This window comes from Anaerosporobacter faecicola (assembly GCF_012070565.1).
Lineage (GTDB): Bacteria > Bacillota > Clostridia > Lachnospirales > Lachnospiraceae > Anaerosporobacter > Anaerosporobacter faecicola.
This window is the reverse complement of sequence record NZ_JAAQRO010000023.1, coordinates 1-57671: the sequence shown is the minus strand read 5'-3', so window position 1 is coordinate 57671 and position 57671 is coordinate 1. Positions and strand designations below refer to the sequence as shown.

Annotated in this window: 44 protein-coding genes and 1 tRNA gene (1 of these 45 running past the window's edge); 37 read left to right on the top strand and 8 right to left on the bottom strand. The window is 35.2% G+C overall.

Annotated features, from left to right (window positions below; translation table 11 throughout):
- A protein-coding gene (locus tag HBB17_RS10115) for an ABC-F family ATP-binding cassette domain-containing protein (RefSeq protein WP_167957374.1) crosses the window boundary here: on the bottom strand, positions 1-1336 show its 5' portion. Its footprint begins 293 nt before the window's first position; the window shows 1336 of its 1629 coding nt (coding positions 1-1336); its start codon is at positions 1334-1336; its stop codon lies beyond the left edge, outside the window.
- 243 nt (positions 1337-1579) lie between these two features.
- Between HBB17_RS10115 and HBB17_RS10110 the strand changes: the two genes are divergently transcribed.
- The 3 genes from HBB17_RS10110 to HBB17_RS10100 are packed head-to-tail and all read left to right on the top strand — an operon-like array spanning position 1580 to position 6071.
- The gene (locus HBB17_RS10110) at positions 1580-3379 is read left to right on the top strand and encodes an ABC-F family ATP-binding cassette domain-containing protein (RefSeq protein WP_167957373.1); all 1800 of its coding nucleotides are present in this window, start codon (positions 1580-1582) and stop codon (positions 3377-3379) included.
- Between the two features lie 27 nt (positions 3380-3406).
- A complete protein-coding gene (locus HBB17_RS10105; RefSeq protein ID WP_167957372.1) occupies positions 3407-5395 on the top strand; it encodes an alpha-amylase family glycosyl hydrolase in 1989 nt (662 codons plus the stop codon).
- A gap of 4 nt (positions 5396-5399) precedes the next feature.
- A complete protein-coding gene (locus HBB17_RS10100; protein ID WP_238483726.1) occupies positions 5400-6071 on the top strand; it encodes a TraX family protein in 672 nt (223 codons plus the stop codon).
- A gap of 306 nt (positions 6072-6377) precedes the next feature.
- Here the strand turns inward: HBB17_RS10100 and HBB17_RS10095 are convergent, their stop codons facing one another.
- Positions 6378-6581 carry a hypothetical protein gene (locus HBB17_RS10095; RefSeq protein WP_167957371.1) on the bottom strand — a complete coding sequence of 68 codons (204 nt, stop codon included), beginning with the start codon at positions 6579-6581 and terminating at the stop codon, positions 6378-6380.
- Between the two features lie 152 nt (positions 6582-6733).
- The gene (locus HBB17_RS10090) at positions 6734-8029 is read right to left on the bottom strand and encodes a M18 family aminopeptidase (RefSeq protein ID WP_167957370.1); all 1296 of its coding nucleotides are present in this window, start codon (positions 8027-8029) and stop codon (positions 6734-6736) included.
- 149 nt (positions 8030-8178) lie between these two features.
- Here HBB17_RS10090 and HBB17_RS10085 point away from each other — a divergent pair, with 149 nt between their 5' ends.
- The 7 genes from HBB17_RS10085 to HBB17_RS10055 all read left to right on the top strand — a co-directional run bounded on the left by HBB17_RS10085 (position 8179) and on the right by HBB17_RS10055 (position 15465).
- Positions 8179-8676 carry a DUF5721 family protein gene (locus HBB17_RS10085; protein ID WP_167957369.1) on the top strand — a complete coding sequence of 166 codons (498 nt, stop codon included), beginning with the start codon at positions 8179-8181 and terminating at the stop codon, positions 8674-8676.
- 292 nt (positions 8677-8968) lie between these two features.
- The gene (gene htpG, locus HBB17_RS10080) at positions 8969-10927 is read left to right on the top strand and encodes a molecular chaperone HtpG (protein ID WP_167957368.1); all 1959 of its coding nucleotides are present in this window, start codon (positions 8969-8971) and stop codon (positions 10925-10927) included.
- A 298-nt stretch (positions 10928-11225) separates the two neighbouring features.
- Positions 11226-12065 (top strand): DegV family protein, encoded by an 840-nt coding sequence (locus tag HBB17_RS10075; protein ID WP_167957367.1) that lies wholly within the window; start codon positions 11226-11228, stop codon positions 12063-12065.
- A 332-nt stretch (positions 12066-12397) separates the two neighbouring features.
- Positions 12398-13189, top strand: a complete 792-nt coding sequence (locus tag HBB17_RS10070; RefSeq protein ID WP_167957366.1) for an ABC transporter ATP-binding protein — start codon at positions 12398-12400, stop codon at positions 13187-13189.
- On the top strand, positions 13161-13994 hold the full coding sequence (locus HBB17_RS10065; RefSeq protein ID WP_167957365.1) for an ABC transporter permease: 834 nt from the start codon (positions 13161-13163) through the stop codon (positions 13992-13994). The genes HBB17_RS10070 and HBB17_RS10065 overlap by 29 nt, the downstream gene beginning before the upstream one ends.
- A gap of 316 nt (positions 13995-14310) precedes the next feature.
- Positions 14311-15318, top strand: coding sequence for a LacI family DNA-binding transcriptional regulator (locus tag HBB17_RS10060; protein WP_167957364.1), 1008 nt, complete (start codon positions 14311-14313; stop codon positions 15316-15318).
- A gap of 74 nt (positions 15319-15392) precedes the next feature.
- A tRNA-Thr gene (locus tag HBB17_RS10055) sits at positions 15393-15465 on the top strand.
- Positions 15466-15616: 151 nt separating this feature from the next.
- Here the strand turns inward: HBB17_RS10055 and HBB17_RS10050 are convergent.
- Both HBB17_RS10050 and HBB17_RS10045 read right to left on the bottom strand, forming a co-directional pair.
- Positions 15617-16153 carry a hypothetical protein gene (locus tag HBB17_RS10050; RefSeq protein WP_167957363.1) on the bottom strand — a complete coding sequence of 179 codons (537 nt, stop codon included), beginning with the start codon at positions 16151-16153 and terminating at the stop codon, positions 15617-15619.
- A 1-nt stretch (position 16154) separates the two neighbouring features.
- Complete coding sequence (locus HBB17_RS10045; RefSeq protein ID WP_167957362.1) at positions 16155-16376, bottom strand: hypothetical protein; 222 nt, start codon at positions 16374-16376, stop codon at positions 16155-16157.
- Positions 16377-16746: 370 nt separating this feature from the next.
- Between HBB17_RS10045 and HBB17_RS10040 the strand changes: the two genes are divergently transcribed.
- Positions 16747-17583: an acyltransferase gene (locus HBB17_RS10040; protein ID WP_167957361.1), complete on the top strand. Its 837-nt coding sequence runs from the start codon at positions 16747-16749 to the stop codon at positions 17581-17583.
- A gap of 1145 nt (positions 17584-18728) precedes the next feature.
- On the opposite strand, the gene HBB17_RS10035 is transcribed toward HBB17_RS10040, so the two are convergent.
- A complete protein-coding gene (locus HBB17_RS10035; protein WP_167957360.1) occupies positions 18729-19109 on the bottom strand; it encodes a VOC family protein in 381 nt (126 codons plus the stop codon).
- A gap of 108 nt (positions 19110-19217) precedes the next feature.
- Here HBB17_RS10035 and HBB17_RS10030 point away from each other — a divergent pair, with 108 nt between their 5' ends.
- The 24 genes from HBB17_RS10030 to HBB17_RS09910 all read left to right on the top strand — a co-directional run bounded on the left by HBB17_RS10030 (position 19218) and on the right by HBB17_RS09910 (position 53380).
- Positions 19218-20129: an AraC family transcriptional regulator gene (locus HBB17_RS10030; RefSeq protein WP_167957359.1), complete on the top strand. Its 912-nt coding sequence runs from the start codon at positions 19218-19220 to the stop codon at positions 20127-20129.
- Between the two features lie 236 nt (positions 20130-20365).
- Positions 20366-20977, top strand: coding sequence for a GyrI-like domain-containing protein (locus HBB17_RS10025; RefSeq protein WP_167957358.1), 612 nt, complete (start codon positions 20366-20368; stop codon positions 20975-20977).
- Positions 20978-21383: 406 nt separating this feature from the next.
- The gene (locus tag HBB17_RS10020; RefSeq protein ID WP_167957357.1) at positions 21384-23054 is read left to right on the top strand and encodes a methyl-accepting chemotaxis protein; all 1671 of its coding nucleotides are present in this window, start codon (positions 21384-21386) and stop codon (positions 23052-23054) included.
- Positions 23055-23249: 195 nt separating this feature from the next.
- Positions 23250-23819 (top strand): PadR family transcriptional regulator, encoded by a 570-nt coding sequence (locus HBB17_RS10015; RefSeq protein ID WP_238483725.1) that lies wholly within the window; start codon positions 23250-23252, stop codon positions 23817-23819.
- 22 nt (positions 23820-23841) lie between these two features.
- Complete coding sequence (locus HBB17_RS10010; protein ID WP_167957356.1) at positions 23842-24309, top strand: hypothetical protein; 468 nt, start codon at positions 23842-23844, stop codon at positions 24307-24309.
- A gap of 261 nt (positions 24310-24570) precedes the next feature.
- Positions 24571-26319 carry a glycoside hydrolase family 35 protein gene (locus tag HBB17_RS10005; RefSeq protein WP_167957355.1) on the top strand — a complete coding sequence of 583 codons (1749 nt, stop codon included), beginning with the start codon at positions 24571-24573 and terminating at the stop codon, positions 26317-26319.
- 24 nt (positions 26320-26343) lie between these two features.
- A complete protein-coding gene (locus tag HBB17_RS10000; RefSeq protein WP_167957354.1) occupies positions 26344-26751 on the top strand; it encodes a hypothetical protein in 408 nt (135 codons plus the stop codon).
- A 263-nt stretch (positions 26752-27014) separates the two neighbouring features.
- Positions 27015-27788 carry a PocR ligand-binding domain-containing protein gene (locus HBB17_RS20625; protein WP_167957353.1) on the top strand — a complete coding sequence of 258 codons (774 nt, stop codon included), beginning with the start codon at positions 27015-27017 and terminating at the stop codon, positions 27786-27788.
- Between the two features lie 399 nt (positions 27789-28187).
- On the top strand, positions 28188-28976 hold the full coding sequence (locus HBB17_RS09990) for an APH(3') family aminoglycoside O-phosphotransferase (protein WP_167957352.1): 789 nt from the start codon (positions 28188-28190) through the stop codon (positions 28974-28976).
- A 162-nt stretch (positions 28977-29138) separates the two neighbouring features.
- A complete protein-coding gene (locus HBB17_RS09985) occupies positions 29139-30095 on the top strand; it encodes a glycoside hydrolase family 43 protein (RefSeq protein ID WP_167957351.1) in 957 nt (318 codons plus the stop codon).
- 29 nt (positions 30096-30124) lie between these two features.
- Positions 30125-30976, top strand: a complete 852-nt coding sequence (locus HBB17_RS09980) for a hypothetical protein (protein WP_167957350.1) — start codon at positions 30125-30127, stop codon at positions 30974-30976.
- Positions 30977-31251: 275 nt separating this feature from the next.
- On the top strand, positions 31252-32811 hold the full coding sequence (locus HBB17_RS09975; RefSeq protein WP_167957349.1) for a sensor domain-containing diguanylate cyclase: 1560 nt from the start codon (positions 31252-31254) through the stop codon (positions 32809-32811).
- A 1158-nt stretch (positions 32812-33969) separates the two neighbouring features.
- Entirely contained in the window at positions 33970-34908 is a 939-nt protein-coding gene (locus tag HBB17_RS09965; protein ID WP_167957348.1) for a helix-turn-helix domain-containing protein, read from the top strand.
- Between the two features lie 115 nt (positions 34909-35023).
- Complete coding sequence (locus HBB17_RS09960; RefSeq protein WP_167957347.1) at positions 35024-36184, top strand: AbiH family protein; 1161 nt, start codon at positions 35024-35026, stop codon at positions 36182-36184.
- 182 nt (positions 36185-36366) lie between these two features.
- Positions 36367-36843: a low molecular weight protein-tyrosine-phosphatase gene (locus tag HBB17_RS09955; RefSeq protein WP_167957346.1), complete on the top strand. Its 477-nt coding sequence runs from the start codon at positions 36367-36369 to the stop codon at positions 36841-36843.
- A 286-nt stretch (positions 36844-37129) separates the two neighbouring features.
- The gene (locus tag HBB17_RS09950; protein ID WP_167957345.1) at positions 37130-37594 is read left to right on the top strand and encodes a hypothetical protein; all 465 of its coding nucleotides are present in this window, start codon (positions 37130-37132) and stop codon (positions 37592-37594) included.
- 686 nt (positions 37595-38280) lie between these two features.
- Positions 38281-43521, top strand: coding sequence for a DUF4011 domain-containing protein (locus HBB17_RS09945; protein ID WP_167957344.1), 5241 nt, complete (start codon positions 38281-38283; stop codon positions 43519-43521).
- 227 nt (positions 43522-43748) lie between these two features.
- Positions 43749-45281 (top strand): GGDEF domain-containing protein, encoded by a 1533-nt coding sequence (locus tag HBB17_RS09940; RefSeq protein WP_167957343.1) that lies wholly within the window; start codon positions 43749-43751, stop codon positions 45279-45281.
- Between the two features lie 124 nt (positions 45282-45405).
- Complete coding sequence (locus HBB17_RS09935; protein ID WP_167957342.1) at positions 45406-47112, top strand: M3 family oligoendopeptidase; 1707 nt, start codon at positions 45406-45408, stop codon at positions 47110-47112.
- Between the two features lie 237 nt (positions 47113-47349).
- Positions 47350-48261 carry a magnesium transporter CorA family protein gene (locus HBB17_RS09930; protein WP_167957341.1) on the top strand — a complete coding sequence of 304 codons (912 nt, stop codon included), beginning with the start codon at positions 47350-47352 and terminating at the stop codon, positions 48259-48261.
- A gap of 146 nt (positions 48262-48407) precedes the next feature.
- A complete protein-coding gene (locus HBB17_RS09925) occupies positions 48408-48842 on the top strand; it encodes a MarR family winged helix-turn-helix transcriptional regulator (RefSeq protein WP_167957340.1) in 435 nt (144 codons plus the stop codon).
- 85 nt (positions 48843-48927) lie between these two features.
- Positions 48928-50679, top strand: coding sequence for an ABC transporter ATP-binding protein (locus HBB17_RS09920; RefSeq protein WP_167957339.1), 1752 nt, complete (start codon positions 48928-48930; stop codon positions 50677-50679).
- Positions 50666-52606, top strand: coding sequence for an ABC transporter ATP-binding protein (locus HBB17_RS09915; RefSeq protein WP_167957338.1), 1941 nt, complete (start codon positions 50666-50668; stop codon positions 52604-52606). Before HBB17_RS09920 ends, HBB17_RS09915 begins: the two co-directional genes overlap by 14 nt.
- A 135-nt stretch (positions 52607-52741) precedes the next feature.
- A complete protein-coding gene (locus HBB17_RS09910; RefSeq protein ID WP_167957337.1) occupies positions 52742-53380 on the top strand; it encodes a DcrB/PsbP domain-containing protein in 639 nt (212 codons plus the stop codon).
- A 129-nt stretch (positions 53381-53509) separates the two neighbouring features.
- Here HBB17_RS09910 and HBB17_RS09905 read toward each other — a convergent pair whose 3' ends face one another.
- Both HBB17_RS09905 and HBB17_RS09900 read right to left on the bottom strand, forming a co-directional pair.
- On the bottom strand, positions 53510-54136 hold the full coding sequence (locus HBB17_RS09905) for a response regulator (RefSeq protein ID WP_167957336.1): 627 nt from the start codon (positions 54134-54136) through the stop codon (positions 53510-53512).
- A 2-nt stretch (positions 54137-54138) separates the two neighbouring features.
- Positions 54139-55233 carry a sensor histidine kinase gene (locus HBB17_RS09900; RefSeq protein ID WP_167957335.1) on the bottom strand — a complete coding sequence of 365 codons (1095 nt, stop codon included), beginning with the start codon at positions 55231-55233 and terminating at the stop codon, positions 54139-54141.
- Between the two features lie 238 nt (positions 55234-55471).
- On the opposite strand from HBB17_RS09900, the gene HBB17_RS09895 reads away from it, so the two are divergent.
- Together HBB17_RS09895 and HBB17_RS09890 are read left to right on the top strand one after the other, a co-directional pair.
- Positions 55472-56407, top strand: coding sequence for an ABC transporter ATP-binding protein (locus tag HBB17_RS09895; RefSeq protein ID WP_167957334.1), 936 nt, complete (start codon positions 55472-55474; stop codon positions 56405-56407).
- Positions 56408-56442: 35 nt separating this feature from the next.
- Positions 56443-57549 carry an ABC transporter permease gene (locus HBB17_RS09890; RefSeq protein WP_167957333.1) on the top strand — a complete coding sequence of 369 codons (1107 nt, stop codon included), beginning with the start codon at positions 56443-56445 and terminating at the stop codon, positions 57547-57549.
- Positions 57550-57671 lie beyond the last annotated feature (122 nt).

Genomic DNA, 57671 nt, shown 5'->3' with positions numbered 1-57671 from the left:
AACGTACTTTTTCTCCACCAGATAATACATTAACTTTCTTAACGCCTTCTTCTCCAGCGAAAAGCATACGACCAAGGAAACCACGAACGTACGTTACATCCTTTTCAGGAGAGAACTGCATTAACCAATCGACGATCATTTCATCACCAGAAAAATCTTTTGTATTATCTTTAGGGAAATAGGAATGATTCGTTGTTACACCCCATTTGTATTCACCTTCATCTGGTTCTAATTCTCCAGTTAATATTTTAAATAAAGTAGTTGTTGCAAGGGTGTTTGGACCGACAAATGCAACTTTATCTTCTCTACCAATGATGAAAGAAATGTTATCAAGAACTTTCACACCATCAATTGTCTTAGAAAGATTGGTAACAGTAAGAACCTCATTACCAATATCTCTAGAAGGTCTAAAGTCAATATATGGATACTTACGGCTAGATGGACGGATATCATCTAACTCAATCTTCTCTAAAGCTTTCTTACGAGAAGTTGCTTGTTTTGACTTAGAAGCATTTGCACTGAATCGTTGAATAAAGTCTTGTAATTCTTTGATCTTTTCTTCTTTCTTCTTGTTTGCTTCTTTCATCTGTTTAACCATCAATTGACTTGATTCATACCAGAAATCGTAGTTACCAGCATAAAGTTGAATCTTCGCGTAGTCGATATCAGCTGTATGGGTACAAACTTTGTTCAAGAAGTAACGGTCATGGGATACGACGATTACGGTATTTTCAAAGTTGATTAAGAATTCTTCTAACCAACGGATGGCATCAATATCAAGATGGTTGGTAGGCTCATCAAGTAAAAGGATATCTGGATTACCAAATAAAGCTTGTGCTAACAGAACTTTGACTTTTTCACTACCAGATAATTCGGACATTTGTTTGTAGTGGATTTCATTTTCAATACCTAATCCGTTCAAAAGAGTAGCAGCATCAGATTCTGCTTCCCAACCATTTAATGTAGCAAATTCACCTTCTAATTCACTGGCTTTGATTCCATCTTCTTCCGTGAAATCTTCTTTTGCATAAATGGCATCTTTTTCTTTCATGATATCATATAGTCTTTGGTTACCCATGATAACTGTACTTAGGACATCATATTGATCATATTTGAAATGATCCTGTTGTAAGAAGGATAAACGTTGACCTGGTGTAATTACAACATCACCTTGTGTTGGTTCAATTTGTCCAGATAATATCTTTAGAAAAGTCGATTTACCAGCACCGTTGGCACCAATCAAACCATAACAATTTCCTTCGGTAAACTTAATATTAACATCTTCAAAAAGAGCACGTTTACCTAATCTAAGTGTTACATTACATGCTTGTATCATAATTTAAAACCTTTCTCTATTTCTGTACTCATTTACATAATGTGTAACTCCCTAATTGGAGTACCATTCGTATAAAAATGACTATTTCGTCTCAGTCTCTATTTTACCGTAAATTTGGTATTTTGCAAGCCTTTTTACAAAAATGGGGTAAAAGTATTTGGGGATTGTAACAATTTTAGTCATAGGATATAATGATTAGTGAGCAAAAGGATTAAAAATTGACAAAGGAAAGAGAGTATTTACATGAATTTGTTAACAATAGAGAAAATTACTAAAAGCTATACAGACAAGATTCTTTTTAAAGAAGTATCCTTGGGAATACAAGAAGGAGATAAGATTGGTGTCATTGGAATCAATGGAACAGGAAAATCCACCTTGCTAAAGATCATTGCTGGGCTTGAAGTACCGGATCAAGGAGAAGTGATAACGGGGCGAAATATTAAAATCGAATATCTTGCGCAACACCCAGAATTTGATCTGTCAAAAAATATCTTGGAAAATGTTATGTTACAAGACGAGGATTCCCATGAGAAAGACTGGAATAAAGAAGCAGATGCGAAAGCAATGTTAGATCGTCTTGGTATTCGAGATCTTTCTAGCAAAATTGAAGTTTTATCAGGGGGACAGCGAAAACGTCTTGCACTGGTAAGAGCAATCTTAAATCCAGCAGATATCTTAGTTCTTGATGAACCGACAAACCATTTGGACAATGATATGGCAGAATGGTTGGAGAAATACCTGAATCAATATCGCGGTGCGATTATCATGGTAACCCACGATCGTTATTTCTTAGATAAGGTAACAAATCGTATTGTGGAGATTGATAAAGGAAATCTATATGGATATGTTGGAGGATATACGAATTTCTTAGAATTAAAAGCACAACGTGAAGAGATGGAATTGGCAACAGAACGGAAGAATAAGAGTCTCTATCGACAAGATTTAGAGTGGATGATGCGTGGTGCAAGAGCAAGATCAACAAAACAGAAAGCACATATTGAACGATTTGAACAGTTAAGAGATCGAGAAAAACCTCAGGAAGAAGCAAGTATAGAGATGTCCTCGGTATCCTCAAGATTGGGAAAGAAGACGATTGAATTACATGAAGTTTCAAAGTCTTATGGAGAAAAAGTATTATTTCGAGATTTCTCTTATATCTTGTTAAAAAATGACCGAATTGGTATTATTGGAAAAAATGGTTGTGGAAAATCTACCTTATTAAAGGTGATGAATCGGATCATCGAACCAGACTCTGGTTATGTGGAAATTGGTGAGACGGTAAAGATTGGTTACTTCTCCCAAGAAAATGAAGCAATGAATCCAAAAATGAAAGTTATTGACTATATTAAAAGTGTTGCGGAATACATTACAACAAGTGATGGAAGTATCACAGCTTCACAGATGTTGGAAAAATTCCTATTTACAGGGGCGATGCAGTATTCCCTGATTGAGAAATTATCTGGTGGAGAAAAGAGACGATTGTACTTATTATATGTATTAATGAGTGCGCCGAATGTTCTGGTCCTCGATGAACCTACCAATGATTTGGATATTCAGACGTTGACTATATTGGAACATTATCTAGACAATTTCCAAGGAGTTGTCCTTACCGTATCCCATGATCGCTATTTCTTAGATCGAATGGTAAATCGTATCTTTGCATTTGAAGAAGATGGCATAGTAAAACAATACGAAGGTGGTTATACCGATTACCATCTTGCAAAGGGAGATACACCTGTTGAAGAAAAGAAACAGGAAGTTGTGAAGGAAGAAAAGAAAATCTACAAAAAAGATCGTTCCAATGAGATTAAGTTTACGTATAGTGAGAAAAAAGAGTATGAAACGATAGATGATGATATCGCAGCATTGGAAGAAAAGATTGCAACGTTAGAAAAAGAGATGGAAAAGAATGCATCGAATTTTGGAAAGTTGAATGATCTCATGAAAGAGAAAGAAGCTGCTGAACAGCAATTAGAAGAGAAGATGGATCGTTGGATGTATCTTTCTGAATTAGCGCAAAAGATTGAAGAGAATAATTCATAACCTAGAAAGTAAGGAGACAAGGAAGATATGAATCAATTGAGGGTTAGTAAGGGTACTCCATTACCACTAGGAGCTACAAAAGTTGGGGAGAAGATTAATTTTTCCATTGCATCTCCTTGTTGCGAAGAATGTAAATTAGTTTTGTTGCATAAGAAAAGTCATAAAAAGAAGCAAGAGATTATAATACCAGAGGATTATCGTGTGGGAGAGATTTATTCCGTTACACTGGAAGGGCTTCCATATGAAGAATATGATTATGTCTATGAAATAGATGGAAAGATTGTTGTTGATCCATATAGTACAATTATTCGCGGAAAAGAAAAATGGGGCAATCATAGCCATTTGTTAAGTCCCTATGGAATACGAAGTGGTTTGTCTTTTGAAGAATTTCCATGGATGGAAGAGCAAACGTTAGAGATTCCTTACGAAAAGCTTATTCTATATAAACTACATGTAAGAGGATTTACCAAACATCGTTCATCAGGTGTTGGTAAAGCAGCAGGAACGTATCAGGGTGTTATACAGAAGATTCCTTATTTAAAAGAGTTAGGGGTAAATAGTGTTCTACTTATGCCTATTATCGAGTTTGAAGAAATCTTAGTGGAAGAAAATTATGTACGCTCCCCTGGAAATGTGTTAGGCAGACAAGATGCAGAATATGCATTTGTAAACATTGCAAAAGAAGATCTTTATCGAAAAGAAATGTTATCGGAAACTTATCCAATGGACAACATGCAAGAGACGGAGAAAATCCGTATACCGTATCGTTTGAATTATTGGGGATATAGCAAAAATAATTACTATTTTGCACCAAAAGCTTCCTATGCAAGCAATCCGTCCTGTGCAGCGAAAGAATTAAAAGAGATGGTACAAGCATTTCATAAGGAAGGAATGGAAGTACTAATGGAATTTAATTTTACAGAAGATGTTACACAGCAGATGATTCTTGATTGTCTTCACTACTGGTATTTTACGTATCACATCGATGGATTTAGCGTGAATAAGAATGTTGTATTAACGCGTTTGATCATAGAAGACCCAATTTTATCAAGAACAAAATTCCTAGCTACTGCATGGGAAGAGCAATATCTGGCCGGAAATCCCAAACGGTATCGGAATCTTGCGGAGTATAATGATGGTTTCCTCGTAGATGCTAGAAGATTCTTAAAGAGTGATGAAGAACAGGTAAATGCATTCGCATACCGAGTTCGTCGGAATTCTGAAAAATACGGTGTGATCAATTATATCACGAATAACAATGGGTTTACTTTACTCGATCTTGTCAGTTATGATGTGAAACATAACCAGTGCAATGGCGAAGAAAACAAAGATGGTACGGATTACAATTATAGTTGGAACTGTGGTACAGAAGGTAAGACGAGCAAGAAAAAAATCAAAGAATTACGCAGCAAGCAAATTCGTAATGCACTTGTGATGTTACTGTTAAGCCAAGGAACGCCAATGCTCCTAATGGGAGATGAGATGGGGAATAGCCAGAATGGCAATAATAATGCGTATTGTCAGGATAATGCTACATCATGGCTGAACTGGAATCTTCGTAAGCAAAATGAAGAGATAGAAGCATTTATTAAGAAACTGATTGCGATACGAAGAACATATGGTGTTTTTGGAAAAGCAGAAGAATATAGAATGATGGACTATCGTTCCTGTGGCTGTCCAGATTTGTCTTTTCATGGAACAAAGGCATGGTATCCAGATTTTTCTTATTATAGTCGAATCTTTGGTGTGATGTACAATGGGGCATATGTGTCTGAAGAAACAGATAAAGCTAAGAATTCCTTCTATATTGCTTATAATATGCATTGGGAGAAACATGAATTTGCCCTTCCAAGACTTCCAATGGGACAGGTATGGAAGTGTTATATGCATACGTCCATTGTGCAAAAAGAGGAAATGTTAGAAACAGAGCGGACGGTAATGGTTGAACCTCGTTCCATTGTTATTCTACGAAGTGAAGAGTCAAATGAACAGAGTGTAAAGAGTAAGGAGAAGTAACTGGGTGAATGTATTTGTCTTAAAGAGCATAGCACTGTTAACGATGCTGATTGACCATGTAGCAGCAGTATTTTTGCAGGAAGGTACATCAGGTTATCTGATCTTGCGAAGTATCGGGAGATTGGCATTTCCGATCTACTGTTTCTTGTTGGTGGAAGGGTATTTTCATACAAGAAATAAAAGAAACTATTTGATTCGGTTAGGGATCTTTGCATTCCTATCAGAGATTCCATTTGATATTTGTTTTTATCAACAATGGATTTATCTGGAGCACCAAAATGTATTCTTTACCCTGTTTCTTGGGTTGTTGACCATTTGGGTGCTGGATCTCATACGGAGTAAAGTTGTTACGCAGAACATGTTAACGAGGATTTTTCCGTATCTATGGTGTGCAGCCATGGCGTTTGTAGCTTGGCTTGCCCATACCGATTACCAGATGATGGGGATATTCCTGATCTTGGGATTCTACCTATATCGAGAACAAATGAATCACTTATTCCTAGCTGTTTTTGTAATCTGTATGAGCTTTGGTAATTTGATTCAACTATTCGCCTTAGGAGCCCTCTTGCCAATCGCATTCTATAATGGAAAGAAAGGGCCAAGTATGCGGTATGTATTCTATGGGTTCTATCCGATCCATTTACTTGTACTTGCATTGTTGCAAAGCTCTCTATAATATAAAAAACGTAAGAATCAATCGTGATTATATAAGACAGTAGATATTTTCAAATAAGGTTGTACCACTACGAACTTCAGCGGGGCGAGAGCGTGCCCGGAGTGAACCATATCCTGTATTACATGTTAGACAAACTTAAATTGTGCAAATTGACCTCAAAATAAATAAGGGCTTTTTACACCCAAATCCAAATAAAATAAAAAAGCAAGGGTCAAATGATCATTTCACATGGTGTTATACATAGGTGAAATGATCCTTTGGCCCTTGCTTTATTACTACTTAAGAAGCAATGCAGTATTAATTATTCTATTCTTCTACAATATGATGGTTCCGTACAATTCGATCATAACGATCAATTTTACAGAAGTTCTTTTCCTGTTCAAAATGTCGACAGGTCATACAGGATATTGTTTCCTCACCCGAACGATTCATCATACTATCTTTTCTAATTGGTAAGTATTCACTACAGCGAGCTGCTACATCTTGGTATGTTTTTATACTTGCTCTCATGGAAATCTCCTTTCATACCCGTTCCTTAGAATATTCTATAACTGAAGTATGAACGAAAATTTCCATAATATACAAGAAGATTTATTATTAATCAAAGTAAGAGAAATCCATGAATATGAAATCTTACGAAAAATATCATTACTGTAAAACAACTAAGCTGTGAAAAATGTATAGAGAAGACGATTCATATAGGTCTGGTCTTTCACACCCATTAATTCTCTGGCAGAATGCATTGCCAACATTGGGATACCAAGATCCACCGTTAACATTGGAATCTGTGAAGAAACGAGAGAACCAAGTGTGCCGCCACCTGCAATGTCAGAACGGTTAACGAATTTTTGATATTTGACGTCACCGGCTTCGCAAAGTTGTTGTAGAGATGCGATTGCTTTCGTATCAGTTGCATAACGTTGGTTGTTGTTAATCTTAATCACGATACCTTCATTTAACTTAGCGAAGGTAGTAGGATCGCTTTTCTCTGTGTGATTTGGATGGATAGCATGTGCAACATCAACGGATAGATGCATACTGCGCATGATCGCTTCTAAACAACGGGTATGGGAGAAACCAAGTCCTTCATAGATCTTCTCTAAAAGCATGGTCATTAAGGTGGAATCTGCTCCTTGTTTTGTCTTGCTACCGACTTCTTCATTATCGAATAAGGCAATCATATTTATTCCATCGTTTCTGCTTCCACTTGTGATAGCACGCAATGCTCCGTAAGTGGAGGTGAGGTTGTCAAGTCGTGGGCAAGAGATGAATTCTTCCTCTGCACCTACTAATTGTCCTTTTTCTGCATTGTAGATGTACAATTCAAAATCAAGAATTTGATCCTTCTCAACACCAAGTTGTTTAGCCAGATAGTTTATGAAATAATCATCTTTGTTCAAACTATCGTTGACAAGCCCGATAATAGGGATCATGTCTGTTTGGCGATTCAGTTCAACCCCTTTATTCACTTCACGATTCATATGAATAGCCAAGTTTGGAATCGTAAGAACCGGTTTTTGAATATCGATATAACGAATCTCTGGTTCAAAGATAGAGGTACTCGTTAAGGCAACACGACCAGCGATGGATAAAGGACGATCAAGCCAAGTGTTCAAGATTGGTCCACCGTAAATCTCCGTGTTAATCTTACGATATCCATTGCTTGTCATATCTGCATTCGGTTTGATCATAAGGCAAGGGTGATCCGTATGAGTTGCAACGATACGGAAATTGGAAGAAGCGTGAGTATACTCTCCAATTGTAAATGCAAATACGGTAGAAGGATATGGCACTGTATAGTAATTGCCTCCTTTTGCTAACTTCCAAGGCTCTTTCATGTTTAATTCGCTAAATCCATTCTGTTGTAATAAAGCAACGCTACTAGATACAACGTGGAATGGAGAAGTGGCTGTTTCAATAAATTGTATTAAGTCCAAAGCATTTTTTTCAAAATCCATATGAAATCCTCCATTTTTGTTTTTCCACCACAGACTTTGTGGTATAATGTGTTACGATAGAGTCATAAATAACTGTAACCCTGTACAATTCGAACAGTTCTATTATACGGATTCTATCATTAAAATACAAGTTATTAAAGGGGAAGAATATGGTCTCTTTACATGTAGTAGATGTAAAAACATTTATGAATCAATTACTTATACAGAATGTATTCGATAATTTCCTCCTATCGGAAATGGAGATTACTACATTCAATCAATTTAAAATTAATGGAAATCTCAATCTTGGCTGGTTTGATGAGGATGAGAAGGAAGAATTACAAGAGCGGCGATATTCTACGTGGGCACAGATTAAACCCATTGCATTTTCCCTTATGAAAGGGAAGAAAGTTCCATCGGTCTTTAAAATCGTCTTGCTTTTATCTCCGGCCAACACCAAGAAAATCATTGAGAAAGCACTACCGAACTTTGATGTAGCACAGATTGGTTCCCTGTATCTGAATATACGATACGAGAACGGAAGTCTTCATATGATAACAGGAACTTCTATGAAAATCTTCACGATGGATAAGTCGGTGGAACAGGAATGGGATAGCAATATGAAGCGTTTTTTAAAGCATTATGAAGTTGTATTTGAAGAAGAATAAGAATTATTAGCACTCACTTTGAATGAGTGCTAATTTTTTCTTGACTTTTTTTCCTGCACGTATTAATATAAATATCAGTAAATGACATAGGGTCATTTCATTTCGGAATCTAGCTTTCTATAGTGTTATTGCAACTACCAAAACGTGAGCAAGAACGATATTGGATAGAAGATTATAATTTGTATAAGCTAGATAATATGAATGAAAAAACATAAGAGATATGCGGTAGGGACCCCCGAAACATACAAAATATGATAAAAGCAAATTGAAAATAAGAAAAGGAGAGATTGTAATGAGTAAAGAACAAGGAAGCTTATCAATTAATTCAGAAAATATTTTCCCAATAATTAAGAAATGGTTATATTCAGACCATGATATCTTTTATAGAGAGTTAATATCTAATGGTTGTGATGCCATCACTAAATTAAAGAAATTATCCATCATGGGGGAATTCGAAGAAGCCGATGATGAAAAATACCAAATTAACGTTATAGTAAGTCCTGAGAATAAGACAATTAAGATTATCGATAACGGTATTGGTATGACAAACGATGAGGTAAAACAATACATTAACCAAATTGCATTCTCCGGTGCAGAAGCATTCTTAGCACAATACAAAGACAAAACCAATGAAGAACAGATTATTGGTCACTTTGGTTTAGGTTTCTACTCAGCATTTATGGTTGCAGATAAAGTAACAATCGATACATTGTCATACAAAGCTGGTTCAACAAGCGTTCATTGGGAGTCTGAAGGTGGTACAGAATTCGAAATGGCCGAAGGAGATAAGACGACAAGAGGTACGGAGATCACTCTTTACTTAAATGAAGACAGCTTCGAATTCTCCAATGAGTTCCGTGCAAAAGAAGTTATTAACAAATACTGTTCCTTCATGCCTGTGGAAATCTATTTTACAAATGCAGATGCACCTGTAGAAGAGAAGAAGGAAGAAGAAAAGAAAGAAGACGTAATTGACGCTGATGTAGATGCAGATGGTAAAGCAGTAGATACAGAAGATGGTAAAGACGAAGAAAAAGCAGAAGACAAGGGTCCAAAACCTTTGAATAATCCAACTCCATTATGGACAAAACATCCAAATGATTGTACAGAGGAAGAATACAAAGAATTCTATCGTAACGTATTCCATGATTTCAAGGAGCCTTTGTTCTGGATTCATTTGAATATGGATTATCCATTTAACTTAAAGGGTATCTTATATTTCCCTAAGATCAATACAGAATACGACTCTGTAGAAGGTACCATCAAGTTATATAACAACCAAGTATTCATCGCTGATAATATTAAAGAAGTAATTCCTGAATTCTTAATGCTATTAAAAGGTGTAATTGATTGTCCAGATCTTCCATTGAATGTTTCAAGAAGTGCATTACAAAATGACGGATTCGTTAAGAAGATTTCCGAATATATTACGAAGAAAGTTGCAGATAAACTTTCTGGTATGTGCAAAGTTGAAAAAGAATCTTATGAAAAATACTGGGATGACATCAGCCCATTCATCAAATATGGTTGCTTAAAAGATGAGAAATTCCGTGAAAAGATGAAAGATTTCATCATCTTTAAGAATCTAGAAGGTAAATACATTACATTACCAGAATACACAGAAGCAAACAAAGAAAAAGCAAATGATAAAATCTACTATGTAACAGATCTTCAACAACAAAGCCAATATGTGAATATGTTCAAAGAGGAAGGAATCGATGCATTGGTATTAACACACAACATCGACCAACCATTTATCTCTCAATTGGAACAACAAGATGATAAGATTCATTTCCAAAGAATCGATGCAGATATCACAGATACTTTCAAAGAAAATGTTGCAGAAGGGGAAGAAGCAGATCAATTAAAAGCAGAAACAGATGCCTTGACTGAATTATTCCGTAAAGTTTTGAACAATGACAAATTGGAAGTAAAAGTTGAGAAATTAAAGAATGAAAATGTATCTTCAATGGTAACTTTATCAGAAGAAAACCGTAGAATGCAAGATATGATGAAGATGTACAACATGTACGGAATGGATCCAAGTATGTTTGGAACCAACGTAACATTAGTTTTGAATGCAAACAACAAATTAGTTCAATATATCTTTGAACATAAAGAAGATGATGTAACAATCTTCTGTGAACAATTATATGACCTTGCATTATTAAGTCATAAACCATTAGATCCAGAAGCAATGACGAAGTTCATTAATCGTAGCAATGAGATCATGTTAAAGATGGCGAAATAATTTTTCATTTGATATTATAGAATACCCTGTAAAGTATAAATTGTGCTTTACAGGGTATTCTATTATTAGGTTCTCAAACTTCGCATTTGAATGTATAAAACGAATATGTGATTGCAATATTCGACTTAGTAAAGTTTTTCAATGTGCGAAGTTTGTGTTAGGTTGTTGACCTATGTATGAATATATGCTATTATATATAGTAATTAAAACTACATAATAAAGTTTAGAAGTACTCCGAATCTTGTTCGGTGTTACAACTGATGTGTTGTGTATTTGGCTATTTTAGGAGGAACAATGAATGAGTTATAAAGTAATTGGTGATAGTTGTACGGACTTAACAAAAGAGATGAAAATGGATGAACATTTCCAAATCGTTTCCTTAAATATTGATATTGATGGCCATCTAATTGTTGATGATGATACATTTGATCAGAAGGATTTCTTGAGAAGAATGGCCGAAAGTCCAAATTGTCCGAAGTCATCCTGTCCATCTCCTGATGCTTATATGAAAGCTTTTGAAGGACCAGAAGAACATGTCTATGTTGTAACACTATCTTCAAAATTAAGTGGTTCTTATGAGAGTGCAATGTTAGCAAAACGATTATACCAGGAAGAGCATCCTGATAAGAATATCGAAGTATTTGACTCAAAATCTGCTTCTGTTGGACAGACATTAATTGCACGAAAGATTAAACAATTAGAAGAGGAAGAAAAGAGTTTTGAAGAAGTCGTAGAATTGACCAATGAATTCCGCGATCATATGAAGACCAAATTTGTTCTAGAGACTCTAGATACATTACGTAAGAATGGTCGTTTAAGCAACCTGAAAGCAATTATCTGTAGTGCCCTGAATATCAAACCAGTTATGCAGGGAACAGAAGATGGTTCCATCGAAAAGTTGGATCAGGCTAGGGGAATCAATAAGACACTTGTGCTAATGGCAGATCTAATCAAGAAGGATGCAACGAACTTTGCGAACCGTACACTAGCGATTGCACATTGTAACAACTATGAAAGAGCCGTTTTTGTGAAAGAGGAAATCATGAAACGTGTATCATTTAAAGATTGTTTTATCTGTGATACGGCAGGAATTAGTTCCCTGTATGCCAATGATGGTGGAATTATAGTTTGTTATTAAGAAGAACTCGTTATTATTTTGAATGTTCGTTTATATTTGTGTTGAATAGGATACTTTAATCGCAACAGTAAAATAAGACGTTTATTTAGCGACACATAGTTTAATAGAACTCCTTATTAGGAATGGAATGTGATATGAATTCTTTTACTAGTAAGGAGTTTTTTGCGGTGAAAAGAACTTTTTTACGTAGGAAATGCTGGAGCAAAACATGGGAAACATCGAATCTTGTCTATTAATTGAAGAAAAGTGTTCAAGTGAGGTAACCCCTATCATTTCCTTACATATAATACAGTATGAACCTAGGTATCTACCTGTTAGACAGGAGGTCAAATATGAGGGAATTACTAAAAATTGATAACTTAAGTTATTCTTATCATACACTTGCTGGAGAGACAACCGCTTTATCAGATGTAACCTTCTCTGTTTCGGAAGGCGAATTTGTAGCTATTGTAGGTCCAAGTGGATGCGGGAAATCAACCTTGTTATCCTTAATTGCGGGATTGATCTCTCCAAGTCGTGGAGAAATCTATATTAATGGAAATGATGCAAGAACTTCAGGAAAAAATATTGGATATATGTTACAGAAGGATCATCTACTAGAATGGAGATCTACGCTAAAGAATCTGACTTTAGGACTTGAGATCCAACACAAATTAACAGAAGAAAGTTATGTGATCATTAATAAAATGCTTGATACGTATGGCTTGATCACATTTCGCGATTCAAAACCATCACAACTATCTGGAGGAATGCGGCAAAGAGCGGCATTAATTCGAACCTTGTTACTGGAACCTGATATTCTATTACTAGATGAACCATTTTCTGCATTGGATTATCAAACAAGGTTAGAAGTGTCCGATGATATATGGGGAATCATTCGAAAAGAGAAGAAGACCGCCGTATTGATTACACATGATATCGCAGAGGCTGTTAGCATGGCAGATCGAATTATCATCTTGACTGACCGCCCTGCTACGGTGAAATCCATTATTGATGTGAATTTAACAGTGGAAGGAGAACGAACTCCTTTTGCAGCCAGGAGTGCAGTTGAGTTCAAAGACTACTTCAATTTAATATGGAAGGAGCTGAACCAGCATGAGGACATTACGAAGCTTAGAGCGTAGCTATAAAAATCGCTCCGAAGTCGTATCCTCAGCACAGCAAGCATATGTTGCAGCGTATATTACGAAGATGAAACGAATCCGTCTCATTCAGATTCTGATTTTGGTTGTATTTATCGGATTATGGGAAGGAAGTACAAGACTTGGAATCGTTGATTCCTTTGTATTCAGTAGCCCAAGCCGGGTTGTTCATTGTATCATAACGATGATAGCCGATGGAAGTTTGTTCATGCACATTGGAATTACCTTATTAGAGACCTTTGTCAGTTTTGGGCTGGTGATTCTAATCGGTTTGCTAATTGCCATTCTGCTTTGGTGGAACGATAGTGTGTCAAAGGTATTAGAACCCTATCTAGTAATTCTCAATAGTTTACCCAAATCAGCATTGGCACCTGTATTCATCGTTTGGTTAGGAAATAATATGAAAACAATCATCATTGCCGCCATCTCGGTTGCTGTATTTGGAACGATCATTACGTTGTATACGGATTTTAAGGAAGTGGAAGAAGATAAGATCAAATTGATTCGCACATTGGGAGGTAGTAAAAAAGATGTGTTATTCCGCGTTGTCATACCAAGTAATCTTGCCTCCATTATTAGTGTTATGAAAGTAAATATCGGCTTATCTCTCGTAGGTGTAATCATCGGCGAATTCTTAGCTGCAAAAGCGGGGTTAGGTTATCTGATCATCTATGGAAGTCAAGTATTCAAACTGGATTATGTTATCATGAGTATTACGATCTTATGTATCGTTGCAGCAATGCTTTATAAAGTGTTAGGATATTACGAAAAAAAATATACATCATAATCATATTGTTTATTGAAAAACTCACCATATCTTAGTAAAATAAGGTTAGGTGAGTTTTTGTGTAAAATTTTGTTGCAAACGTTACTGTATTGGAAAAAAATCATGAATTTATTTACACAACATTCGAATGATGAGAGCATTTTTGATTGTTTTTTGGTGAGAATCAATTCTTCTTTTTATGAAACGCGGGTTGGGATTTTGCTTGTACATAATGGCATAGAACGGTTTTATAGATAGTTGGAAGACTAACTAGGAATAGTAGTTAATTTAGTACTTTGAGAAAGGAATCATGCTAAAAAAGCATGGGGTGGGGATTATGTATAAGAATAAGACGGTTTATGACATAGCAGCAGAAGCCGGTGTTTCTGTTGCAACTGTGTCTAGAGTTATTAATAATAGTGATAAAGTAGCAGAAAGTACGCGTGCTAAGATTCAAGATTTGATTGACAAATATGATTTTAAGCCGAATGAAGTCGCAAGAAGTTTATACAAAAATGAGACCAAATTAATCGGTTTTATTCTGCCAGATATTACGAACCCTTATTACTCAACGGTTCTCTTAGAGGCGGAAAAATATGCCCTAGAGCAGGGATATACAATGATGATCTGTAATACATTAGGAGACATAAACAATTTTAAATTATATCTACGAACACTGTTAGAACGGAAGGTAGACGGCATAATCTATATGGGTGGTGAACGTGTTCAGACCCAACAATTGAGTCAATTGATCAAACGATATGAAGAAGAGTTACCAATTGTTATGGTAAACTGGTCAATACCACAAACGAACTGCTTCACCGTAAAAAGTGATGAGGAACAAGGCTTTGAGGTTCTATTGGAAGAAATCAAAAAGAAAGGTTACAAAGATGTTGCACTACTAGCAGGTAGACGTGGTGTCATGCCCACTGAGATCAAGGTACATCTCTACGAAGAAGCCATACAGAAAGGCTGGTTCCACCATCGAAAAGAGTATCTAGTGGATGGAGATTTTACCGTTGAATCGGGCAAGAATGAAGCGTTACACCTACTACAATTACCAAACCGACCCCAGGTAATCATAGGGATCAATGATATCATCGCAGTAGGCGCCTTAAATGCCTGTCATATGCTTCGTCTATCTGTTCCAGAAGATGTAAAAATCATTGGATTCGATAACATTAACCTAACAAGAGCCGTATACCCAACCATGACTACCGTTAGCCACGACTATGTAAACTTAGCCCACAAAGCCGTGGATTTGATCGTCGATAAATCCTCTCTACTTAAGAAAGAGAGAAGATTTTTATATCCAATGGAATACATTTGTAGAGAATCTTTCTAATTATTCAATTTTTTAGAAAAATACAAAAAAAGACTTGAAAAACAAAATCGATTGTATTACAATATCAGTGTGCTGCTGAAATAGCTCAGTTGGTAGAGCACTTCACTCGTAATGAAGGGGTCGAGGGTTCAAGTCCCTTTTTCAGCTTTTGAGAAACCCATTGTTTATGGGCGTTTGAGAAGATAGAATATGAGAAGGCTACTCGGAAGAGTAGCTTTTTTGCTACTTTGTCTACTAAATGTCTACTATACTGCAGTAATAATAGACTGCTTATTATTGCATGATATCTTTTTATTGTTCAATAAACTCCGTAAAGCCAGAAATTTTCAGCAGATAATAATTGACGATCTAGTTCATCATATCTTGCATTAATTTTTGTAGGTAATAAACATATTCCGCAATAAGTATCGAAAGAATTGTAAATTACCTTTCCGCAAATACTACATTCAGATTTTTTGTAAATAAATTTCTTTTCTCTTTTGTTATAAAAGTGACTATAAAGCTTTTTATCTGCGATACCCATTAAATTATTATGAGTAACTATGTATCGCTTCCAACGTTTGAAGTCATCAAAAGCAATATTAGCAGCTTCTTCAGATAAACCAATTCTTTCTTGATTAATTAAATCCTTATAGAATATTGTATCATTTAATAAAAAAGTATCTTCACTTATCTGGTGGCAGTGATCTTGTATCCTTAGTGATAAATCAGAATACTTCTTATACTTAAGTCCATATTTTTTTAGCATCGAAAAACAATTTATTGGAAATGATTTTATATTACAATAAGAATAAACCTCAAATGTCTTTTCTCTAATGTTTTCATAATCAATCATATTAATCATCTGATAGTAAGGATTTAATTAATGCTTGTTTTTGATCAAGAGATAATGATTTTCCATTTCTTGCTATAAGCATTTGTAAATCATCAAAACTTGGTTCGTATTGTTCCTTATTTGCTCCTTTTGACATTTCTTCTAGATCTTTAATTTTAATACCAAGATGCCTACATATGATAATAATATTATCTACACTTGCTCTACCAACTCCATTTAGCAAGGGATTTGAGGTCTTTCTCGCCCTTAAGCAACTCGATCACAAGGTCTGATTTAAATTTGGCACTAATGTTTCTTCTTTGTCTGGACATATCAATGAATCCTTTCTTTCATACTGATTTTAGTATATCAGATTCATTAAAATTGTCCGAAAAAGTGTCTTAATTTATGAGACCATTATACCAACAACTGGAACATGGGGATTAGGAACAATCTTATATAAAAAGAATCCAACTGAATATATAGGTTGGATTTGTACAGCTGGAGGATCAAATCCAACATGGAAAAGGTTTGGAGCAATAGCTTAATACTGTAACACAATATTGTAAGATACTCAATTAAATGATATAATGTAAATTAAAGGGGTGAATGTATTGAAAAATAAAAAAATATATATTGAAATATTGAGGATTATTGCAATATTATGTGTGATATTCAATCATACTGGAAATGCAGGATTTTCAGTATATACAATAACGTCAAATCCAATAAATTATCATTTCTCACTTTTTATGTCAGTTTTATGTAAAATAGGTGTACCAATTTTTTTCATGATATCAGGAGCATTATTATTAGGTAAAGATGAGAGTATTAAAACAGTATTATTTTACAGAGTATTAAAATACATAGTAATAATTATATTTGCATCAACGTTTTATTATATTTATGACATTATTTACTGCAAAACAGATCTAAGTGTTATCCAATTTATAAAAAAGATATATAATACTAATTATTCTTACCAGCTATGGTTTTTATACAGTTATTTATCTTACTTGATAATGCTACCAATACTAAGATCAATTGTTAAAAGTATTAGCGAAAATACATATAAATATTGTATAATTGTACAATTAATATTTTGCGGTGTAATACCAATCATAAATTTTATTTTAAAAATTAATAATAGAATGGAAGTCAGTGTCCCTATTATGACTTCTCAAAACATTTTTTTTGCAATGATAGGATACTATTTTGGTAATCTATTTGATATAAACAAATTGAGAAAAAAAGATTACATTAAGATGATACTAACGAGTGTAACAAGCGTAGTTATAAGCGAAATAATGACGTTTATGAATTATTTGAGAGTTGGATCATATGACGAGTCATATTATAATTTGTTTGTTGCAATACCTACAATAACGATATTTATCTTAGTGAAAAAATATTCGAAAAGTATAAAGTACAAAAGACAATTAGAGATATAATATGTTCGATTGGAAGAGCAACGTTTGGAATTTACATATTTGAATTATTTTTTAGAGAGAGAACATACTTTGTATTTGATTATATGAAAAAATATATTCATTACTTGCCAGCTTGTTTTTTATGGGTTATGAGTGTAGCAACAGCTGGGTATATATTAACAACTATATTACATAAAGTACCTTTAATTAAAAAAATAATTTAAACAATAAATTATAAAGACGGACCATTATGGATTCCGTCTTTTTTACTGCCATTAAGACAGAGAGCATATAACACATCTGTTTTTTCTCCAGTTACAACTCCTTGATCACATAAATAATTAGCAACATCATTAATCGTATAATTATTTACTGAATTATCACTGTTTATCGAATTTTTATTTTTATCAATTATATATATTTTTGCTGCTATACTTATAGAGCAATAGCGACTATGACTATTATGACATTAAGTATAAAGAATATTGCCTGAAGGAAGTTCATTTGATGAACTTACCCAAGAACAGGAAAATCGAATGATGAATCATATCAATTCTTATAAAAGAAAGAAGCTGAATAATCATTGCTATGCCCCCTGTCAAGTAGACAGGTTAAATATCTAAAATTAATACTATGAACAGTCACACGATTTTGTGTGACTGTTTTGCTATGCACACCATTTTTCTTTGTATTTTTTAATTCGTTTATTCTCTGGGATAGGATACTCAATAGGATTATCTATAGATAGTGCTTCTATCGCCTTCCTAAGCAAGATGCCTTGAAAATTGCTTCTAAGCCTATTTAAAATCTACAATACATACTTTCATTTATAATAATGTATTCAATCATAGCATGCCGTAAAACTTCTTGGATAGTAAGGCATTTGGAATCTTGGGAAGCTTATAGTAGTAACTTTTCGGATAGATTATGGGGGGACTTAAAAACTTAGATTGTTAAACTACGATAAAGTTCTGTACTCTTTATACAGGCAATTAAGTTTGCTATAATAGCTTCATTTGAAACAGAACCCTTTGTTGAAAGAGAACGATCAATACGTCTTTCTGTAAGAACTTCCTCCGTTTAAAAGCAAAAGCAGGCGGTATCAACCGCCTGCAGAGGGAGTCTAAAGTAAGAATCGATTCGTTCATTTGTATCTAGTACAAAATTTAGATTGTTATTTCAATTTGATTTCCTTCAAGATCAAGAACACAACTTTCATAATATCCATCACCAGTTTTTCTTGGAGCGCTAATGATATTGTATCCATCGTTACCTAATTTGGTGGTTATTGCATCAACATTTTCTATACTTCCTACGCTTAATGCAATATGTATAAAACCAGCTTGATCAATTGCTTTCTTAGACTCTGATAGTTGAGGTTTTGTCATGATTTCTAATCTTGCCCCGTCGTCGAATGTAAGGAAAAATGAGCGAAAACCTGAATCGTTTTGATACTCTTCATTTGCTGTAGCACCAAAGTACTTCATAAAAAAATCTCGTGTTCCATTTAAATCGTTAACATACATTGCTATGTGTTCTATTCTCATAGGCACCTCCATAATTTTGTTGTATTTAGAATATCATTTTATGTTTATTGAATCTATTAAATAAAAGACATATAATATAAAAAAAACGACTTATGAAGGAGTTGCTAAATGAGTATGGATACCTGCATATTGAATCTTGATCATACACAAAAAGAAATTCGTGCACATGGAACCATAGATTTTCCGTGTACTTGTTATTCATATAATTATACAAATAAAACGACCGATACGCTACCGTGGCATTGGCATGAAGAGATGGAAATGATTCATGTTGTGTCTGGAAGATTAAATCTATATGTACCACAGAGTAAATTGCAGTTAACAGCAGGAGACTTCGCTATTATTAATTCCAATATATTGCATTCGGTAACTGCTTATCCGGAATGTGAGTTACGTTCTATACTTTTTTGTATCTCATTAATAACTGGTAGTAGTGATTCTGCTATTGCACGGAAATACATAGACCCACTTGTAAGGTGCAATTTGTTTCAAGCGGTAGTCGTGAATGAGATAGAGGAACAATTTGAACGTGCATTTATGGCTTTGATGAACCCGGTTTTGGGATATGAATTTACAGTAAGAGAACAGTTATCGGATATAGGGTTCGCAATGTTTAATAAGTTTTGTGATGAATTAGACGAGAAGGAACAAGATCAAAATCAAGACAATGAGCGTATGAAAGTAATGATTCAGTTTATACATACACATTATGCTGAACATATTGTATTAGACAATATCGCAAAAGTAGCCAATATAGGAAACCGAGAATGTTTGCGTTGCTTTCAAAGAACGATTCATACTTCACCAATACAATATTTATTAAGATATAGAGTTATGAAAAGTGCAAATATCTTATTAAAGGAATCCCATTGTACCATATCCGAAATTGCTCTTCGATGTGGATTTGAGAGTGCAAGCAATTTTTCTCATACATTTAAACGCTTTTATCAATGTACACCAAAAGCATACAGAGAAGGTGGACGTCATGCTGGCCAGGGAATAGAGGGCTTATTCGTTTGATAAGTTTACCACATGTAGAGAGGGCGTAGGATTTTGATACAGCGTATAAAGTAGATATAGATAAGGATAAGTAACATGAGTAAAATTTGAATTCTTTCTTGACTCTAGTATAATAAGAGGGTTTAAAATGACTGTAATGATTTGAGTAATCTTCACACGGATTCGATAAACATCTACTTGTTATAAACGACCTGTGTGTAGATGCGAAATATGTAATTCATAAAAGGAGAGTACACATGGAGAAGTATGAATTGGATCAGAATAGTAAGATATTGTATAAGAGCACGAGAAAAGAGCCTTTTTTAGTTGAGGTTCCTTCCATGCATTTTCTTATGATGAAAGGGGAAGGACATCCTGCAGGTAATGATTTTCAAATAGCATGCGAAGCGTTATTTACCCTTTCATATGTAATTAAATTTGAGATTTCCCGTAAGCTTTTGAATAAGGATTATGCAGTGAGTCCAATGGAAGTGTCATGGTATTTGGATAAGAGCCAGAAGGAGACGCAATACACTTGGACAATGATGATCCGCCAACCTGATTTTATTACGGAGGAACTGGTGCAGAGAGCAATGGATATAGCAAGAGAAAAGGGAAAATGTATTGCATATGATCGTGTAATATTTGATGAGGTTTCTTTTGGAACATGCATTCAATGTTTTCATTTGGGGGACTATAATAAAATGAATGATACGCTTGCAAAGATGCATGCATTTGCGAAAGAAAAGGGGCTTGCATGTGATCAGTATACCCATGACATTTATCTGAATGACATGCGAAAAACAAAGGTAGAAAATTATAAAACGATTATGCGAGTTAAAACTTATGAAGAAGCCACCGTGCAGTAAATAAACAAAATAAAAGGAAAGAATGGGACATAGGAACGATACCTTTATTCTGAAAGATGGGATAAAGGCATTCGTTCTTTTTTGTTGAATATGAGAGATTTTGCAGAACAAAGAAGTGAAATATGTCTTATTGTAAATCAGTCGTATAATATGTATTATATTAAGTTGAAATGACACAAAAGAAATAATTGCAGGAGGTACGTTTCTTTACGTAGAGGGGTAGCAATTGTTAATTTAGGTAATTTGTTTACATGTAGATGATTTGATTTTTTATATCATTTCGGTAATTCCTATACATGTAAAGCATTACAGTGTATGTACAAATGATAAAGAATCCCGTTATTTGATTATTTGACAGGATTGTATGCAAAATTCAAATAAATTAACAAGGAAGAAGGAATGAATTATGAAAACCCAACTACAATCTATGAAAGCAAAAATTGTCTCGATTGTTGTATTAATAACAATCATTAGTTTTGGACTTTTCACTGCATTATGTGTAAATGCAACGAGAAAGAAAGTATCAGCTACGGTTTTAACCAAATCCATTGAAAATGCTAAACAGATGGCAGAGCAAGTACGAATATTATTGGATAATGGGGCAGATACAAACCAGTTGCAGAGTTATATTGAAGAAAAAGCAACGAATACGGATTACATAGCGTATATTGTTTTAATCGATACATCTGTTACAGCAGTAGCACATAGTGACATTGAAAAAGTAGGAAAAGTATATGAGGACTCCTATACGATTGATGGAGCACAGAATGGAAAGGTTATGACAAGCAAATTCTATGCTGACGTTCAAAAAGCTTGGACGTATGATATCATGGTACCTATACAGACCCAATCCGGTGGATTGTATGGAGCTTTTGATGTAGGAATCTATGAAAAACAAGTGGATGGAATTATTTCTGAATTAGTCGATTATCAAGTAAAACTTCTTGCCTGTGTTGTACTTGCTGCTACAGTTTTACTTTCTGTTGTAGCAATTCTCTTATTCAAGGTATTTAATAAACTGATTGCCCAATGTAGAAGAATAAGCAATGGTAATTTGTCGCAACCACTAGAAGAAAAATTACTTAAGCGAAAAGATGAAGTTGGTTTGATTTCGAATTCCATTGAGGATATGCGAAAGAATTTGAATGTATTGGTTTCAAAATCCAAGGACGAAGCGGAAAAACTTCTTGAAATATCAGGCGAAGTTAATACAAACTCCAAGAAAACACAGGAAGAATCGGTTAAGATCTATGATGCGATGGAGAAAGTTGTAGATGGAAGTAAAGAACAGATGCAGTTAACATCGGATACAGCACTGATGATGCAGGGCATTAATAAAGGCATGGAAGGTGTTGCAGAGAATATCCAAACGGTTACCATTTCAGCTAACAGTACATTGGATCAAGCAAACAAGGGAAATGAAGTAGTAAAGACCGCAGTAGGACAAATGGAAATCATTAGTAAACGAGTAAGCGATACTGCAGAACAAATAGAAATTCTGAATTCGAAATCCAGTGAAATCGGAGAAGTTATCAATTTCATAACCAATATAGCAGAGCAGACAAACCTTCTTGCGTTAAATGCAGCAATTGAAGCAGCTAGAGCAGGAGAACATGGAAAGGGATTTGCAGTAGTAGCAGATCAAGTTCGTATCCTTGCAGAACAAACGTCCTCCGCATCAAGTAAGATCATTACTCTTGTTGATGAAGTACAACAGGAAACGCAGAATTCCATTCTTGTTATGAAGGAAGGTACGATTGCGGTAGACGAAGGAATTCGTTTGGTAAATGAAGTTGGTACTAGATTCCAAAATATTTTAAGTGAGATTAATTCCATAACGGTGGAAATGACAGATGTATCCGCTATATCAGAAGAAGTTACTAGTGAGTCAGTGAATCTATTGGCAGCAGTTGAGCATATTCAGAAAATATCCAACTCCAATACAGATAATACGACCTGTGTATACCAAAATGTACAGGTACAGACGAAGTATATGGAAGAAATCATGCATTTTGCAGACATGTTGTCTGAAACGGCAAATGAATTAAATGCTGCGATTCGTGCATTTCGTTTGTAGGTAAAGAGCATCGAAATATTGAATGAAATAAAAATAAACCTATCTTTTAGATACATACTTGACAGATCGAAAGGATAGGTTTATTATATGCCTATAAGATATATCTAAAAGATATAATTGCTTCTACATTAAAAAATTAAAAATGGTAAGCGATATCAGGTATTTCCGTTATTGTAATAACCAGTACAGAAAATTATGAGTATGATGAAAACTAGCAAAGGAGATGGACAAGTGAAACGAAAAACACGATATGTATTGTTGGGACTTTTGCAGGAAGAAGAGTTAAGCGGATACGAATTAAAGCAGATTATTGATCGAAGAATGATTTTTTTTTGGCAGGAAAGTTATGGACAGATCTATCCGGAATTGAAGCTACTGCAAGAAGAAGGATTGATTGAGGAAGTTGTTCCAGAAGAAACCACATCGAAGCGAGAGAAGACTCGATATAGGATTACACAAGCTGGAATGCAATGCATAAAAGAATGGTTAGCAAAAGAGAATGAAAAGGATACAGCAAGAAGTGAATTCTTATTAAAATTGTATATGTCACAAAATAGCGATCAAGAGGTAATGCGTGGACACATTACGAATTTTATGAAACAGGCAGAAAAGCAATTAGAGTTCTTTCAGCAGTGTCATTCACAGTTGACGAATTGCTTAGAAGTCCATGAAAATCATCGACAAATTGTAGATGTATTGAATTTGGGAATTGGGCAACAAAAATTATATATTGCCTGGTGCAAAGAATTATTAAGTAGAGAATAAAAGGAGAAAGGGAGAATTACAAATGAGTGAACTATGGAAAATACTACAAGAGAATATGGGGATTTCATGGAGAGGTTTTTTAGTCGTAATGTTAGCAATGTTACCCAATATATTTTATGGAATCATGTCGAAGACGAATGTACCTGAAAATCCTGTGGAACCAAATGAAATGGTATCCATGATTGAAAATGCATCAAGAGGGTTGTTTATTATTTTTCTTATTGTTATATGGAATAAGGATAAGCTTGACAATCGACCAATATATTTTATTGGTATGGCAGTTTGTTTGCTTGTTTATTATGCTCTATGGGCAAGATATTTCGTACATGGAAGAGATGTAGAATACTTAGAGAAGAATCTATGGATCATTCCTGTACCAATGGCGATATTTCCATGCTTATATTTCGCATTTGGTGCATTTTGGTTACATAATATACCTGATTTGGTTGTTTTGGCTGTGTTCTCTGTTTGCCATTGTATCTTACGGTAAAGTAGGGAGAAAATGATAGTGTCTGATAATCTTATATGATAAAAATTAGTGCGAATTGTGTACATCAATCGAATGTGGTGTGTATAATTCGCACACTTTATTATAGACGAAAAGGAAAGAATCATGTAGAATACACCTATGTAGTTGTGTAATCGGTTAACTAGTTGAGATATTCCATTACGAACCGTTACTGCATACTACATATTCTTTCTGAAAGGGTTTTATAGAAAGAACGGAAGATTAGCAAACTAGGAGGACATAATGAGTAAGTGTAAAATAGCTGATACATTTTATGTGAATCAGGAAAAGGTAAAAATCATATCCGGAGCCATTCATTATTTTCGTGTGGTACCAGAGTATTGGAGAGATCGATTAGAAAAATTGAAAGCGATGGGGTGTAACACCGTTGAGACATACATACCTTGGAATATGCATGAACCACAAAAAGGTCAATATGACTTTTCAGGAATGTTAGATATTGAGGGGTTCGTTACAATAGCGCAGGAACTTGGCTTATATGTAATCTTACGTCCATCTCCTTATATCTGTGCAGAGTGGGAGTTCGGAGGATTACCAGCATGGCTATTAGCAGAAGACGGTATGCGTTTACGAATCAACTATCAGCCATTCCTACAACATGTGGAGAATTATTATAAGATTTTAATACCAAAGATCGCCAAATTGCAGATCGACCAAGGCGGACCAGTAATTTTTATGCAGGTTGAGAATGAATATGGATATTATGCCAATGATACTGCATATATGGAATTCATCAATGATTGTATGATCAAATATGGGGTAACTGTTCCTTTGGTGACATCGGATGGACCATTTCGTGAAAATCTAAATGGTGGTACAATAGAAGGTGTTCTTCCAACAGGTAATTTTGGTTCTAAAACAAGAGAGCGGTTTCAGACTTTAAAGGAATATGCAAAGAAGGGACCTTTAATGTGTACAGAATTCTGGGTTGGCTGGTTCGACCACTGGGGGAATTGTGGACATATGCGTGGAAATCTGGAAGAAAGTACAAAGGATCTGGATACTATGTTGCAACTTGGTCATGTCAACATCTATATGTTTGAAGGGGGAACCAATTTTGGCTTCATGAATGGCTCAAATTATTATGATGAGTTAACGCCAGATGTGACTTCTTATGACTACGATGGCGTATTGACTGAAGATGGACAAATCACAGAGAAATACCGTATGTATCAGAAGATCATTGGAAAATACGTTACATTGCCAGAAGTACCATTAACAACGAAAATAGAACGAAAAGCGTATGGAACATTAGAAGTTGAGGATCGGGTTAGTTTATTTTCGGTATTGGAGGATTTAAGTACACCAATTAGTAGTTCCTATACGCAATCCATGGAAAAATTAGGTCAGAATTATGGGTATATCTTATACCATTCCACACTTGATACAGAAGAGAACATTACCGATATACGATTATGGGGGGCAAACGATCGTGCTAATCTTTTCGTTGATAAGAAACCGATTGCAACGCTATATGACAGAGAATTATTAGAATCAAAAAACGTATCGGTTGCGTTCCAAAAAGGATCTGCACTTGATATTTTAGTGGAGAATATGGGGCGAGTGAATTTTGGACCTAGAATGGAATTGCAGAGAAAGGGAATTGATCACTGCGTACAGATCAATGGGCATATGCATAATAACTGGGACCAATATACATTACCTCTTAATAATATTGATAAAGTGGATTTTACCAAGGAATATCATGAGAATACACCAGCATTTTATCGGTTTCATTTGCAGGTGGACAAGGCAGCGGATACATTCCTTGACTTTACAGGTTGGGGGAAGGGCTGTGTATTCTTAAATGGTTTCAACCTAGGACGTTTCTGGGAGATTGGACCACAGCGTCGTCTCTATATCCCAGCACCATTACTGAAAGAAGGACATAACGAAATCATCTTATTTGAGACAGATGGAAAACACGCAGATACAATAACATTAACGGATGAACCAAAACTTGATCTTTAGTCGGATGGAGGTAGAAGAGATGGTATGACGGATTTGCTTCTTGCAGGAACAGATGAAACAAGTATTGATGTCCAGATTGATGCATATGAAGCGTTGTCAAAGGAAGCAAAAGATGCAATTTCAAGGATTGATGTTCATGCATATCAGGGATCTCGTCGCACAGAATTGCAAGCGGTTTCAAAAAGAGATAAGAAGGGACTGTGGATGTCGGAAGTTGATGGTTCGGATGTTTTAGGAGAAGATGCAGGCGAAATTGAGACGGGACTGTGCTTAGCGAAAGAAATTCTCACGGATATCAAGGAATTAACCCTACAGCATGGAATTTATGGCGAGTTATCGATTCGCATATTTCGGATCATCCTAACGATTTATCAGAAGGATTTTGTGAAAAACCGGAAGAAGGATATTATAATAAGGCACATGTATTCGTAGTCATGGTTCTATCAGACAAAAATTACTATTTTCATAATAAATTCATCATTTTGTATTGAAATTTGACAAAAAAGTTCTACAATAGAATTAGATACAAAAATTACTAATATAAGGATTTCCCATTGAGAGATTTGACAAAATGTATGGTAATTGAATGTTCTTGATATTGGTTTTAAAAGGATAGGAGCCTTGTCTTTTGATGGTACTTTATATTTACAATTATGTGAGAAATTGATACGTTGAAAATCAATAGGAGGTACGTTATGAAAATACAAGATTTTTGTGATATGGATGAATTTGAAAGAATTATGTCGAATTGGGCAATGGCGACAGGTCTTGCTACGGTAGCAGTAGGTGCTGACGGAGAATATATTAGCGATTGCTATAACTTTACTGACTTTTGTATTAAATACACAAGAGGGTGTGAAGAAGGAAAACGTCGATGTGAAAAATGTGACCAAGAAGGAAAGGGTGTTTACTATTGTCACGCTGGACTGATGGATTTTGGTATTCCAATTACTTTATATGATGGTACAGTATTAGGAAATATCGTTGGTGGACAAGTTCTTCCAAGTGGACCAGATTTTGATAAATTCCGTGAAAAAGCAAGAGAACTTGGTATTCCTGAGGAAGAGTATATTGAAGCATTAAAAAAAGTAAAGATTCGATCAAAAGAAAAGATTGAAGCATCTGCAACTTTATTAGGAGATGTTATCAATATGTATGTACGTTCTTGTTATGTGAAGAAATACAATGATAATATCATCGGTAAGTTAACCAATGGAATTAATGAAGCCTCTAAGCAAATTGAGATCGTCAATAGTGTAACGAAACGTATCGAAGGATTTTCTGGTCGTCAGAAGATGCTTGCATTGAATGCTTCCATTGAAGCAGCACGTGCTGGTGAGGTAGGAAAAGGCTTCACAGTTGTTGCAAAAGAAGTACAGGGATTAGCCAATAACATGGCTACTGCAAGCAATGAAATTAAAATAGCTGCAAATAGTTTAACCAAAACGATACAAGAATTAAATCAATAAATAGTAGCATTGTATGGAGTTCATTTATTAACAGGATACATATCGGAAATGAAACTCTAATCAATCAACTAAACGCATAGATAGTGAAACGGTTTCAAATCATTACAGATATACATAAGTACGATAGAAGCTCATTCATCTTACGATCATGTATATCTGTTTTTGGTTATACTAGTACCTGTTTTTTATAATGTGGTACTTCGTGTGTACGTGTTATGGAATTTACGAGCTGTATGGATTTAAAAAAAGTAGTTTGTAGGATATGTTTAGTAGAAAATATGGTATAATTATGAGAAGCCTCACAAATGCCTAACAACTAGTTACAGTTGAATAGATATTCTAAGTTACTTTCTGCTGTAATAGACAGGTTAATAAAATGGAAAGAATGGGGGTAATCAAGTGATTGAGTTACCAGAGAAGATAAAAAAGCTTATTGGAGAAAAAAACTATACCATTGACCAGATTGGAAAATCTGATTCTACTGTTATAGTATTTGATAACATGATACTCAAGATACAAACAATTACAGAAGAGTCTGATAATGAACATGAAATGATGTTATGGTTACAAGATAAACTTCCTGTTCCAAAGGTGTTAGCATTTGAACGAAAAGCAGGGCTAAGTTATTTGTTAATGTCGAAAGTTGAAGGTAAGATGTCTTGCGATGAAGAATATATAAATAATCCAAATCAATTAGCCACGTTGTTAACAAAGGGACTAAGGGGGTTGTGGCAAGTTGATATTGCAAACTGTCCAACCTCCTTTGCTCTTGATCGAAAGCTGCAAATGGCACAATACAATGTGGAACAGAACTTCGTTGATTTAGAAGATGCAGAGCCAGATACATATGGTGAACATGGATTTAGGGATCCATCACATTTATTACAGTGGCTTATAGATAACAAACCAGAAGAAGAGTTGGTTTTATCCCATGGAGATTTTTGTCTACCGAACTTATTTGGAAGGAAAGAAGAAGTGACGGGGTATATTGATCTTGGAAAAACAGGGATTGCTGATCGTTGGCAAGACATAGCATTATGCTATCGAAGTCTGTTGCATAATTATGATGGAACCTATACAGGCAAAGCCTATGAAGGTTTTGATCGGAATCTATTATTCGAGTATCTAGGGATTGAACCACAATGGGATAAGATACGTTACTATATATTGTTAGATGAATTATTTTGATAATACATTTATCATAGAAAAAGAAAGAGACAAAAAGTCAATTAAATCGGAAGAAAAGCTATATTACTGCGGATACAAACATGCTACCATCACTTTAATTCTTAAAATATGGAGAAGAGTTCTTACGATAATAAGCCAGTAAGAAGGAAGGGAGAAAAGAACATGCAATGCTATTTATTTGTTCATTTTAAGGAAAAAAGGACACCAGATGGGGAACAGGTTTATTTTGGGGTAAGTAAAGATGGCTATCATTGGGAAGAAGTTAATCATGGACAGCCGGTACTATGGAGCATGCTGGGTGAAAAGGGGGTACGTGATTTTACCGTGCTTCGGTCAAAGGAAGGAAAGTTCTATATCATTGCTACGGATTTGAGTTTGGCATATTCGTTCCGTACCAAATATAATGGCTCATGGGAGAATATAAAGAATAACGGAAGTACGCAAATGATGATGTGGGAGTCTGACGATTTGGTGTATTGGTCTAAAGAAAAAGAGTTGCCATTAAGAAAACCCGGGGAAGGTTGTTGTTGGGCACCGGATATTATACAGGATGCAACAACGGGAGAATACATTCTTCACTGGTCTTCACCTAATATGGAGAAAAAACGAAAGATGTGCATTTATTATACAAGAACGAAGGATTTTAAGAACTTTACAGAAGCGAAGATTCTATATGAAAAAAAGAATAACGATGTGATTGATTCCTGTATGGTGGAAGAAAAGGGTGTATATTATCTTTGGGTTAAGAGTAGTGAGAATCCTACGGGTGTCATTATGCTTAAGTCTGATGCAATCACTGGACCATTTGAGAGAATGTATGAATTCGATCAAGAGATGGAGCAACTGGTGGGAGGAGCAGGAGCATATGAAGCACCTACGGTTTGTCGTTTAGAAGATGGAAGTTATAATCTTATGTTGGATTTTTTTGGCGCACAAGGAAAAGGACAGGGTTATGTATCTTTTCATACTGAGGATATTTCTTGTGGTAGATTTATTCGTTCGGAAGGGGATTTTAGCTATCCATATGGTTTTAAACATGGAACAATTCTTACGATCACACCAGAAGAGTATGAGAGAGTTGCTACATTTGATTTTGATGCGGAATCCTATAATCGGTAGTTTTTCTTGCAAAGAGAGGGGGGGATTTCATGAAAAATAACAAAAGGATTTGCTTGTCTATTGTATCTGTGGTGGGTGCATCTATAATTGCCATATTAGTACATGCTTTGATGCCAAGTCCTGGAGCCGAATTAGATTCAACCCAGTTTAATAGTATTTTAGTTAAGTTATTCGGATTTCCAGTTGTTGCAAGTGCATACTTCTTAATGCTTTATCTACATATTTTATTGGTTATCAAAAATTTTGCACCTAAATCGATGTTAAGTATGAAAGACATAGGCATTCGTTATGGACTTTCATTTGGGTTGATGTATGTATTTGGCATGCAAGAGGTTGTTGTATCATCATCGCCTTTGGATACATATGGACTGGACTTTGTCGTTTACCAAGTCTTTATGGGATTAGGTGATGCGATTCCTGTTTTTATCTTATGTCTGTTAGTAAGTCGTTTTGGTACAAAGCAATTAGCGGAGAAAAAACAGAGTTACAACTATACGATAAGGGAAAAACGAGTTGTTTTCTGTATTATTACAATTGTTTTCTTTATAGAGCGATTGGTTGGTTATTTAGCTGGATATATTGATAGTGACATTAACGAATATCCTGTACCTGTCTTGATTTGGACATTACTTTTTGGTTTTGTACTAGGATTTATGTATCTTTTTATAAGGCCAATTTATACTACTACAAATGATAATAGAAAAACAATTCAAATAATGGTCTTAACTGTTGGAATCAATTGGATTTGGTTTAATTGCTTTATTGGTTTAATTCTTAAGGGGACCTTTTTGAAAATGCTTCTTAGAAGCGGTCTTGATGTATTATTTGTTACGATTGGCTGTTTAGTAGCAAACTATATTATAAAAAGAAAACAAAAATAAAGATTGACTATATTTATACTTGGCTTCTGTGGAAACTATGTGATAAATCCGAAATTGTATATGTAGATGTAAAGCCGTTACAGAATTGACTGTAGCGGTCTTTTTATTGCGAGAATTTGCGTGGCATGTTATAATAAAGAATTAGATAGATGATTTATGATATGTTTTTCACAAGATAATCCAATGGGACTTGTCTATGTGCAAGGAATACCAGACCAGGGGGGATTACTGATGATAAGAGCCAATAATTACCTAAATACCAAGGAGGGCTTTATATGAATAAAAAATCTATATATAGAAATAAATTAGTCGAAAACGTACTTGAGGTGATATTTGAACAAAATGATATTACCACAACCATGAATCGTATTCTTGAAATGATTGGTGAGTATTCTAGTGCAAGCCGTGTATACATATTTGAAGACAGTATAGACAATTTGAGCAGCGAAAACACGTATGAATGGTGTGCTGCGGGTTGCACTCCACATAAAGATCATCTGAAACATGTGAGTTACAAAGAAATTATAGATCGTAATTTTTCAAGTTTGTTTGGGGAAAGTGGAATTTGGTTTCAAGATGATATAACGAAAATGGAAGATTCCTCGCTGAAGGAACGGCTTTTAATGCAAAATATAAAAGCAACCATATTAGTTGCCATTTATGAGTATGATGATTTTGCGGGATTTATTGGAGTTGATTTTTACGATACGCTGACAGAACTGTCAAGTGAACAAAGAGAAATTCTTCAAGTACTGTCAAAACTAATCTCGTATGCAATGTCTGGTGCAAAGTATGCACAGTTACGAGGGCTTGCCCGTTCATTGAAAGAAAGAAGCTTCGATTTGAAGAAACAGATGCGCTTTGAAAGAAAGAATTTCTTTGGCATCTTAGGAAATAGTGCATTATTTACAGTGCATTCAGATTTGACAGATGGACTAATTATTGAAGATATCCTTGCACCAGATGGAAGTAGTCTTCTTGCTGCTTTAGGATATAGTGTTCCAGCACCTTATGATGAGGAAGGACGTACTTTCATTGAGGCCAATCAGGTGGAAATGATTACTCCGGATGCAGAAATATGCTTTCATCATAAAGAGATAATAAAACTATTCTATGAAGGAATAGGCTCTGCACCATTCGATATTTATATTGGATCGATGGATATGTATATACGAATGAATGCTATTTTCTACGAAGATCAGGATACCGGACATGTTATGTGTTACTGTATGTGTACAAATATCAGTGACCAATATAAAGAAATACGCCGTCTGAAAGAATTAAAAACAGTAAATGAACAATTGAAGTATGAGGCCACTCATGATGGTAATACGGGTCTATTAAATAGAGCGGCAGGCGAAGAAGAAATCAAGGCTTATATTAACGAGAATGACGGAAAAACAGGGGCATTAATTCTAATTGATATGGATAAGTTTAAATTAATCAATGATAATTATGGACATGCTGTTGGAGACAAAGCAATTTTAAATGTTGCTGAAACAATGAAAAAGTGTTTCCCTCAAACAGAGGTACTGAGTCGTTTTGGCGGAGACGAGTTTGCCGTATTCATAAAAGATATTTCTAATGTTTTGAATCTTAAGCGCGCACTTGCAGATTTCTTATTGCTTGTGTCCCAACCAATGACTGAAAATAATATGTCCATTTCCTTAACTTGCAGTGTAGGAGTTGCCATTGCACAAAATGGTAAAATGGATTTTGAAACTTTTTACCGTCATGCAGATACAGCGTTATACTTTTCAAAGAATAATGGACGAAATAGATATCATTTATATTCAGGAGAAGTCATGAGTGAGGATATGCCAATTGCGCTGTAGAATTATCGGAAATTATAACAGGGTGCGGAGTGATCTGCACCCTGTTTGGTTTATGTTCCTTTTATATTGGAAAAAAGAGCACTTCTGTGGTATACTTGCGCATATATTCTTTTTCATTACAAGGTAAACACCCCTAACTGCTACGATTTGACTACTACACAGGATATGAGGTGCCATTTTATGCCACGATATGCCAAAAGTGTAGCAAATGAACAAAAAGACATGAATGCCGAGAACCCTTGCAAAACCTCGCATTTACGGGGCATATTTTGACATTTTGAGATAGGAGCATTATTATGATTCGAGTACTATTCGTCTGCCACGGCAGGTCAGTTTTACTATAAATCATACCTTTGTAAACTTCGGCATAGTACGGCATAAAGTAGCGGGAATACTGATAAATACTACGGTTTCGACTACTAAGGCATATAAGTGGAATGGGGATAAAGGCAAATGTTTTGGATAAATTCTTAGTAGTAATGGACTACTAAAGGATGGATAAAGATGATAAAAGCCACAATCGTTGGTAGCAATGCTGCCAGGATTGTGGCTTTTATGTTTTAATTATCGGATTCTGAAGTTACATGAAAACGTTGAGCAAAATTTGCAATTGTAGATGTCGATTGAATTTGCTGTGATGGGATAAATAAATGTTTCCATTCTTTATGCCCATTAGCTTTGCACCATCTGGTGGCAACCTCGCAGTATTTAACGGCACGTTTTTTTTAGCAATAACATCTGGGGAGTCAATTTTATCTTCACCCTTAACTTCTATAAGATAGATAATATCATCTGTTTCAACTACAAAGTCGGGTTCATATCTATGCCCACGATTATAAGTAATGTTAAACTCTGTAGGAGCCGGACGAAGCCAATTGTTAACAGTTTTATCTCGTTCTAAGGCCTGAGCAAATTGAAGAGAATGGAAGAGTTTAGAAAGGCGCAGGCAGAGATAGAGAAGAAAAATGAACCAAAGAATGTATCACAGAAAATGTTCAAAGTAGTGTAGCAATGCTACGTGACAGAAATGCTCCAACTGAAAAGTTGGGGCGTTTTTGGTGTCCAAATAGAAAGGTTATTGACGAATAAAATAAATTATACTAAAATTTAACTGATAAACTGAAATGAAAATGTAATGCAAATATAAGGAAGCTAGATATGGTTATTGATAGAAAAAAGATAATTGAGTTAAGAGAAAAAAATGGATATACACAATTTAAATTAGCAAGTATCGCTAATATTTCAGTCGTTACATTAAATAAGATAGAAACGTCCGAAAATGCAAAACCATTCCCGAGTACAGTTCAAAAGATCGCAATTGCGTTAGGCGTTTCTATTCAGGATTTGCAAATTCAAACAGAAGACATCTCTAGCAATGTAAATAAGCAGATTGATAATGCAATCAAAAATCGGATGGAAATGATTCAAGAAATTATGGAAATTGATTCGTTTATGTTTTCATATGTAAATAAACAGATGGAGATATTTAAGAGAGATTTAGGAAATGTTTTTGGTATCAGTAGTGCTATGTTATTAGAGGCGGCATTTTTTTCGGGGGTGTCGTGGTCGAGAGTAGGGAATACGACATACCAGAGTAATTATCCCAAAGTGCTAGGTGATTTGTTGGCGCTTCATAATATTGAAATAGGTATCAAGCTTGAGAATGTTAAAATTAGTACAATGGACGAGATTAATCAATATGTTTCTGTGTCGGGTATATACGGTATATGTACTGCTGATGGAGAATTAATTAGGATTGGGCAAACGAAGGATATAGCAAAAAGGATAAAAGAGCATATAGAAGAACTTTCAAAAGAAAATTATCCTACAATGAAAAAATATATATCTAAGACACAAAAGTTTGGAAAGGATTATTATTTTAAGATACTTGGCTTTTTACCTAATATTGGCCGTAAGATGACAGCTTTACAAGCTGATACATGGCTATATTATGCGGAAACAAGATTGATAATTGTTAATAAGACATATCTAAAGGGAAATAGAGGTAAGAAAGCTGCTGTATTCACTGGCGATCCATACATTCCCTTTAAAGTACAGGATGAGATGATAAAATATTACTATGGGGATATCGTATAGATTAATGCTGATAATCTATGGATTTGTTTTATTTCTAATATGAGGTCATTAATTGTATGGAATAGTTGTGTGTTATAAGAAAAATGGAAATTACTTAGCGAAGAGAGGTATTGTTATGAATGATGTATTGATTATTGGGAATGGGTTTGATTTGTATCATAAATTACCAACAAGATATACAGATTTTTTATTTTTAGTGAAAAATTGGGGAGAGTTTTATACTTTATATACTGAGCAACTAGCAAAAACTACTGATATGAAAAGAGAAACAAAGCAAGAACAATTTAATGTATCAGTAGATGAATACGGAAAACTGACAAAGGAGGCATTAGAGGATTTTGCTAATCATGCGATGTGTTTGGATATTGAAAATATGTCAATTTTGGGCGATATTATTTCACGAAATGTTTGGATAAAATACTTTATAGAAACTGGTTATTCCGCTGATGGATGGATTGATTTTGAAGCGGAGATAGAAAAATTACTTACGTTAATAGAGGATTTTTGCACGAGTGAAGTTTTTAGATGTAAGGGAAAGATAATGTCACAGGTGATTAATCCAATAATGTATAAGGCAATAAAATGTGTAATGGAAAATACTAAGGCATTGCCATTAAATGTAGGATTATACGCTCAGAGTGATATAGATAAAATTACATATGGCGATACAAAAAATCAATTACTTGCTGAGTTGAAAAATGAGTTAAATGACTTGATAAGAGCATTAACAATTTATATGAGAGAGTTTGTTGGTAATATAAAAGTGCCATGCTTTTCACAACAGATTAAAGAATTGAAAAATATTAATTTACTAAATTTTAATTACACATATACATATAAAAGTGTTTATGGTGATGTGAATTCAAATCATCAAGTGCATGGTTCTTTAACAAATGATGATATTGTACTAGGTGTAAGCGATAATGCATTTAATAATTTGGATTATGTTTATTTTCAAAAGTATTTTCAGAGAATCCAAAAGAAGACAGGGGCATATTATAAATCATGGATTCCAAAAGAATTTACGGCTTTGGAAGATGCTCCGATTAAGGTATATATATTGGGACATTCTTTGGGAATGACAGATAAAGAAATATTGAAGGATTTCTTTTTTGAAGGAAATGTTTCAGAAATTACTATTTTCTATCATAATCTGCATGCGTATGAACAGTTGGTTATTTCACTGATAGATATGTTTGGTAAAGATTTTGTGATTGAACAGACCGGAATAGAGAGAATTAAATTTGTTGAACTTAAACCAGCTGTAGTGGAATAGGGTACCCCCCTTAGTAGTAAACCCAACCCGTTTTACTACTAATTCTACTACTAACAGGTAGTAACAACTTGCTAAATTATGCTATAATTTGCCTAGTTGATAAACAAACAAAACATTTAACGATAAGCTAAGAACCCTTGCAAAATAGGGCATTTCAAGGCAAAAAGGAGTAAATTAAAACAATGATAAAAGTACTTTTCATCTGCCACGGCAACATCTGCAGATCCCCAATGGCTGAATTTGTTTTAAAGGATATGGTGGAAAAGCGTGGCATCGCTGATCAGTTTGAAATTGCATCAGCAGCTACAAGTACAGAAGAGATATGGAACGGTGTAGGAAATCCAGTCTACCCACCTGCAAAAGCAGAATTGGCGAAACATGGAATTAGTTGCAGTGGAAAAAGAGCTGTACAATTGAAAGCTTCTGATTACGATTATTATGATTATCTTATTGGTATGGATTCGATGAATATTCGTAACATGGAGCGAATGACTGGACATCAAAGGGGAGATAAAATCCGTAAGATGTTGGAGTATGCTGGTATGCAATCAGATTGCAGGGACCCTTGGTATTCGTCACGTTTTGATGAAACCTACCGAGATGTAGTCACAGGATGCACAGCCTTCCTGGAGTTCTTAGAAAAGGAAGGTAAGATATAATTACTGTAACTCATAAAATCTATGCTAGAGTATAAGGGGAGGAGCACGAAGGAGCTTCCTAATTGAGGAAAGAACAAAGGACAAAGAAAAAGAACAAAGAGTCAATAAAAAGAACAAAGAGCCAATAAAAAGAACAATGAGCCACAAAAAGAGCAAAAAACCAAAAAAGAACAAAGAACCACAAAAAGAACAAAGAACCAACCAAAAGAGCAAAGAACAGCAAAAAGAGTAAAAAACAACAATAAGAACAAAAACAAGAAACAAGAACAGATGGGAGAGTACATAAATGGTAGACGAAAAGAAAAAGAAATCAAATGCTTTACTAGGCAGCATTGGTGCCTTATTGGGTGCGCTTGTCGGAATTGGAATCTGTGGAGTTGGTGCCGGATTTGTATCCAATTTTTCAATCATCCTTGGGGGAATCCTAGGACTGGTAATTACATATGGATACGAAAAATTAGGAGGAGGGTTGGATATAAAAGGTCTCATCCTATCAGCAATTGTAATTGCAGTAGCTACATTTATTGGAATTCAACTTTCGTGGGTCATCTCTATATATCGACAATATATGGAGGCAATCGGTGGGGCTTCCATACCAGGTATCTATGAAAGCTTTTTTGATATCCTAAGTATATGTAAGGTTACTGCTCGGTTTTTTGTGAACTTACTAATGGCATATTTGGGTGCAATGGTTGTGCTATTCTATATGCATGCTAAGTCACAAAAGAATAAGGATACGGAGTTAGAATAGTGTATTATAAATTATTTAGAATATATTATAGAATACTATAAAATATATAGAATACTTTAAACTGTATAGAATGCACGATAAAATATAAGCTCTATGTCAAGTGTTGGGGTATGATTCGCTGAATCATGCTCCATTACTAGGCGTAGAGCTATTTTTATGTTTGGTCCAATTGCAGATAAATTTGGGCATGCGAAAAAAACCAAGTGCCAGTCTTTTTGAAATTTTAGTTACTATGTAATATGGTACGAAATCTATTGAAATTGAAATTTCGTATTACATCAGGTGTACATCCTTTTCTCTTATCATCTAATTCTATCTTTCATTCACAATAACAGAGTCAATCTTGAATAAGTTTATTCATACTACAACCCAAATAAACCACTGTTTGTGTAATATCCCAAACGAACCTTACTTAAGTGAGAGTTATTGTAGGAGTTATTGTAGTGTTATTATAGTATATTTATAGTGTCATTGCACCCATAACCAACAGATCGAATACCCAAGAATGTATAATAGGACGTAATATTACGAACATTACGAAACATTACGATAAATTACGAAACATGTCGTATATGAGTCATTATGTATATTTCAAAAATGTTTATATGGATTTTATTTACAATCAATGTTATAATGTATAAATGTAAAAATATGGAACTCAATTATACGAACAGAGGGGGATTAAGTTGAAAAAGCTTACGGTCGAAACACAGATCAATGATACCATTCATTATGCATTGCAACAAAATTGTATTCCAATTATTCGAAAAATCGTACTCACCAATCAATCAAAAGAACAAATCGTAGATGTAACGGTTCGCATTACCTTTGAACCAGAAATCGCTGTTCCATATGAAGTTCGTGTAGCACAATTAAGTCCGCAGGAACCGACTGAATTGACAGCAATTCGTTTGTATCCATCTATGGAATATTTGCTGGCATTAAAAGAAGAAAAAAAAGGAAAGCTGAATATTGAAGTTCTAGAAGGTATGACCGTGTTGAAGAAAAAGAGTTGTAATATCCAGATTCTTGCTTTTTCTCAATGGTCTGGGATTGAGAAATTACCAGAAATTATAGCGGCATACAGTACACCTGCTCACCCTAATGTAAAGATGGTTGTTGAAAAAGCAAAAGATTATCTGAATACATGGGGGATTAGGGATTTTGTTGGGTATCAGGCAGAGAATGAACAGGAGATTTTACTTCAAATGAAGGCGATCTATCTTGTATTACAAGATGAAGAGATAGAACTGTGTGTACCAAAAGAGAGTTATGAAACGAATGGACAACGTATAACACTACCACACTTCGTAATTGAACAGAAACGTGGAACGGCGTTGGAGCTATCGTTGTTGTTCAGTAGTTGTTTAGAAGCAATTAATCTACATCCCGTGTTGGTATTTATGAAAGGCCATGTATTTGTTGGATGTCATAACCAAGAGAAGCATTCTGGAGAGTGTTTCGTAGATGATCTTTCCGTATTAGTAGAACAACAAGGAGAAGTAAATCCCTATAATTTTGTTGAGTGTACAGATCTTGTTCATGACCACCAAGTGGATTTTGTACAAGCAGGAGAGGATGCGAGAAAGCATCTGCTAAACCAGGAGATGTTTCATCTGTGTGTCGATCTCTTTAATTGTCGTTTACATGGAATCAGTTCTCTTCCGTTATCACCAATGAAACAGGATTCTTCCATAACAGGGCGATATGAGAATTCCAGTGAAAAAAATCCACTGTTAAATATTCCAATCACGGATACATCGATTCAATTAATGACAGCGAATTTATTTGAGTTGCAAGAACAAATTGGCTCAGGAGAAACATTTACACTTGTGGGCAAAGCGAAAGAGTTCGTCAATCTCCATAAGGAGCAGATGATCTATCCCATTGAGAAAGATGCTGCTTACATGGAAGCAATTGCAACGAGAGAATTCTCCAAACATTGTATACGAACATTTCTTAGTGAAGAAAGGCTTCTTTCACAAACAACCAGTTTACAGGAACGTTTAAAAATCCTACAGGAAGAAGATCATGGGGAGAATCTGTATCTAGCAATTGGGGGACTACGTTATGGAGACGATACAGAAGAACGGCTATCCTATGCTCCGCTTCTCTTAGTACCGGTTGATCTTGTTAAATGTGATGCGAAAGAGGCGGCATATGGTATCCAGATGAGGGAGGAAGAGATCCGAATCAATGAGGTACTTCTTTGTCATTTACAAAAGGAGTATGGCATTGCTATGGAAGAACTACAGCCACTACCTCGAGATGAGTGTGGTGTGGATCTATCTTATATCTTTCGAGCAGTACGAAAAAAGATTGAAGAGAGAGTCAATTGGAAAGTGGAAGAGTATGCTTTTCTAGAATTGTTTCCTTATACCCGATATCTTATTGAAAAAGATCGAAAGAACGCGCAGGGAGAGAGTTCAAAAACACAGCTTTTATCCCGCATATTTAATAACGAGAGCAAGGAAATATGTCAAGTAAGTTCGTATGGTGGTGAGCAGGTGGACATGCAGACGGTTTCTACAGAACTCATTATTCCATTATCTGCAGATCAATCGCAAGTAGAAGCGATTCATACGGCAGCAAAGGGAGAGAGTTTTTTGCTACAAGGTGGTCCAGGTACAGGGAAGAAACAAACCATAGCCAATGTGATAACCAATGCAATTGCCCATGAGAAAACGGTACTTTATGTAACGAAGAAGAAACATGCTGCAGATCGATTGTATGCCTTCTTAGAGCAAAGTGGAATACAGTCGTTTTGTTTACAAGCATATTTCGGTATTGAACATAAGAATGAACTGCTTCAAAAGTTACAGAATTCTATACCGTATGAAAAAAAATCGTGTAGAGATGAGTATGAGCAAGCAGCAATGCAGTTGTTGTCTAGGCAGCAGGAATTTCAACAGATCATGGATGCGATTCATAAGAAAAGGGAGTACGGAATGTCCTTGTATGAAGCATTTCTTCGATATGAGAAATACAAGGAATGTAAAGGTCTAGTGGAGATCGAAGATCATTGTATTGCCAGATTGAAGAACGGAGAATATGAGGAGTGGATTGAAACAATAAAACAATGTAGGACGGTGAATCGGGAGTGTCAGGGTGGTGTTCACGCTGTATTCGCTCAGTATCGTAATCCAGAATATACATTAGAGATAAGAGAGTCTTTTGCTAAAATATGTAGAGAACTGAAAGAGGATTTTGTTCGTATGGAAAAGATGTTTCAATCATTTGAGAAGTTCTTTGGGATTCATACGAAACGAACCTATTACAATTATAAAGCATTTGCTGAACTGCTCTATCAACTTTCAGGAGCCAAATATCAGTTAGATAGCTTAATGCTTGAACCTGTTAATGAGAGAAAAGAAAAAAATCTATATAATGTGATTAGTTGTGGAAAAGAACTGGTGTTAATTGAAAAAGAGCTAAACCAAGTTTTTCAAACGGGTATCTACGAGTATGATGTGGTGAAATCATGGGAGGAGTGGAAAGTCGCTTCAACAAAATGGTTTTTTAAGAAATACAGAGTACAGAGCCGACTACTAAAGCAGATGCAGGAATTAGCGAAAATGCCAATTGATGTAGATCGACATACGATTGAAATATTCTATGGAAAATTGAAAAAACGTCAGGAACTGGTAGACTATCTGACAAATCTTGAACCGTCCATCACATCGAGTTTTTCATATCTATGGCAAGGAGTACATACAAACTGGGAAGTACTAGAACAAGCCGTACAGGATACTTGGAATCTCAGGAGCTGCTTTGTTACGATGGAATTATCAAGAGATGAAGTGATCACGATTACGCAAAAGTTGGGAGAATTGGTTTCTTTACAAACAGGTAAAAAAGAATTACTCCAGAAAGATATTATGCGATATTTGCAATGCTGGCAACGTTGTATGACCAGAGAAGTGCAACTGGTGAATGACTATAGAGCGAATATCGATTGCTATCATCAAGAAGAGGACTGGATTGAAAAGACCATCAATGAATTGATGGGATGGTTGACTCATATTGGGGAACTGCGAGATTGGTCAGTTCTTATGCAGCAAGTGGAGAAGATTCGTGCATATGGTTTTGAAAAGTTAGCAGAACTGTTCCTAAATGGGCGTATTAATGGGGAACAAATGGTTCCAATCTTTGTTTGCAATGTGAATCTTGCAATCATTAAGAGAATTATACAGGCAGAACCGTTACTATCGGAAGCGCAGGGAGTGCACTTGGAAAAACGAATAGAGAATTATGGAAAATCCATGGAGGAATTGTTTCAATTAGCGAAGATGGAAGCATATACCAGAGTTGTATCGAGAATTCCGAATGGAATGACGAAGGGAATTTTAGGAGAGGAGCAGGAACAACTCCATTTACAGCTTCGAAATGGGGTTGAGAAGAAGAACATTGGGGAACTATTCCAACAGATTCCGAATCTGCTGGCAAGAGTTTATCCTTGTATGATCATGAGTCCATCAACCGTTGTTCAATATCTAATCAATAGGGAGCAAACGTTTGATTATGTTATATTGGATGACGCATGTGATTTTACAACCGCAGAATCCCTAGGGGTGATTGCTCGAGGCAAACATGTAATTGTCGCAGGAGACAGGAAACAACTACCACCACTGAACAGGGATAATAAGGAAAGGGATTTGCTCGGGGAAGAGGTTGCTGATAACGGGGAGAGTATTATAGAAGAGTGCATCTCCAATCATTTACCAGTGAAGGAATTACGATGGCATTATCGTTCAAAGAGGGAAAATCTATTTTCTTACAGCAATCGATGGTTTTACCATGATCAGATAATGACGTATCCATCTGCTAATGCGGAGGAAGCCAATATTGTACTACAATATGTAGAAGGATACTACGATGAAGAGGGAAAATGGAATCGCGGAGAGGCAGAAGCAATTGTTAAGGATGTGTGGAAACGTTTACGTAATAAGGGAGAAGTTGAGCGTATTGGAATCATCACATTTGAAATTGAACAACAGCGTCTAATTGAGGAGTTACTGAAACAGGAGCAAGAAAGAAATCCTCAGTTACGAAAATACAGTGATCTCTTAGAAAAACGTGTTTGGGTAAAAGAAGTGGAACAAGCGCAAACAATGGAATGTGATATCACCTATCTGTCTGTTGGATATGGAAAAGATAAAAATGGGCAAGTAACGATGGATTTTGGACAACTAAGAGAAGAGAATGGAGAACGCTGGCTGAATACGGCAATTACAAGGGCAAGTAATGGTGTGATTCTCTATACTTCCGTTTTGCCAGAAGAAATGGAACAGCGAAAGAGCAGACATCAGGGAATTTTATTGCTGCAAGGATATATGAAGCTGGCACTACAGGGAAAAGCAAGTAGATCGGTGCAGAAAGATGGCAACGGTCACAAGAGGAACAACGTGCAAGAAAAGAGTAAAGTCTATCTGCAAGAGATTGTGAATCAGATAGAAAAACTTGGATATCAAGTACAATGTTTTGTTGGCTGTTCTGAGTTTACCATTGATATTGCTGTTCTTAGTCCGGGAAAAACACAAACATATCTGTTGGGAATCCTTTTACGTGATATAGAGCCAGCGGATCGATCAAGTGTGAAAGAATGGCTGTATTTGCAACCAAAACATCTTAAAGAATTGGGATGGAACTTATGCCATATATGGATCTTAGATTGGCTTGATAATCCACAAAAGGTGATACGCAAGATTCAAATTGCAATTGAACAAGCTGTTAATAAAGAAAGTGGAAATGGAACACATCAGGAAAATGAATTGATTGAAGCAAAGGAGAAGGAATCTGTAAATAGGGAAATAGAAAGGGTAAAAGAAGTAAAAGAAGAAAAAGAAGAAAAAGATAACGAAAAAGAAAAAGATAACGAGAAAGAAAAACTACAAGAAATGAAGGAAGAAATTGCAATAGCGCGATAAGTTTGATTTGTAATGATACAGGTTGTGTGTAATATTTACTGTACTTTATATAGGAAATTAGGGCTAGAAAAGAAAAGAGGATTGTGATATATTTTAGTTATTATTACGACAACTATGGACCGATCAAGAGGAAGGGGCGCCTCTTGATCCTATCATTATGAAAGGGTAGGACAAGCAGGGTTACGTTAACAAGAGGATATTGTCGACAAAAGAGAAGAGGGATTATTATGACGGAATATAAGGCACAAATCGTATGCATTGCGATTGTTGTGCTGTTATTACGATATTACATAAGAAATAAGCAACTTCATACAGTTGCCACGACTACGTATCGAAGTATGGTATTAATTCTTCTGATGAACTTAGTTTTTGATATTATTACGGTGTATACGGTGAATCATTTAGACACGATACCTATCTGGATCAATAGTCTGACACACAGGATTTTTATTTATTCTTTGGATGTATTTATATTTTTATTATTTTGGTATTTGTTCTCTTATGTAAGAGCAAAGATCCATTACAAGAAATTATGTAAGGCACTTTTTTTAATACCCATTGTGTATTCTTTTTTGGTCGCTATGTTTGGTAGGTTATATTTTATCCAGACAGCAAGAACGAATTATTCCCAAGGACCGGTTGTCTATACGGTGTACTTCAGTTGCGGCTTCTATGTAATTTGTATGCTTGTGTTGTGTATTCGCTTTGGAAATAGTTTTCGGAAAGGTCAGAGAAAAGGAATTATTGGTAGTGTTGTATTATGTCTAATTGCTTGTTTGATTCAAGTATTCTTTCCAACGGTATTGATGTCTGGGGCATTTGAGACATTGATCTTGTTTAATATCTTTTTATCATTGGAAAACCCTGGAGAATATGTGGATAAGCAGACGTATTTGATCAACCAGTATGGCTTTTTTACAGTACTTGAGGATCGAATGATCGATTATGACGAAAATCTGATTTTGTCTGCATTTATACTAGAATCCGATATTGGAAAAAAAGAAACCTTTATGATGGAGATAGAACGAATATTTAATGAACGGTTTCACAAATGTGTGTATCGAAGTAGTGATGGCAGTATATCCCTGATTGTGTCAAAACGTACAGAGAGTAAATCGGTTGATATCTTGCTTGCAAATTATCGCAGTATGATTGAACGTGTTGCGTATGAGAATACAGTACAGATGACGATGACGACACGATTTTGTGATTCTAAGAAAGACTGTCCACGAAATATTGTGGAAGAGATCGTTAAGAAGCAAAATGAATTAACAGAAGAGTTGATTTCCATAGATAAGAGTACAGGTGTAAAGAATCGGAATGCGTATGAAAAGAGATTACAGCAACTAAATCAGGATCATTCAAAGTTAGAACATTTTTGGTGTGTTTTGCTTGATGTGAATCATTTAAAACAGGTAAATGATACGTTAGGACATGAAAAAGGGGATGAACTTATCCGTATGACAGCGAATATTTTATCAAAAACAACACAGGATGTAGGAGAAATCTTTCGCTATGGTGGGGATGAATTTATCGTATTTTTACAGAATATACAGAAGTACCAATTACAGTCGTTATTACTAGCAATTGAAAAAGAACGGCAAGAGGTGGTAAAAGCAAAAGAAGTGGAAATTGAATTTGCCATGGGATATGCAAAGTGGAATTCTATGGAGGATCGATACATAGAAGATTTAGTTCGCAGGGCAGACCAAAACATGTATATCACAAAACAAAACATGAAGAAGATGGAGAACATATGACATTGTTTTTCTTGTTTTGTAGGTCTATAATATCCATATGTAATTGAAAGGGCAAAGGTTTTTCTGTTTTATACTTTTTGTCCTTGTATCTTATCAATATGCTATATAGAAAAGGAGAAAATGGATGAAGAAAGATTTTAAATTTAGTGAATTAGAATACATAAGACCTGATTTTCAAGGGTTTCAAGTAACATTAGAAGACGCTACAAAGAGAATCCAAGAAGCAGCTAGTTATGAAGAGATGAAAAAGGCCATGTTAGACACACTAGATAAATCTGGTGAATTAGAAATGATGTGTACCATTGCAAGTATTCGGAATACATTAAATACCACCGATGAATTCTACGAAAAAGAAGTCGAATTCATTAATGAGACTGCACCAACCGTAATGGAAGCCAATATGAATATGAACAAGGCAATCCTTGCTAGCCCTTATGTAAAAGAGCTTGAACAGGAATATGGGAAACAATTGTTAGTTGGTATGCAACAAGAAATTGATAGCTTTAATCCAGAGTTAGTTCCTTATCTACAACGAGAAGGTGCGTTAACGACACAATATCAAAAACTTATGGCAACAGCAAAGATTCCTTTTGAAGGAGAAACCTTGAATCTATATGGAATTCAAAAACATTTTGAAGACGCTGATCGTGAAAAAAGAAAGAAAGCATTCAAAGCATATTCTGACTTCTATCATGACAATGAGGAAGAAATGGAAGAAATCTTTGGTGAATTGATTGATATCCGTAACAAGATGGGAAGATGCCTTGGTGATGAAAACTATATTCCTTTGGGATATAAATTACAAGGAAGAACGGATTACGGTCAAGAAGAAGTGGCTCGTTTCCGTGAACAAGTTCGTACAGAAATTGTGCCTTTGTGTGAAGAATTATATAAAGCACAGGCAAAACGAATCGGCGTGGACAAGATCAAAGCATTCGATGAGAAATTCATTTATCCAGATGGTAATGCAGAACCACTAGGAGATGATGACTTCTTAATTGCAAGAGCAAAAGAGATGTATCATGACATCAGCAAGGAGACAGGTGAGTTTATCGATTTTATGATTGAACATGAATTGATGGATCTAAAGAATAAGCCAAATAAAGCTTCAACTGGTTATATGACCTATCTTCCTCCATTAAAAGCACCATTTGTATTCTCTTGCTTTAATCATACCATTTTTGATATGCAGGTATTGAGTCATGAACTTGGTCATGCATTTGCTGGTTATCAGGCAATGCGTCACCAACCAATTGCTAATTACTATAGTGAATCAACAGATATCGCAGAGATTCATTCTATGGCAATGGAACAATTTGCGTATCCATATGCAGAAAAATTCTTCGGAGAAGATGCAGACAAGTATCGTTTTGCCCACCTACAAGAAGCGATTACGTTCGTGCCTTTTGGAGTTGCAGTGGATGAATTCCAACATATCATGTATGCAAATCCAAACCTTACACCAAAGGAACGTACCTATGAATGGCATAAATTAGAGCAAAAATACATGCCTTGGAGAACCTATGAAGATGATGAATTCATGGAACGTGGTGGCTATTGGTATCACAAACTTCATATCTTCCTATATCCATTCTACTATATCAATTATACATTAACGACTATGGGTGCAATGGAATTGAAGAAACGTTATGCACAGAACAAGGAAGAGGCTTGGGAAGATTACATGAAATTATGTAATGTTGGTGGTAGCTTAAGCTATCTTGAAACCTTGAAGAATTCGCATTTATCCATTCCTTTTGAAGAGGGAAGTGTTAAGAATGCAATTTCTTATGCAAAAGAGATCTTATTAGAACAGATAAAAGAACAGTAGGTTGTTCAAACTTCGTACTTGCAGTTACTCATGGAGTAGATGCTTACTATGTTCTAGATATCGTATTTAATAAAGTTAATATTGTATAAAATCGTCCCCGTACAGGTTCCTCACGAAGCTGAGTGAATGAGCTTGTATGGGGATTTTATGTTTAAAGTATAGTTTATCTAGGATTGCGCAAATAATAAGAATAGAGTGGTTAATTCGAGAGAGAAGAAGGAAGATAGGTGAGGACGGTTGTATTATCAAATCGATGATGGACAAGTGAAGGAGACGAATCGGGATACGTTCGACACATGTAATCAGGTAATCGGTGTTTTTTCTACGAAACAATGGGTTGAAGAGAAGAGATTACAAGAACAATATCAGTTTAATCAATCTGTATCAAATGTACATTTCTGCAAAGTCGAGCGGCATTATGATTATCTATATGGTACGGTTTATGTACCAATACCCAAAGAACATATGAGGCATAAGGAATTCGTTTTCTATATATTAGATAGGAAGATCATCTTTATTGATGATAGTAATACGATCTTAGAAGAATTACAAAGAATAGAGATGGAAAAATTGCGAAGGAATTATTCTTTAGAGCGTCTTCTTTATGATATCCTTGTACATTTGATTGACAATGATCTGCTCTTTTTAGAACTACTAGAACAGGAGATTGCAAAGATCGAAGAACACGTATTACGGGGCTCATTAAATAACTTTAATACAAAGATGCTTGAAATTAAGAAAATGGTAGCAAAACTCTATCGTTATTACAGCCAGATGGCAGATCTGGGGGAAGAGATGCTAGATAATGAAGAGGAATTCTTTTGTGAGAACTCCTTTTCTACTTTTCGTGTATTTACGGACCGTGCTTCCCGTCTACAAAATGAAACGCAGACACTTCGAGAGTATGCGATGCAGGTACAGGATGTATACCAGTCCGAAATTGGCATCCGACAGAATAACGTTATGAAGGTGCTAACCATTGTAACTACCATTTTCCTACCACTAACGTTAATTGCAGGTTGGTATGGAATGAATTTTACTTTTATGCCAGAATTGAACTGGAAGTACGGATATCCTGCCGTAATAGCAGTTAGTATCATGATTGTAATAGGAAGTCTTATGATTTTTAAAAAGAAAAAATATATGTAGTAGGTAGAGCGTACGTTTTCTTTAATCGTATAGGTAGATTACAAAAATGGTTTGTTAATAAAGGAAAACATAAGAATCCTTCTTGACAAGAGACGGATTCTGCATTAGAATGTTAGGGAACTAACATAAAAGGAGGTATACTTACTATGCAGTCAATTGGTTTTGAGATTAAGTCTGTATCGAATCTGATCATGAGGAATATTGATAATAAACTTGCGAAGATTCACGATCGGGGTTACACCAAAATTCAGAGCTGGATTATTGGTTATGTTAATGATGAAAGCAAGAAAAGAGATATCTTTCAGAAGGATATTGAGAAAGAATTCAAGATCAGACGTTCTACAGCAACAGGAATTCTACAGTTGATGGAGAAGAATGGGTACTTGAAGCGATATCCAGTTGCTCATGATGCAAGACTTAAGAAACTTGTCTTGACACAAAAAGCAATTGACCTGAATGAAGAAATTCATAGTAATATTATGGAGTTCGAAAAGGAGTTGTCTGATTGTTTAACGAAGGAAGAGCTGGAAACTTTTTTTAAGATTACAGAGAAATTAAAGAAGAAATTAGAGAATAATTAGGGTATGAAAGATTACCCAAATTGTTAGGAAACTTACTGATAGGATACGAACAATTAAACAATATATAACAGAAATGAGGAGAACGATGTTAAAAACACTATTAGCACAAGTAAAAGAATATAAGCGAGATTCCATATTAGCTCCCATATTTATTACGTTGGAAGTAATAATGGAGATAATCATTCCGGTAATGATGGCATCCATTATCGATCAAGGTGTGGAAAAAGGAAACATTCGCCATGTCTGTATCATGGGTGCTTGTATGATCGCAGTTGCAATGCTATCTTTAACCTTTGGTGCCTTATCGGGTAAAGTAGCAGCAAAAGCCAGTACAGGTTTTGCAAAAAACATAAGAAACGCCATGTTTACTAATATTCAGAATTATTCTTTCTCAAATATTGATAAATATTCTACAGCTGGTCTTGTAACACGATTGACAACAGATGTTACCAATGTACAGAATGCATACCAGATGATCATTCGTATGTGTGCAAGAGCCCCTTTTATGTTAATCTTTGCTATGATTATGGCATTTTTGATCAATGGAAAATTAGCCTTGATCTTCTTAGGTGCCATTATATTCCTTGGGATCATTCTAGTATTGGTTGTATCCAATGCACATCCAATCTTTATCAAGGTATTTCGTAAGTATGATGATTTGAATGCAAGCGTGCAAGAGAATATCAATGCCATCCGTGTTGTGAAAGCTTACGTAAGAGAAGATTATGAAATCAGTAAATTCCAAAAAGCATGTACCAATCTATATGCAATGTTTGTGAAGGCGGAAAAGATCCTGATCTGTAATACACCTGCTATGCAGTTTGCAATGTATACATGTATCTTGCTTTTATCATGGTTAGGAGCAAAGATGATTGTTGGAGGCTCTTTGACTACCGGACAGCTAATGAGTTTATTTAGTTATGTAATGAACATATTAATGAGTTTGATGATGATCTCCATGATGTTCGTAATGATTACAATGTCACGTGCCTCTGGTGATCGTATTGCAGAAGTAATCAATGAAAAATCGGATTTAACAAATAAAGAGAACCCAATAAAAGAAGTAAAAGATGGATCCATTGTATTTGACCATGTATCCTTTGCCTATAAGCAACATACAGAAGAAGAGGAAGAAGCAGACGTTCTTCGTAATATCAATTTCCAAATTGAATCCGGTCAGACGGTTGGTATTATTGGAGGTACGGGTAGCGCCAAATCTTCCCTTGTACAGTTAATTCCTCGCCTCTATGATGTAACGAAGGGATCCGTACTTGTAGGTGGTGTGGATGTTCGAGAATATGAGATGGAAGCTCTTCGTAATGAAGTGGCGATGGTATTACAAAAGAATGTCTTGTTTTCCGGAACCATTAAAGAAAATCTTCGTTGGGGGAATAAGGAAGCAACGGATGAAGAGATGATTCATGCGTGTAAATTGGCGCAGGCAGATGATTTTATCAAACAGTTTCCAGATGGGTATGATACCTTTATTGAGCAAGGTGGCAATAATGTATCTGGAGGCCAGAAACAGCGATTATGTATTGCAAGAGCATTACTGAAAAAACCGAAGATTTTAATCTTAGATGATTCCACTAGTGCGGTAGACACAAGAACCGATGCAATGATTCGTAAAGCATTTTTAGAAGAAATTCCGTCTACAACAAAATTAATTATTGCACAACGTATATCTTCTGTACAGGATGCAGATTTAATTCTAGTTATGAATGAAGGAGAAGTTACAGATCTTGGTACGCATGAAGAACTTCTGAGCAGATGTGAAATCTATCGAGATGTATATGAATCACAAACGAAAGGAGCGGATCAGGATGGCAGCAAATAATCAGCAGAATCAAGCACAAATGAAAGGTCCAGGGCGAAGAATGGCGATGGGACCAAAACCTAAATTAAAAGATCCAGGAAAGATTATGAAACGATTGCTTTCCTATATCTTCAAGCAATACCGACTTCCTTGTATCGCAGTTTTGATTTGTATCGTGATCAGCTCGTTAGCAAGTGTTGTGGGTACTATGTTTATGAAGAATCTGATTGATGATTACATCTTACCATTCGTTGGTCAGAAGAATCCGGATTTTTCATCATTATTTCAAGTGCTATGCAAGATGGCATTGGTTTATCTAGCAGGTGTGCTATCCACTTGGGCATATTCTAGGATGATGGTTAATATCTCTCAAGGAACGATGCGAAGTATTCGAAATGATCTGTTTACCCATATGGAACTACTACCGATCAAGTACTTTGATACCCATGCACATGGAGATATAATGAGTATCTATACCAATGATACCGATACGTTACGCCAGATGATCAGCCAAAGTATACCACAAGTTATTTCTTCTGTTATAACCATTGCAGGTGTATTCGTTTCCATGATGATTTTGAATATTCCACTGACTTTGGTCACGATTATAATGGTTACGGTTATGCTGACTGTGACAAAAAGAATTGCATCCAAATGTGGAACGTATTTTGCAGAACAACAGAAAAATCTAGGTGTAGTAAATGGATTTATTGAAGAGATGATGGAAGGACAGAAAGTAGTTAAAGTTTTCTGTCATGAAGAAGACAATGAAGAAAAGTTCTATGATCTGAATGAAAAGTTATTTGAAAGTGCAGATGGTGCCAATCGATATGCCAACATCTTAATGCCAATCACAGCAAATCTTGGACACATTAGTTATGTATTGACTGCCATTGTGGGAGCACTTCTTGCGATATATAAAGTAGGGAATTTTACATTGGGAAGTTTGGCATCCTTCTTACAATTTAATCGTTCCTTCTTTATGCCTATTTCACAGGTTTCACAACAGATTAATTCCATTGTCATGGCATTAGCAGGTGCGGATCGTGTGTTCCGATTATTAGATGAGACGCCAGAGGTGGATGATGGTTATGTAGAATTAGTGAATGCAATCGTCGATGAGAAAGAAGAGATTAAAGAAGTAAAGCAACGTACGGGGACTTGGGCTTGGAAACATTATCATAAAGCAGACGATACCACGACGTATCAAAAGATGCAAGGCGATGTTGTGTTTGATCATGTGGATTTTGGTTATAACGATGATAAAATCATTCTTCATGATATAGTAATTGACGCAAAACAAGGACAGAAGATTGCCTTCGTTGGTGCAACAGGTGCAGGAAAGACTACGATTACGAATCTAATCAATCGTTTCTATGATATACAAGATGGTAAGATCCGATATGATGGAATCAATATTAATAAGATCAAGAAAGCAGACTTAAGACGCTCCCTTGGCATTGTTCTTCAAGATACCCATCTGTTCACTGGAACTGTAAAGGAAAATATCCGATATGGACGTTTGGATGCCACAGATGAGGAAGTAATCAGTGCAGCAAAATTAGCCAATGCCCATCATTTTATTAAGCATTTACCAGAAGGGTATGACACTGTATTAACCGGAGATGGTAGCAACTTGTCCCAAGGACAACGTCAGTTGCTTGCAATAGCACGTGCAGCGATTGCAGATCCACCAGTCTTAATACTAGATGAAGCAACATCAAGTATTGATACGAGAACAGAAAAGATTGTACAGGAAGGTATGGATCGTTTGATGCATGGTAGAACGGTATTCGTTATAGCCCATCGTTTATCTACAATTAAGAATTCAGATGTAATCCTTGTACTGGATCAGGGACGTATCATAGAACGAGGAAATCATGAACGTTTACTTGAGAAAAAAGGAACGTATTATCAATTATATACTGGCCTTTTGGAACAGAGTTAGAAAAGAATACAAATTGTTTTTTGTATACATGTAAAAATAGGTATTAAGCAGTATTGTGAAATGAAATTCTCTCCTTTACAATATATGAAGTGCTTTCAGGCACACAAATTAACTAAGGGATTGTAAAGGAGAGTTATGATGAAAAAATCAAAAATGAGAGCAAGTATCCTAGTTATGATGCTTGTAGTTGTTACAATGTTTTCTGGTTGTGGCAGCAAAAAATCCAATAAGAAAGAATATGTAAAAGGTACGATTGATGGGAATACATATGAAAGTGAATTTCTTAATCTAAAATTTACAGCACCTGAAGGTTACACGATGTTAACACAAGATGTAATGGATCAATATGCACAGTTCTCTTCTGAGATTATTTATAAAGATAAAGACCAAACGCAAATTGATTATGCAAAAGCTGTTACTGTTTATGAAATGATGGTACAAGAATCAACATCTGGTGCACCTAATGTAAATATCGTATTAGAGAATTTATTAGGGAAAGAAGTTTCAATTACTGATTATGTAGAAGTATCAAAACAACAATTACAAGCATCTGGTATTGAATATACATTCGGTGAAACAACAGAAGATGTTGAATTAGCTGGAGAAAAATATACTGTACTTGATTGTGTTGGAACATATAGCGGTCAAGAATTACAACAACAGTTATACATAAGAAAAGTTGGTGGCCGTATGATGTTATTAACAGTAACATATACAGAAGATACTGCTGAAGCAAAAGATGCATTATTAGCTAGTTTTACAGAGTATAAATAGATAAGACATTAATTAAATGACATAACAAAAAACAATTTTCATGGAATGATAAGAAAGACTTCTTTGGTCTTACGATTCAATTCATGAAAATTGTTTTTTTATTTAAGCTTTTTCTTTTAGATTTACGGATTATTGTTTGTGTTTATAATAAAATATAGCAATTTGGGTTCGGTCCCTTAGATTCAATTTCTCTAGGATCAAGCTTATGTAATTACGAACGGTACCTTCACTTAAAAATAAGGTATCAGAGATTTCTTTGTTTGAATATCCTTCTGCAATTTGTGTGATCAACTCGTACTCTTTATCAGTTATTCCGTAATCTTCATAGATCTTTGTAGAAGAAGATTGGTTCATGAGATTTGGTAATTTGGTTATGATTTCATTCCCATATACGTTTTGTCCCATTTCTACAGCTTTGATGGAAGGAACAATACTTTCATAATTTTGTTTGAGCATATATCCTTTTGCTCCGATGTTCAATGCTTTAATGATGTAATCATCATCTAAGAATGTTGTCAGATATAAGATCTTCGCATCAGAATGCTTTTGCAGGATGACTTCTCCGGCTTCTAATCCGGTCATTCCTTCCATTCGTATATCCATTAATACGACATCGGGATTTAACTTATCATACAATTCGATAGCAGCAGCACCATTATTATCAGATCCAATGACGGTGATTTCTGGATCAGCAGATAAGATGATCTTTAGGGAAGAACACACCAAATTATCATCATCAATTACTAATACATTCATTATTATACGCCCTCCTGTTTTGGTATTGTTATAAAGATTTCAAATCCATGATCTGTAAGAATGTTAAAATTTCCTTGGAAGGATTTGATTCGATCAGCCATACTTTGTAGTCCCATTCCATCGCCTGTTTTGTTTTGCGAGAGGTACCATTTAACGGTGGAGGTAAGGGTACCATTATCGGAGATGATCAATTGATACATGGCAGGATGTTCTAAAAGCTTAACAGAAACATTGGTAGCATTGGAGTGTTTAATAATATTGTTCAATGCTTCCTTTACAATGCTAATCAAACAGCTTTTTACTTTGGCATCTGGTTGATTGGATAGATCATATATAAAACTGATGTGGCAGAAAGTGAATTCACTGGTTAGTTTATAGATTGCATTATAGAGATCAATCGAATCATCATGCATATTGTGAATACTATTTCGTATACTATCCATTCCTTCAGAGATGGAATCCCGTAAACTGGTAAGGGTTTCTCTTGTGATCTCTTCTTTTGTGATGGTAAGCAAGGCGCCAATTTGTAAAAGAGAACGTGATAGAAGATGACCAATGTTATCATGAATCTCTTTTGAGATTCGATTACGTTCGCTTAGCATAGCGGCGGTGATTTCGATATCCTGGTTATCTAACAGTGTTTGATTTTGCTTCTCTAGTATGATTTCTAATTCTTTCGTATCATCTCGTAGATGATTATATTCTGTAATCAAATTCTGCGCTTGCTCCGAACGATATTTGATTAATAATCCAATGAGTACCATTACAAAGAAGAATAGGATATGATTACTATAATAGAAATCAAAATTAATTATAAATGGGATGATCGCAAACACGATAGCAGATTGTGATTCAACTGTGAATACATCATATACCATTACTGGTAGGTAATAAAGCAGGATCGGATAGAAGGAAGAAGCAATTAGATAAAGCACAAATATTCCTACATGAAGCTGCTGCTTTTCTGTAATTGTACTGAGACAGGTGAGAATCAATACAAGTAACAAATACACAATGGAGTAAGTACTATTAAAATGCATAAAGCAGAAAGTACTGCTTAGCGCTAATAAGATCAATTTATCAATTATTTCAGTCATGATTCAAACCCCTTTCTTGACCCCATTTCACTATACCATCCTAAAGTGAAAATCTCAATCATATTTTGTAATGTCAAAAAGTCAATCATTACATTTGTCATATTGGAATATGACGTCTTACACTAGAGAACGTTGCCATTAGATGGTATAGTGTATGATACAAGGGTCAAAAAGTCATTCTACGAAACTATAAAAAGAACCTGGTTGAACCCTGACCAGTAACAACGGAGGAGTATGTATGGTAGTCAAAGTGAGTAATCTAGTAAAAAGATATGATAAACTTGTTGCTTTGGATCATTTAAATCTAGAGATACAAGAGGGCGAGATCTTCGGATTATTGGGACCGAATGGTTCTGGTAAATCAACAACAATCAATTGTATATTGTCTTTATTGAAATATGATAAGGGAAGTATTGAGATCTTTGGAAAACCAATGCATCCAGAAGCTTACGATATCAAACGGGACATCGGAATTATCATGCAGAATGTTGCAGTATTTAATGAATTAACAGTTTATGATAATATCTATTATTTCTGTAGTCTTTATGTAAAAGATCCAAAGGAGATACGAAGACTCACAGAAGAAGCCATTTCTTTTGTTGCCCTAGAAGATTTCAAGAAATTTTATCCAAAGAAATTAAGTGGTGGTCTTCTTAGAAGACTGAATATAGCATGTGGAATTGCGCATAAACCGAAATTAATCATATTAGATGAGCCAACGGTCGCTGTTGACCCTCAGAGTAGGAATAAGATTCTAGAAGGAATTAAGAAGTTGAACCAAGCAGGTGCAACGATTATCTATACAACACATTATATGGAAGAAGTAGAACAGTTGTGTGATCGTATCGCAATTATAGATAAAGGAAAAGTAATTGCTAGTGGAACGAAAGAGGAATTAAAGAATATGATCTCCCTTGGAGAAACGATTACGTTAGAATCCTACCACCTTTCCGAAGATGTAATACAAGGATTAAAGCAAATCCCTAATATAGCAAGTGTTGAATATAATGGACAATGTGTTGTTGTTAAATCGAAGAAGGGTAAGAACAATCTGGTTCATGTTCTGAATTACTTTGAAGAGCATAAGATTCCAATGGGCAAGATCTATTCAGAACTGCCTACCTTGAATGATGTTTTCCTTGAAATTACAGGAAAAGAATTACGAGATCAATAGATGGATCGAAGAATGAGAGAGGATGATGAGAAACTATGATAGGTAGACTGTTTTTGATGCGATTAAAATGTCTGTTCCGGGATAAAGAAAATGTATTCTGGTCAGCACTTTTTCCTATATTCCTATCGTTTGTATTTAGTTTAGTATTTGCAAACATAGGAAAGGAAGAACAATTTGCAACGATCGATATAGCGATTGTGAATGCGAATGAGCAAAGTGAGATTGTAAATTCTGCTACAAACTTGAAATATGATTCGGATACCCCACTTTTTGATATTGTAAAAGTGGATGAAAAGGAAGCACAGGATTTATTGAAAAAAGGAAAGATCAAAGGCTATATCATTGATGGAGAAAAACCATCCTTGTATCTTGGTGGATCTGGTATTGAAGAGACAATCATAAAATCCTTTGTGGACAGCTATATTCAAACGATGAAGAAGATTGAAGTGGTTGCTGGTATTGCACCGGATAAGATTGGTTCCTTGATCGAGAGTGCTATGGATAGTACGGAATATATTAATGATACAAACAAAACGGGTAAGTCACCGGATTGGAGTCTGATCTATTATTATGCCTTATTATCTTTGGCATGTTTGTATGGTTGTAATTTTGGTATAACGGAAATTGGAGACCTACAAGCGGATAAATCAGCAAAGGGTGCTAGAATTAGTGTAGCTCCTGTTCATAAGTTGAAATTGTTGATCTGTAATGTGTTTGCAGCTATTACTGTTCAAGTTGTATGTATCATGGTTGCAATCGGATTTATGGCATTTGTATTAAATATTGATTTTGGTACAAGAGTAGGCTATGTTGTCTTAACTTGTGTTATGGGAAGTATCTGTGGTGTTTCCTTTGGAGCAATGTTACGCTCTGTTATTCATAAGAATGAAAAGACCGTAAGTGCAATTGCCAATGCAGTAGTATTGTTCTTATCCTTCTTATCAGGATTGATGAATCCTGAGGTGAAGTATTTGATCTCCGATAACATTCCATTTTTCTCAAAAATCAATCCATCTAATTTAATTACAGATAGTTTGTATTATCTCTATTATTTTGATTCGATGGATCGTTTTTGGTTTAACGTTATGTGTATGGGTGCAGTAACCGTATTATTTATGGCAATTACTTATTTTGCAAGATAGTGTCAAATGATTTATGAAAAAAATGAGCAAAGAAAAAAGGCTCAGATGAACCTTGAAAATTGCAGATATTATAGGTTGTGGTAGCTTGCCGCCACCCTTGACAGCACGAAAAAGAACTGCTG

What these genes read in the sequence shown, in the direction of transcription:
- HBB17_RS09890 (WP_167957333.1), top strand. Translation starts at nt 56,443, where the DNA reads ATGATAGGTAGACTGTTTTTGATGCGATTAAAATGTCTGTTCCGGGAT.
- HBB17_RS10005 (WP_167957355.1), top strand. Translation starts at nt 24,571, where the DNA reads ATGAGTAAGTGTAAAATAGCTGATACATTTTATGTGAATCAGGAAAAG.
- HBB17_RS10050 (WP_167957363.1), bottom strand. Translation starts at nt 16,153, where the DNA reads ATGATTGATTATGAAAACATTAGAGAAAAGACATTTGAGGTTTATTCT.
- HBB17_RS09980 (WP_167957350.1), top strand. Translation starts at nt 30,125, where the DNA reads ATGAAAAATAACAAAAGGATTTGCTTGTCTATTGTATCTGTGGTGGGT.
- HBB17_RS09960 (WP_167957347.1), top strand. Translation starts at nt 35,024, where the DNA reads ATGAATGATGTATTGATTATTGGGAATGGGTTTGATTTGTATCATAAA.
- HBB17_RS09910 (WP_167957337.1), top strand. Translation starts at nt 52,742, where the DNA reads ATGATGAAAAAATCAAAAATGAGAGCAAGTATCCTAGTTATGATGCTT.
- HBB17_RS20625 (WP_167957353.1), top strand. Translation starts at nt 27,015, where the DNA reads ATGAAAATACAAGATTTTTGTGATATGGATGAATTTGAAAGAATTATG.
- HBB17_RS10110 (WP_167957373.1), top strand. Translation starts at nt 1,580, where the DNA reads ATGAATTTGTTAACAATAGAGAAAATTACTAAAAGCTATACAGACAAG.
- HBB17_RS10070 (WP_167957366.1), top strand. Translation starts at nt 12,398, where the DNA reads ATGAGGGAATTACTAAAAATTGATAACTTAAGTTATTCTTATCATACA.
- HBB17_RS10075 (WP_167957367.1), top strand. Translation starts at nt 11,226, where the DNA reads ATGAGTTATAAAGTAATTGGTGATAGTTGTACGGACTTAACAAAAGAG.
- HBB17_RS10035 (WP_167957360.1), bottom strand. Translation starts at nt 19,109, where the DNA reads ATGAGAATAGAACACATAGCAATGTATGTTAACGATTTAAATGGAACA.
- HBB17_RS10025 (WP_167957358.1), top strand. Translation starts at nt 20,366, where the DNA reads ATGGAGAAGTATGAATTGGATCAGAATAGTAAGATATTGTATAAGAGC.
- HBB17_RS09950 (WP_167957345.1), top strand. Translation starts at nt 37,130, where the DNA reads ATGGTAGACGAAAAGAAAAAGAAATCAAATGCTTTACTAGGCAGCATT.
- HBB17_RS10105 (WP_167957372.1), top strand. Translation starts at nt 3,407, where the DNA reads ATGAATCAATTGAGGGTTAGTAAGGGTACTCCATTACCACTAGGAGCT.
- HBB17_RS09935 (WP_167957342.1), top strand. Translation starts at nt 45,406, where the DNA reads ATGAAGAAAGATTTTAAATTTAGTGAATTAGAATACATAAGACCTGAT.
- HBB17_RS09895 (WP_167957334.1), top strand. Translation starts at nt 55,472, where the DNA reads ATGGTAGTCAAAGTGAGTAATCTAGTAAAAAGATATGATAAACTTGTT.
- HBB17_RS10065 (WP_167957365.1), top strand. Translation starts at nt 13,161, where the DNA reads ATGAGGACATTACGAAGCTTAGAGCGTAGCTATAAAAATCGCTCCGAA.
- HBB17_RS10030 (WP_167957359.1), top strand. Translation starts at nt 19,218, where the DNA reads ATGAGTATGGATACCTGCATATTGAATCTTGATCATACACAAAAAGAA.
- HBB17_RS09965 (WP_167957348.1), top strand. Translation starts at nt 33,970, where the DNA reads ATGGTTATTGATAGAAAAAAGATAATTGAGTTAAGAGAAAAAAATGGA.
- HBB17_RS10060 (WP_167957364.1), top strand. Translation starts at nt 14,311, where the DNA reads ATGTATAAGAATAAGACGGTTTATGACATAGCAGCAGAAGCCGGTGTT.
- HBB17_RS09955 (WP_167957346.1), top strand. Translation starts at nt 36,367, where the DNA reads ATGATAAAAGTACTTTTCATCTGCCACGGCAACATCTGCAGATCCCCA.
- HBB17_RS10020 (WP_167957357.1), top strand. Translation starts at nt 21,384, where the DNA reads ATGAAAACCCAACTACAATCTATGAAAGCAAAAATTGTCTCGATTGTT.
- HBB17_RS10015 (WP_238483725.1), top strand. Translation starts at nt 23,250, where the DNA reads ATGAGTATGATGAAAACTAGCAAAGGAGATGGACAAGTGAAACGAAAA.
- HBB17_RS10095 (WP_167957371.1), bottom strand. Translation starts at nt 6,581, where the DNA reads ATGAGAGCAAGTATAAAAACATACCAAGATGTAGCAGCTCGCTGTAGT.
- HBB17_RS10090 (WP_167957370.1), bottom strand. Translation starts at nt 8,029, where the DNA reads ATGGATTTTGAAAAAAATGCTTTGGACTTAATACAATTTATTGAAACA.
- HBB17_RS09900 (WP_167957335.1), bottom strand. Translation starts at nt 55,233, where the DNA reads ATGACTGAAATAATTGATAAATTGATCTTATTAGCGCTAAGCAGTACT.
- HBB17_RS09985 (WP_167957351.1), top strand. Translation starts at nt 29,139, where the DNA reads ATGCAATGCTATTTATTTGTTCATTTTAAGGAAAAAAGGACACCAGAT.
- HBB17_RS10085 (WP_167957369.1), top strand. Translation starts at nt 8,179, where the DNA reads ATGGTCTCTTTACATGTAGTAGATGTAAAAACATTTATGAATCAATTA.
- HBB17_RS09940 (WP_167957343.1), top strand. Translation starts at nt 43,749, where the DNA reads ATGACGGAATATAAGGCACAAATCGTATGCATTGCGATTGTTGTGCTG.
- HBB17_RS09915 (WP_167957338.1), top strand. Translation starts at nt 50,666, where the DNA reads ATGGCAGCAAATAATCAGCAGAATCAAGCACAAATGAAAGGTCCAGGG.
- HBB17_RS10000 (WP_167957354.1), top strand. Translation starts at nt 26,344, where the DNA reads ATGACGGATTTGCTTCTTGCAGGAACAGATGAAACAAGTATTGATGTC.
- htpG (WP_167957368.1), top strand. Translation starts at nt 8,969, where the DNA reads ATGAGTAAAGAACAAGGAAGCTTATCAATTAATTCAGAAAATATTTTC.
- HBB17_RS09975 (WP_167957349.1), top strand. Translation starts at nt 31,252, where the DNA reads ATGAATAAAAAATCTATATATAGAAATAAATTAGTCGAAAACGTACTT.
- HBB17_RS10010 (WP_167957356.1), top strand. Translation starts at nt 23,842, where the DNA reads ATGAGTGAACTATGGAAAATACTACAAGAGAATATGGGGATTTCATGG.
- HBB17_RS09905 (WP_167957336.1), bottom strand. Translation starts at nt 54,136, where the DNA reads ATGAATGTATTAGTAATTGATGATGATAATTTGGTGTGTTCTTCCCTA.
- HBB17_RS09925 (WP_167957340.1), top strand. Translation starts at nt 48,408, where the DNA reads ATGCAGTCAATTGGTTTTGAGATTAAGTCTGTATCGAATCTGATCATG.
- HBB17_RS09920 (WP_167957339.1), top strand. Translation starts at nt 48,928, where the DNA reads ATGTTAAAAACACTATTAGCACAAGTAAAAGAATATAAGCGAGATTCC.